Consider the following 57,419-nt stretch of genomic DNA (forward strand, 5'->3'; position numbering starts at 1 on the left):
GGGGGGGGCCCCCCTCCCGGGGTTTTGGGGGGGCCCCCCGGCCGTCCGTGCGCTCCGCGCTGGGCCGGTGCCCCGGCCGGCGGCCGGCGGCGGTCAGGACAGCGACCTGGCCCGGTGCAGCAGCCGGGTGTGCTCGGCGACCCGCTGCCCGAGGTGGGCGGCGGTGAGCAGATCGGACTTCTGCATCATCTCCGGGCCGCCGTCGCCGGGCGACTGCGCCATCGCGCCCAACCAGCCGCCGAGCCGGTTGAGTTCCCCCTCACCGCCGCCGGGCAGCAGGTCGAGGTTGACCCAGTGCATGCCGTGCTGGGCGGCCAGGACGGTGAAGTACTGAAGGGTATTGAGCTTGTCCCCGCTCATCGCGCCGGAGCTGGTGAAGCCCGCGGCCACCTTGTCCTTCCAGACCTGTGTGTACCACCGCCCGCTGGTGTCGTGGGCGAAGGTGTGGAACGCCGGGCTCGCCGAGCCCATGTAGGTGGGCGAGCCGAAGACGATCGCGTGCGCGGCGTCCAGGGTCGCCCAGTGCTCCTCGGTGAGTGCGTCGACCGGGAGCAGCTCGACGGTCGTTCCCGTCACCGACGCCGCACCGTCCCGGACGGCCTCGGCCATCCTGGTCGTGTGTCCGTACCCGCTGTGGTAGGCGATGACGACGGACACCGAGCTGTCGGACATGTGGTTTTCCCTCCGTGGTTCTGCGTCAACGGTGCCCGCCTCGCGGGCACACGTCCCTCCCCGACGCCGGCCCGAGAACGGAGCGGGCGCCCTGCGCTCAGCCTCGCAGTCGAGCGGCGCCGGGTGCACTCGCCGAGCGAGCTGTTTCACCTGCCCGAAAGAACTACCCACCACGGCGCGAAGTGAATAGGAAGGCCGAATTCCGTGTCGCCCGGTACTCAGAGCAGGTTCACCGCGAAGATGTGGCAGAAATCCGGGCGCTGTGACCGGGGTCACGTCGGTGGTGGTGGTTCTGCGACCCCGGCTCAGTTACCTTTCCCAGAGGTAATTCACCGTCATCCGGACGGAATCCGCGGATGACGGTGACGGGGGTTGTAAGGGTCGGCGCCGGTCCGGCGACGTGTTGATCCACTGCCGATGCCTGGCATACGGCACGGAATTCACGCCTCCGCCGGATTTCGCTGATCGCTAAGGGGGGAAATCCGTGAAGTTCCATCTGCTCGGCCAATTCGAGATTGTTTCGAGTAATGGCAGGTCGTGCTTACTCAGCAGGTCGAAGGTGAGTCAGGTCCTCGGGCTGCTGCTGATCCAGAACGGCGAGACGGTCGGCGTGGACACGCTGATCGAGGAACTGTGGGGGGAGAAGGTCCCGCGCAGCGCGCTGACCACGCTCCAGACGTACGTCTACCACGCGCGGAAGATCTTCGCGGGCCTGCCCGACGGGCATGCGGTGCTGGCCACCAGACCGGCCGGCTACGTCATCCAGGTGCCCGACGACGCCATCGACGTCGCCGTCTTCGAGGGGCTCGTCCAGCGGTCCCGGCGCCTGTTGGACGACGGGCGCGCGGAGGCGGCGCTGGACCGCCTCGACGAGGCGCTGCACCTCTGGCGCGGGCCGGTGCTCGTCGGCATGATGCTCGGCAGCGTCCTCGACGCCCACATCACCTACCTCAACGAACTCCGGTTCGCGGCCACCGAACTGCGCATCGAGGCCAACCAGCGCCTCGGACGGCATCAGGAGATCATCCCGCAACTGCGGCTGCTGGTCGCCGCGAACCCGCTCAACGAGCGGCTGCACGCCCAGCTCATCACCTCGCTGCACAAGTGCGGACGGCGGGCCGAGGCGCTCCAGGCGTACCAGAGCCTGTGGCGGACGCTCGACGTCGAACTGGGCGTCGAGCCGGCGCCCGAGGTGCAACTCCTCCAGCACGCCATGCTGAGCGAGGGGAGCGCGGTGCCGGGCCGGTGCTGAACGACGGCGGCGCCGGCCCGACCGGAGTGGTCGGACCGGCGCCCCGTAGTACCGGTTCGTGTCGTCGGCGCCTCAGTCGAGGAGGGCCACCACCCTCGTCCACCCGGCGCCCGCTCCGGCGACGGCGACCGGGAAGCACGCGACCGTGAAGCCCGTCGCCGCCGGCAGGTCGCCGAGGTGTGCGAGCTTTTCGAGCTGGAGGTACTCCCGGGTGCGGCCGTAGAGGTGGGCGGGCCACAGGTGGCCGCGGTCGCCGGTGCGCCGGTAGTCCTCGATCATCGACCGCATCGGCCGGTCCAGTCCCCAGGCGTCGATCCCGATGACCCGCACCCCGCGCTCGACCAGGTACCGCGTCGCCTCGCCGGTGAGGCCCGCGTAGTCGGTGAGGTAGCGCTCCGAGCCCCACAGCGCGTCGGCCCCGGTCCACAGCAGGACGAGGTCGCCGGGCCGGAGTGGGTGGCGGGCCGCGTCCAGCGCCCGCTCGATCTCGTCGGCGGTGATGCCCTCACCGGCGGGCACATGGCGCAGGTCGAGGCGGACGCCGGGCCCGAAGCACCACTCCAGCGGCACCCGGTCGATGCTCTTGGCCGGGCGGCCGCCGCTGAGCGGGCCGTAGTGCAGCGGGGCGTCCATGTGGGTGCCGGTGTGCGTGGTGAGCGTGACGGTCTCGTTCGAGATCGCCATGCCGTCCGGGAAGTCCTCGGGCGTCAGGCCCAGGACGGTCGCGGCCGCCTCGTGGCCGAGGACCTCCACCGTCACCGGTGTGGCCTCGCTGGCGGTGTCCCGGGTCGCCACGCTGAGGTCGAGGAAACGGCTCACACCGCTCCCCCCTCACGGGCCGGCCGCGGTGCGTGGGTCGTGCGCATGGGCGTTCTCCTGTCCTCGGGCGACTGAGGGCGGCAGTGTCCGCCGCCGGGATCGAATACGGCTCGAACAATGCCTGGACCGGCCGATGGAATTACTCACTCCACAAAGAAACACCGACCGGATTCGTCAGGCGAAGGTCCCCGGCCACCGAGATATGCAAAGATGCGCCCGACGCGCGGAGCACGGCGGGGAACCGCGCGCCCGGAATTCAAGATCCGGGACACAAGATTCAAAAGAGAAATGCGCACACCGGAGGGGGAATCGGCATGCACGCCGATCAGGAAGACGCGTTCACCACACCACGGGAATTCGGACCCGCGAGCGTCGGACCGGACGACCGACGCTATCTGGATCTTGTTTCCGGATTCAATCGACGCTGGCAGGCGGCACCCGAATACATCCGCCTGGTCGGTTCCACGGAGCAGGTCGTACGCACCGTCCAGGAGGCCGTCGACACCGGAAAGCGCCTCTCCATCCGCAGCGGCGGCCACTCCTACGGCGACTTCACCTACCACAAGGACGTCGACATCATCGTCGACCTCGCGATGATGGACGACATCTCCTACGACCCGCACCGCAAGGCGTTCGCCGTCCAGAGCGGCGCCCAGCTGGGGCAGATCTACGAACGGCTGTTCCGCGGCTGGGGCGTGACCCTGCCCGGAGGGGTCTGCCCCTCGGTCGGCATCGGCGGGCACGCGACCGGTGGCGGCCACGGCCTGCTCTCCCGTCAGTTCGGCTACGTCTGCGACCTCATCGAGGCCGTGGAGATGGTGGTCGTCGACCGTCACCGCAGGGCCCGCACGGTGATCGCGTCACGGAAGGACACCGGCGACCTGCGCGACCTGTGGTGGGCCTGCTCCGGCGGCGGTGGCGGCAGCTTCGGCGTCATCACCAAGTTCTGGTTCCGCTCCCGCGACGCGTCCGGACACCAGCCGGAGCGTCAACTCCCGCAGCCACCACGGGAGGTGCTGATCAGCACGGTCTTCGCCTCGTGGGACCAGCTCGACCGGACCGCCTTCACCCACCTGGTCCGCAACCAGTGCCAGTGGTACGCCGACCACAGCGCGCCCGGGTCGCCGGGCGAGGCGCTGTGCGGCCTGCTGTTCCTCCAGCACGTGTCCAGCGGCGGGGTCAGTCTGCTCACCCAGGTCGACGCCACCGCACCGAACGCGGAGAAGCTGCTGGAGAGCTACCTCGGCGCGGTGACCGCCAACACCGGCCTCACCGGACCGTTCCCGTCCCGTCGCCTGCCCTGGCTGGCCTCCACCGTCACCATCGACACCAGTAACCCCACGGTCGAGACCAACGCCACCCTGCGCGCCGCCCTCAAGCACGCCTTCCTGCGCCAACCGTTCACCGACGAGCAGTGCGCCACCATGTACCGGCAGTTGACGCGCCGGGACTACCTCAACACCCCGCCCGGCTCGGCGCTCATCCAGCTGGGCGCCATGGCCGGCGGCCGGATGAACGCACCGGCGCCCTCCGACACCGCTCTGTTCCAGCGCCGGTCGGCGTGTGTGGCGCTGTTCGAGACCTTCTGGACGGAGCCGGCCGAGGACGAGCGGCACCTGGCGTGGCTGCGCGAGCTCTACGGCCAGGTCTTCGCCTCGACCGGCGGCTACCCCGTCCCCGGCGACCGCTACCAGGGATGCAACATCAACGCGCCCGACCTCGACATCCTCGACCCCGCGCACAACACCTCGGGAGTGCCCTGGCACGCCTTCTACTTCGGCGAGAACTACCCCCGCCTCCAGCGCACCAAGGCCCGTTGGGACCCGACCGACACCTTCCGGCACTCGATGTCGGTCAAGGCCGCCTGACGCCCGCCCGCGAGCCGGGCCGGTCCGAGCCGGTGGGACGGCGCCTGCGGGCGTCGCCCCACCGGCTCACCACGTCCGCCCCCGGGGCCGGCCGGGCCCCCGTCCTCGGCGTCGCCCGCCCGGAGTCCGGCCCGACGCGACCTCAAGTGGTCCTCGAGCCCACCGGACCAGGTTGGCCGCATGGCAGCCCTACACGAACACCACACCGAGCACACCCAGGTCGTCGCCGCCCCGGCGGATGTGCTCCACGGCCTGGTGGCCGACGTCACCCTGTGGCCGGCCCTCTTCGGGCCGTGCGTCCACGTCCGGCACCTGGAGCGGTCCGAGCGCGCGGAGCGCTTCGAGATGTGGGCCACGGTCAACGGATCGGTCACCCGCTGGGTCTCCCGCCGCACCCTCGACCCGGACCGGCTCCGGGTGACCTTCGCCCAGGAGGTGAGCCGTCCGCCGTTCGCGTCCATGGGCGGGGAGTGGCTCTTCCGCGAACTGCCGGGCGGGGACACCGAGGTGGTGCTGCGGCACTCCTTCACGCCGGCGGAACCCGGCGGGGCGGCGGTGGACCGGGCGCTCGCCGCCCTGGACCGCAACAGCACCCAGGAACTGGCCGCCCTCGCCCGCCTCGCCGAGTTGGGCCACCCGGTCGCTGACCTCGTCTTCTCCTTCAGCGACAGCATCGAGCTGCCCGGCGCGCCCGCCGACGCCTATGCCTTCATCGAGCGGGCGGACCGGTGGGCCGAGCGGCTGCCGCAGGTCTCCCGGGTGCGGCTCACCGAGCCCGCCGAGGGCATCCAGGAACTGGAGATGGAGACGGTGACGGCGGACGGGGCCGCCCACTCCACGCGTTCGGTGCGGGTGTGCCGCGCTCCGGAATGGATCGCCTACAAGCAGCAGGTGACGCCCAAGCTGCTGCTCGGCCACAGCGGCCTGTGGACCTTCCCGGAGGGCTCCGGCGGCACGGAGCTCACCTCCCGGCACACGGTTCTGCTGAACCCCGGTGCGGTCGCCGAGGTGCTCGGCCCCGGCCACGGCCTGGCCGAGGCCCGGGACCGGGTGCGCGAGGCGCTCGGCCGCAACAGCGCCACCACCATGGCGTACGCCGCACAGCACACGGCCCGCGCCCACCGGTGAGCGCGGGGGACGCGGGCCGGGTGGCGCGGCGCGGCCGGTCAGCGCGCGAGCAGCAGCCGGTCCTGCCGGACCTGCCGGGACTTGTTCAGCAGGGCGCCGTCGACGCGGACCAGCACATCGGTCACCACACAGCTGGGCCCCACCTGGGCGTCGGCGCCGGGCCGGGTGTTGATCACCTGGGCGTAGTAGGTGGTGCGCACCGACCCGTCCGGCTGCGGCTCGGCGACGATCATGTTGAACCAGTGCCGGCGGACGACGGGGTCCTGCGCGAAGCGCCGGTGGAATTCCCGCAGCTCGGCGACGATCCCGGCCCGCGTCCGCGCCAGTTGCCCCGGTGTGTGGCTGAACTCGCCGTCCTCGGTGAAGGTGGCCGCGAAGGACTCGAAATCGCGCCCGTCCATCAGCTGCATCTGCCGGGCGTAGAAGTGCTGGATCTCGGCGTAGAGGGCGGTGAGGTCCTGGGTGGCTGTCATCGGGTTCTCCTCTGGACGAACGCGGCACGGGGACAGCCGTCAACCTGGCCGGGGCGGCTCGCAATTCGCTCGCGGATCGCCCGCAGCCCCCTGGAACCCGGGCGTCCGGGCCCGTCCCAGCGGTCTTCGAGTGGCCCCGGCCAGGGTGGCCCCCATCGCCCGGGACACCGCCCGGGCACCCGACCGGGAGGAACCGACCATGCCCCGTACCGACCAGCACGTCATCGTCACCGGTGCCACCAGCGGCATCGGTCTGACCCTCACCGAACGGCTGGCGCAGCTGGGCCACCCCGTCCACGTCTGCGCGCGGAGCGCGGACGCCCTCGCCGACCTCGTCGCCTCCCTGCGGGACAAGGGCCTCGAAGTGGACGGCAGCCCCTGTGACGTGACCTCGCCGGAGCAGATCCGCCGCTTCGTCCGGACAGCCGTCGACCGGTACGGCCCGGTGGACATCCTGGTCAACAACGCCGGGCGCAGCGGCGGCGGCGCCACCGCGGAGATCGCCGACGACCTGTGGTTCGACGTCATCAACACCAACCTCAACAGCGTGTTCCTCATGACGAAGGCCGCTCTGACCACCGGCGGGATGCGGGACCGGGACTGGGGCCGGATCATCAACATCGCCTCGACCGGCGGCAAGCAGGGCGTGGTCCACGCCGCCCCCTACTCGGCCTCGAAGCACGGCGTGGTGGGCCTCACCAAGGCACTCGGCCTGGAGCTGGCCCCGACCGGCATCACCGTCAACGCCGTCTGCCCCGGCTTCGTGGAGACCCCGATGGCCGAACGGGTGCGGGAGCACTACGCGGACATCTGGGGAGTGACGACCAGCGAGGCGTTCGACCGCATCACCACCCGAGTGCCGATGCGACGCTACGTGGCGACCGACGAGGTGGCGGCCATGGTGGAGTACCTGAGCAGCGACCGGGCCGGCGCGGTGACGGCCCAGGCCCTCAACGTCTGCGGCGGTCTGGGCAACTACTAGCCGCACCCGCCACCCTGGCCGAGGCACCGGAACGGACGCCCACCAGGGCCGGGCGCCGCACGGAACCAACCGGGACCACCACCCGGCACCACACACCAGGCACCACCACCCAGCCACCACCGAGGGCGAAAGGCGCAGCATGACCAACGGACGGCACCACGGCGAGACGGCGCTGGTGACGGGAGCCAACAAGGGGATCGGCCGGCAGATCGCCCGCCGCCTGGCCGCCGAGGGGATGACGGTCTATCTCGGCGCGCGGGACGAGAACCGCGGCCGGGAAGCGGAGAAGGCGCTGGCCGACGAGGGACTGGACGTGCGCTACGTCCCACTCGACGTGACCGTACAGGCGCAGATCGACGCCGCCGTCCAGCGGATCGAGGCGGCGCGCAGCCGGCTGGACGTGCTGGTCAACAACGCGGGCGTGGTCGTGGAGTGGGGAGTCGCGGTGCCGGAGGTCACCGCCGACCACATGCGGAAGGCATTCGACGTCAACGTCTTCGGCACGGTGGCGGTGACCCAGGCATGCCTCCCGCTGCTGCGCCGCTCCCCCGCCGGCCGGGTGGTCAACATGTCCAGCCCGCTGGGCTCGCTGACCCTCCTCAGCGACCCGGACCACCCCGTCTCCACCCGCGGACTGCTGCCGTACAGCGCCTCCAAGGCGGCGCTCAACGCCCTCACGGTGGTGTACGCCAACGCCCTGCGCGAGGCGGGCATCCGCGTGAACGCCGCCAACCCCGGCCTGGTCGCCACCGACCTGAACGACCGCTCCCCCTTCAGCCGCGGCACCCGCACCCCGGAGGAGGGCGCCGACGTCCCGGTGCAGCTCGCCCTCCTGCGCCCGGACGACCCGACGGGCACCTTCCGCGGCAGCATGGACGGCTCCGCGGACGAAACGGTCCCCTGGTAGCCCGCCGGTGGGCCTCCCGCCCGGTACGCGCGGCGCCGCGCTCCTTGGGCGACGGCGCCGTCACGGGTTGGGGCGTGCTGCGTCCCGGTGTCAGGGGGCCGGAGTCCGTCCCATGAGGGCAGCGGCACGAGCGGCGATGTCCGCCACGATGCGGCCCGCCGGGGCGATGTCATGGACGAGTCCGGCGCTCTGGCCCGCGTAAAGGGCAAGGGCCTCCAGATCGCCCGACATGTCGGGCACCGGGACCATGTCCTGGTATCGCGCCCAGGTCCGCCCGTCGGCGCCGCGGGCCACCACGGCGCCTTCCCCTGGCCGGTCCGGTGCGGTGGGGCGGTCCGCGCCCTCCCAGGCTCTGAGCGTGGAGTTGCGCAGCGCCCGGTGCGGGGCGTCGGGCCAGCCGCCGTCGAAGCACCGGGTGTGCACCGCGTCGTGCGGCGCCGCCCCGATCACGGCCTGGCGGTAGACCTCGTGCGTGGCCGCCTCACACGCCGTCAGGAACCGGGTGCCCAGCCATCCGGCCTGGGCCCCCAGAGCCAGTACGGCGGCCAGGCCGCGCCCGTCGGCGATACCGCCCGCCGCGATGACGGGCACCGGGTGCACCGCGTCCACCACCGCCGGCACCAGCGCCATCGTGCTGACCTCCCCGCGCACATGGCCGCCCGCTTCACACCCCTGGGCCACGATCACATCGACGCCCGCGGCCACGGCCCGTTCGGCCTCGGCGACGGAACCGACGGTGTGGAGGTGGACGGCGCCGGCCGGACGCACGCGTGCGGAGACAGCCGCGGGATCACCCCAGAACGTCGAGATGACGGGCACGCTCTCCGCCAGGCAGACCTCCACGAGCTCCTCGACGGGGAAGTCCAGCACCAAGTTCACGGCGAAGGGCTTGGAGGTCAGCCGCCGGACCTGCCGGATCCGGCGCACCGCCTCGGGTGCGCTCACCCACGTCAGAGCGAGAGTGCCGAGCCCGCCCGCCTCCGCCACCGCGGCCGCCAGCTCCGCGGTGGCCGCGGAGCCGATCGGCGCCTGCACCACGGGAACCTCGATGCCCAGTCGCCGGCACACAGCTGTCGTTAAAGCCGTCATGTTGCCCTTCCCCCCACGGAGCCGCTTCGATTTCCGAATTTTCAGGCGAGGCTAATGTTTCGGAAACCGAAACACCAGGGCTGAGGAGCCGTCGCGGCACAGGGGAACCACGACGGCATACGAGAACTCCCGGGAAACCGCAGCTCCAGGCGGGGACCCCATCGGGCGGCACGGTGGCCTGACCAGGGTGTTTTCCCTGATCAGCGACGGTGATGGCGGACGAGTCGGCCTGTACGCCGGGGACAGTCGGCGCTTTCGCGGGTAGACGTGTGACCTGCCATACACCGTGTCAGACCACAGCAATGCACATCACGTGCACGATCACGCGTGACTGCTGGACACAACGGCACGTGGGCGGATTCCAGCGACCACCCGGAGAACAAACACCACAGGCCCCCTGCGACGGGGACCACGCGGCGGTCGCCCGCCAGGCTTCGACAAGCACAGATACTTCTACTCGGTGGTGACTGGTCCGAGGCAGGGCGTGGGCGAGGAGTCCGCGGCAAGACTCTGAGACCGCGCATCAGTCGCGTTTGACGCCATTCGAGATCTTCGCTCGGGATGGCCAGACGCATCCCGGGGAAACCGGTGACGATCGCTCGGAGCGCTTCCTCTGCCTCGATTCGAGCCAATGGCGCTCCCAGGCACCGGTGGATTCCGTGCCCGAAGGCCAGGTGATTACTGGCTTTCCGGTCCAGGTCGAGCCGTTGCGGCTCAATAAATGAAACCGGATCGCGGTTCGCGGCCCCAGGGGCAATCAGTACCTGAACGCCCGCAGGGATCTCGACGCCACCGAGCTGGAGTTCCTCAGTGCTGAATCGGAAGGTAGCGAGTCCCACCGGGGAGTCGAATCGCAGCAGTTCGTCGAGCGAGCCGGCAATCAGGTCTGGGTCCTGCCGGAGCCTCGTGAGCGATGAGGGATTTTCAGCGACCCTCCGCAGCACCCACACGACGACCGCTCGCCGTGTACCGAGGCCCTGGTGCCCTTGAGCCGGTCTGTTGCCGCAGTGCCGGTGCCGGTGAAGCCGTAGTGCACCCACACGTCGTGTTCGTCTGAGGTCTCCCTCGGCTGATGGTGCGATGGAAAGCCGACGATGTCCGGCGCGGAAACGCGCCATCACACATCTGCCCGCACCGTCGCGATGTCGAGGTCGATGGCGATTCGGCCGGTCCGGCCGTCTTCATGCTGCCCGGCCGGCCTCACCATCGGGGCATCTTCGCCCGACTGCCCATCGGGCGTCGAATGCCGGTGCGAAGCGGACGGACCGCATGGTGTCCGGGCGGCGCGCAAGACCGACGGGAGGCATCACCCTGTCGGCCGGTGTGGCGGGTTACCACTCCGTGGCTGGATCGGGGAGCTGCGGCTCTGCCCTCGCATTCGTAACCTTCGGGCTCTGTCGCTGCGGGGCCCGGACACGAGCGGCCGCGCCGTCATCCCAACCACCGACCACGCCCGCACTTTCTCAAGGCCAGGAGCCCCGTTGACTGTTCTCCACTTCGACCTTCGTCCTGCCCTCGTCACTGAAGACCTACAGGTGGACGTGCACGGATCTGCGTACGCGCTCCGTCCACACACCGACGAGACCCTGGACGCAGCGAGGCGGGAGCACCCCGTGCTCGCGGCACTGCTCACGGCCCCACGGGGCTTGCAGGGGGCGTCGGCCGCGGAGTTCACGCACTTCGCCGAGGTGGACGACGCGGACCTCGACACCGGTGCGGTGCGGTGGTTGCGCGTGGTGCGGCCCGCGCCGAAGGGCGTGCATCTGCCCGAGGTGGTGATGATGGCCCTGTACCTCGCGCCACAGCGGCTGCGTGCCACCCTGCTCGCCCGCCGGGACCGCGAAGGCCGGGAGATCACGCGCAGCGGCAAGCTGGCCAGGCTCGGCGTCGGCCCGTGCACGGGGGAAGCGGCGCTCGAACTGCGCCTCCACGCCGAGACGTTGATCACGGACCATGACACAGCTGTCGGGCTCATCGCGCATCATCCCGATCTCGCGACCACCGAGCCGCACACGGCGCAGATCCTTCGGGACGACCACATCGCCCCGGACGAAGAGATGGACCCCGACCAGTACAACGCGGTGGCCGAACTCGCGGGCCTCATCAGTGAACTGGGGCAGGACTGGTCCCGCCGCATCCCCTGCCGGGATTCCGGCGGCACCCTGCTGACCGCCGGGTACGCGGTCGACGGCATCCGGGCCGGCGACCAGCTGTACACCTTCGACCTGCACGAGCGGGTCCTCGACAAGAGCCGTCCCGTGATCGCGGGGGCGCGGCGTACGTCCTCCGATGACGCATGGCTGCGGGGCAAGACCTGGCGCAGCCGCCCCGGCACGTCCGTGCTCGTCACCGACGGACCAGCGGCGCTCGGCGCGTCCGCACCCCGGGCTCCCTCCTACCGATGGACCGTGGACGAGCCCACCTCCCATCACGGCGTGAACGTGGGAGCCCCCGGCGTGGACGATGCCGGCACCTTCAGCATCGACGCCTCCAACTCCTATCTGCGCACCCTCTACCTGGGTTACGAACTCTTCGACGAGTCGGGGACGTCGCTCGGCTCTGTCACCAAGTGGGGCTCGGTCCCGGCGGTGGACACGATCCTCGGCATCCCCGTTCCCGCGGAGCCGAACGAGGTGTCCTTCGCGCTGGGGAAGGCCGCCTCGGTAAAGCTGTACTTCGGCAGCCTGGGCACCTCGGACTGGAACGCGGACGTCAGCACCGAGGGAGCGCTGCTCACCGCGCTGTGGGAGTACGGCGTACCCCTGGTCTGCCTGGCCGCAGGAAAGGCCCTCACCAGCACCAAGCTCTTCAACCGGATCATCAACGACCGCGACCTGGTCGCCGTGGTACTCGGCGTCGGCCTTCCGCTCGCCGGGGGGACGATCGCGGTGGGCACCGCGCTCACCCGGTCCTCCAAGTTCCTCACCGCGGCGGCGAACTTCGTCCTCGGCATCGTGGTGCAGAAGGGCCTGGAGAAGCTGGGGGAGTGGCTGGTCGAGCAGGTCGGCGAGGGAGCGCTGTCGAACGCCTTCGGGCCGGTGGGCTGGGCGCTGAAGCTGGTGGCCGCCGGCCTGGACTTCGAGCAGATCGCGATCACGACGGGCGAGGTGCTGTCCTCCCCCGCCTGCGTCACCGTCAAGGCCAGCCGGTCGCTGGATGTCGCCCTCACCCTGCACCCCGACCCGCGGCACGGCGAGGCCGGACACCCCGAGACGGCCGTGTGGCCGGCGGTGGCGACCCGGTACCTGGTGACGTTGCAGTACCGGGGCGGCGCAAGCCGGCAGCTCACCGGCGAGCTGCCGCATGTGACCAGCAAGGAGCCGTTGCGGCTCCGGTTCGCGGACGTGCCGGCGGGCGGCGACCTGCGGATCGTCGCGGGCGTCTACAGCGCCAACGGCTGGCTGGCCGGGTCCTGGCAGAGCGACTGGACGCCCTCGAAGCCCACCGGGGAAGCGGTGCTCGACCTGGGCGATCACCAGATCACGGAGAACCTGGTGCCGCTCGCGCCCGACACCCAGTACGTCTACAAGGAACAGCTCGCGCTGGCCGGCGGCAAGCCGGTCTGGCGCGCCGACGGCACACCTCCGAGCGCCACCAAGGCCGACCTCGACTGCCAGGGCACTTCCGGCCTGTGCGACATCGCCGCCGCCACCCTCAACAACAGTGCCTTCCAGGTCGGTTACGCCTGGCGCGCCTCGGGCCAGGAGCTCCACCCGGACCGTCCCGACGCCCCGGTCTCCGACGACCAGCTGTGGGCGGTGCAGAACGTCTCCGTGCTGGCGGACCCCGACTCCCGACGGAAGACCACCACGGTCGGCTTCACCGCCCGCCCCGCCATCGCCTACGCGCTGTCCCCCAACGCCGAGTCCATTGACGAGACGAACTTCGTCCTGGACCCGCGCGACGGCGTCATGCATCTGCGGCAGGTGCGGCTCGACGACGGTACGCGGGACTTCGGCTTCGACCAGAAGGACCTCCCGAGCTGGGGCCGGTTCCCGCTGGAGAACGTGGACGCGCTGGCCGTCCACCCCAGCAACGCCGTGATCGCCTGCTCCTGGCAGCACCACAAACTCATGCTGCTGCCCCTGCCGGCGGAACCGGTCACCGACGACAAGGCCCCGGAAGCACTGCTCGTCTCCGGTCAGGGCATCCGGGAAGGGCTGCTCAAGGGCCCGAAGGCACTCGCTGTCGCCCCGGACGGCCGCATCCTGGTCCTGGAGTCACTCAACAACCGGATCCAGGCATTCGACACCAAGGGCAATCCGGTGCCGTCCTTCACCACCGGCCCCGCCGTCTGCCAGGCCCCCACCGCACAGCTCGCCGCCGCCCTGGACGCCGGCACCATTCCCGAGGCGCTGCACGAAGCACTGCAAGAGGCGGACGCCACCCTGTTGTTCCCCCTTGATGCCCACTTCACCGCACAACTGGACTCGGCCCGCTTCCAGCCGGCGAACGACCCACTGATCGACGTGCTCGCCGCGAACGGCATCGCTCTGGCCTACGACCCGGACCACATGGACGACCCCGCGCAGAGCGCACAGATCACGGTGATCGAGAAGGGCCGCTCGTGGGTCATCTCCGACCCTCGCGGCATGGCGTGGCAGGTGCTGAACGGTCAGCAGGGGCTCGCCGTCCATCACCGCCTGACCAGCACCGTCATCCATACCCAACGGGCGGGCGCGCAGTGGCTCGTCCTGGACGACGACCGCCAGGGCGCCTGGAAGGTCGTCCCGGTCGCGGACGACGCGACCCGGTCGGAGGTCTACGCGTGCACCTCCTCCTTCCCACTGCGAGGCGACGGCGCGAACGCCGACAACTCCGTCACCTATCTCGACATGGCCGTCGAGTCACAGGGCTACACCTACGTGCTGTCCTACTCGGGTGCCGGATCCAAGGCAGCGGACTATCTGCTGGACATCTACGGCCCCGACGGACGATTCATCGTGCGCACGCCCGACACCACCGTCACCAAGACCCCGCAGAACATCGTCGCCGCGAAGATCGCGGTGGACGTCTGGCGCAACCTCTACGCCCTGGGCTACGCGCCGCTGACCGAGACCCGCGACGGCCCGGCCTTCGCCCACTGGACGCCCACACCACCACTGTTCACGCTCCCGCTCACCGCGCAGCCGAACTACGACGACCGGAACATCTCCCCTGTCAGGGCGGACTTCGCCGCCCACAACATCACGCTCACCAACGACGCGGCCGTCACCGTGACCGTCCCCGGCGGCGCATGGCAGGTCCAGGACGGCGGCACCATCTACCACCTCTACCGCAGCGGCGACGGCTTGCAGGTCTACGCCATTCCCGCCTGACGACCCAAGGAGTCCCACCTATGCAGACCCTCACCGTTGCCATCGGCCCGAAGGGCATCGACTTCTTCACCCAGCACTACGTCAAGGACGTGCTGGCGAACGACCTCAAGGGCATGAACTTCCCGGACCACGACGTCCCTGATATCGCGCGATTCGAGATCGAAAACTCCGGCTTCACAGTGGTCACCTGCGAGAAGCTGGACGTCAAGCTGTCCGATGGCAAGCTGCGGGGTTTCGAGCCCGCGTACCAGGGCGTCAAGCAGCAGGGGAACGGCACGTTCACGCTCACCTACGACGCCAAGGACTTCTCCGTGCCGTACCAGTGGACGGAGACATGGACCAAGGACACGTTCACCGTCAGGACCGGGCACGATTACGCGTCGCAGGGCCCGGACACCTTCGACTACCACCCCAGCATCGGCAAGCTCGACACCAGTGTGACGGTGAGCTTCACCTATAACTCTGGCCGCAACACCTACGACATCACCTACCAGAACTCGACCGCGACACCTTCCGACAGCAAGACCGACCCGCCGGGCGACAGCGTCATCCAGCACGAGAAGGAATTCTGGGGCGGCAAACACCTCAACACGGACGCGGTGGCCGCCATCGGCGGCGTCGAGTTCGCCAAGCCCGTCGAAAACGCGATCAACCCGATGCTCGCGTCCATCCCCGCCAGTGGCAAACTCACCGACGACATCACGTTCAACTTCGCCGTCGGTGACTCCAAACTCGCCTTCCCCGGCGACAACGGCCTCACCATCGGCGTCACCGGCGAAGTGACCTACAAGGGCACCCCCTACCCGGGCCCGCAGCCCGCGGCCCTGCCGGTGCCGACGCCGCCGACGGACGACCACCATCTGGAGGTCTACGTCTCCGAATACACGATGGGCGCCCTGCACTGGGCCTACTGGAAGGCGGGGAAGCTCGACTTCACCCTCACGCCGAAGGACATCCCGGACCCGGACAGTCTGAAGGTGGACACCTACCTCACCCTGGTGCCGGCGTTCAAGCCGTACAAGGGCTGCACCATGACCGCTCAGGTCACCCCCCTGTCGCTGCCTCACCAGGACATTCCCCAGACCTACGCGTTCGCCCAGGTCTACGAGTTCACCGCGGAGACCGAGAAGATCCTCCAGCAGCAGCTGCCGTCCGACGTGTACAACAAGGTGCTCAAGCACATGGACGGCAACGCCTACACCACGGTGAGCGACCTCACCACGGATCTGAGCGATCTCAAGATTTCCCAGGAGTACTACGCGGCCATCGAGAAGGCCACCGCGGTGATGGGCATGGTCGTCACCCAGAACCTCGAATTCACACTGACCGTCGAGGCCGACGACGAGAAGCCGAAGATCGTCTTCGATCTGCTCCGCACCGACATCCTCCGCGACCTCAAGCTCGGCGCCGCCGGCAACGTCCAGACGATGCAGTACAGCTTTCACAAGGTGATGTTCCAAGCCACGCTCAAGTCCTCCGACGTCCCGCACATCGACCAGACGACGTTCGGCAGCACCGTGTGGCCCATCGTCGGCGAACCGCACTACGACAAGGTCCTCGAAGACCTCGGCAGTAAGGGCGTCGCACTGCCGATCGTGCAGGACTTCACGTTCCTGTTCGACCAGGCCGTGCTGAGCATCCAGGAGCACTACGTGTCCGTCCTGGCCGACGTGCGCTACAAGACCGTGTAGGGAGCACACCATGCCAGGACCCGGACAGTTCGCGGGCAAGCTGCTTTTCGCCTCCACCGGAGGGTCTTCCACTGTCTATCTGACCACGTTCGAGGTCCACGGCAGCGGCGGGAAGAAGATCCCGGTGCCGGGGATGGCAGCGACGGACGTCACACCGGCCGAGCGGGTGACGCTTTATCAGGACGACGGCGGCGGAACGCTGATCCGGCTCGCCGGCCTGCTGTGGATCCGGCTGGACACGAACACTGGCTGGCTGACCCTCACGGACAACGCCACCCAAGCGGCCGTCTTCGAACTGTCCGGGTCGCCCTTGGGCACAACATGGAAGGTCCGGACGTCCCAAGGGGCCAAAGCAATCACCTACAGCGTGGACAAGCTGGCCCCGCTCCTCACCATGACGGACGACGCCTCGGGTGTCTTCGCCCCACAGACCGTCACCCCCGGTCTCGACGACATCCGGCGCACCAAGTCCGCCGCGGAGGCCGATCTGCGGCAGCTGATTCTGGCCGGTGCCGACCTCTCCGGCGTCGACCTCAGCAGGGCGGATGTCACCTCCAGCGACCTGACCGGAGCCAACCTTTCGTCCGCCGACCTGAGCCACGCCACGCTCGCCGGCACCACCTTGACCGGTACCCACTGCGACGGCACCGTACTGAACGACACCGACCTGACCGGTGCCCGGCTCGAAGCGGTCTCCTGGGGCAAGCTGCGGAGCGCGGCCCATGTCGTGCTCGCGCAGAGCCACGCCCGCGGCGCGGTCCTCGGCACCACCGCCGGCTCGGGCCCCGGTTCCGCTCCGGGCGATCGGCACCTCCTCGACTGCACCGGCGCCAACCTGTCCGGCGCCGACCTCCGCGCGGCGACCCTTTCCGCCTGCAACCTGACCGGCGCCCACCTCGCGGGAACGCTCCTCTCGGACGCCAAGCTCGTCGGCTCGGCCCTCGACAAGGCCGACCTGAGTGCGGTCGTCGCGGTCGGCACCGACCTGAGCAAGGCGACACTGCGCAACGTCAACGGCCCGGGAGCGAACCTCGCCCACGCCGACCTGTCGGGTGCGGACCTGTCCAATGCCCGGCTCGGCGCCAAGGCGTTCCTGTTCACCCTCGACTCGGTCACACCACAAGAGCTCGATGTCGCCAAGTACGCCCCGGATGACGTGGTCGCGGCCTTCGCCAAGCACGGCGTCACCCTCTCGCCGCACGACGAGGTCGTCTCCGTGCTCAAGGGCACCCGCTGGCGCATCGCGCGCTACACCCTGCAACTCCACGACGGCGGCCCCGGCATCGACGCCCTCACCGACCAGGTACGGCCCGCCGTTCTGCGCGGCGCGGTGTGCGAGGGCACCCGGGCAACCGCCGCCAACTTGGCGGGAGCCGACCTGCACGGCATCCAGTGGTTCGGGACCGGTGCCACGGTCGACCACGTGGACTTCGACGGCGCCGTGCTCGCGGGCGGCTACCTCCAGGGGATCCGGCTGACCCAGTCGTACCTCTCCGGTACGGACCTCAGCGACTGCGTCCTGATCCAGGCCAAGCTGCCCGGCTGTCACGCCGCGCCGGGAGACGGCCAGCGGCCCTTCTCCCTCGCCGGAGCCCTGCTGCACGGGGCCGACTTCAGTGACACCACGCTCCGCTCGGCCCTGCTCGTCGACGCCGCCGTCGCGACAAGCCGTGGCGTCCCGCTCTTCGCACTTCCCCCGGCCGCCCAGGCTTCCCTGGACTCCGGAGACCTGCACGCGCTGGCTGACGCCTTCACCACGGCAGGCCAGCCGCTCGGCGACGGCGCCAAGGTCCAGAAAGTCCAAGCCCGTTTCCTGGACAACTCCAAGGACCCGAACACCGCCGCGCCCCGCGTCTACCGCGTCACGGTCCGCCCCAGCGAACTGCGCGTCTTTGACGACAGCACCGCGCGCTTCCTCTTCAAACTGCCCGCCGCCGACGCCCAGTATCTCAACGCCCCCACGGCCGGTTCCGAACTCATCGCGGCCTTCAAGCAGCAGAACTACACCCTCGCCACCGACGCTCCCATCAGCGCCGAGAACTACTGGGAGATCACCGCGGGCACCGTGACCGTCCAGCCCCGCCCGGCCGCCTACCCCACCATGCGCGTCTACACGGGGCCCACGGACCTGCCCGTCTACGGCTGCGTCCTGGTCCGGCTGCGCGACCGGCCCCAGCAACCGGAGGTGGCCTTCGCAGCGACGACGGCCCTGGAGACGGCGCTCGACGCCGACTCCGTCGGACCCAGCGGCTATCCCCGCTCGCAGGTGGACGCCGAACTCCTGACCTGGGAAGAGTTCCTCACCCCGCCGGTCTGACCACCGTCGGCTGCATGCGGGGGTGGTCACGTCGAGCCACGGCCCGGGCGTCGCCCGGGAGATGCGCGATGCGGTGTCGACCCGCGCCTGGACCCCGTCGGTGGCTGGGGCATTCCCACCACCGACGGGGTCCACGCTGCGCGTCGTCGCTAGGGACTTTCGTTTGGATCATCGGGCTGACCAGAGGAAGATGCCTACGATGTGGAGTCCGGCCAGGTAGATGGTTGCGGTCTTCTCGTAGCGAGTGGCGATGCCTCGCCACTGCTTCAGGCGGTTGATGCACCGCTCGACGGTGTTGCGCTGCTTGTAGGTCTCACGGTCGAAGGCCGGCGGCCTGCCGCCCCGGCTGCCCCGTCGCAGCCGGTGCCCGCGCTGATCCGCCGGAACCGGGATCACCGTCAGGATGCCGCGTTTGCGCAGGGGGTCGCGTATGGCGCGTGAGCAGCGGGCATCTGCGGCGAGATGAATCTTCGTGCTCAGCCCGCCGCGGGACCGGCCGATGGCATGGTCGGCCGGTTCTCCGGCCGGGGCCCCTTTTTGCGGGCCCCGGCCGCGTGCTGGTGAGCCCGCACGATCGTGGAGTCCACCGACACGGCCCAGGTCAGGTACTCGTCCGCGTCAGCCTGGGCCATCAGCGCGGTGAACACTCGCTCCCAGGTGCCGTCCAGGGCCCACATCCGCAGCCGGTTGTAGACACCTCTCCAGTTTCCGTATTTCTCCGGCAGGTGGACCCACTGCGTTCCGGTCTGGAACTTGAAGGCGATCGCGTCGATCACCTCCCGGTGATCACGCCAGCGTCCACCCCGCTTCGGCGTCCGGTCCGGAAGCAACGGCTCAATTCGCGCCCACTGCACATCTGTTAACGGCACACCCGGACCAACGACCGACTGATCCAAACGAAACTGCCTAGAACTTGCCTGTATGGAGGTCGTGAACCGCTCACACAGAGTCGCTGTCCTCTCTGAACATGCCGCCGGTGTGCCAGCCTGTGGGCACCGGCTCCCGCGACACCGCCGGTCTTCGACGCGACCTCGTCGGAGCGAACCCCATCGCCGAAACAACGGCTCAGGATGCCGAAGCCGCCCACCCATGGTCAAGAGCGGCTGTAGGAGGGGCAGCCGTGCCCTGGCTGGTGGAGTAGGCCACCGCCCAGGCGCCCTCGCGAGAGGCCGACTGATCTGGGCAAGTTGCCCGGGGCGGATGCGGGAGCGCACCATCCGATCATGTCAGCCACGGAACCCCAGAAGTCCGGCGAGCAGGCTCCGAGCGCCGCTCCCAGCAGCAAGGACGCATGCAGGCAATCGTCACCATGTCGGGGCTGCTCGGCCTACTGCTCACCGCGATCCAGTACTGGGCGGTGGACCGCTACTTTGCCCAGTTCGACGTCTCGCCGGAAGAAGTCGGGCTGGACACCACCGTCCTGCTCACACGGGTCGCCACGATGCTGGTCTTCTTCGGCGTTCTCGTGCTCCCCCTCCTGATGTTCTGGCCGGGCGTGCTGGCACGCGGCGTCGAACGGGACTCCGACCGGAGCCGCCTCGCCAGGTTCCTGGCGCGCGCCTTTCGATGGAGCGCCGTGGCGCCCGAGCGATCGAGTCCGCGCAGAGGGATTACCTGGCGTACGTGATCGGGGTCCGGCCGCTGTACGTACGCGCCGAATTCGCCAAGACAGAGGGCACCCCTACGCATGCGGCTGGCCCGATGCTCTAGGGAGGGAAGGCCACCGGGACGCACAATGGCTCCACCCATGACATTTACCCAGGTCAGAGCCGTAATGGCGGACGAGTCGGCCTGTACGCCGGGTTCTGTCGCCCCCGGTCCTTGCGGGCCGGGGGGAGACGGCCATCCATCTAGGGCTGTCGTTGCCGGCAGCCTCGTGCGGTCTACCCGCGGACTCGGGCGGGCAGCCCTCGGTCGTCCGCGCAGGGGCATCAGCCGATGCCCCCTCTTGACCTTGCTCCGGGTGGGGTTTACCTAGCCCTCCGAGTCACCTCGGAGGCTGGTGGTCTCTTACACCACCGTTTCACCCTTACCGGAGGCCGAAGCCTCCGGCGGTTTGCTTTCTGTGGCACTGTCCCGCGGGTCACCCCGGGTGGGCGTTACCCACCACCCTGCCCTGTGGAGCCCGGACGTTCCTCGGGAGGATCGTGAGATCCCCACGCGGCCGTCCGGCCGGCTCGTCCGCCGTGCCGACCATGCTACCCGTAGGGGGCACCCGTCCCTGCCAGGCCCGTTACCGGGGCCGTGAGCGGGGCAGTTCGTGCTTGACCTTGTCGCAGCGGCAACGTTTCTACTGAGCGCATGAGAATCGGTGAGCTTGCAGGTCTGATCGGGATCAGCACCCGTGCCGTGCGCCACTACCACCATCTCGGGCTGCTGCCCGAACCGGAGCGCCGGGCCAACGGATACCGGGACTACGGACTGCGGGACGCGGTCGCGCTCGCGCGGGTGCGCCGGCTGACGGAGCTGGGGCTCGGGCTGGACGAGGTGCGGGACGTCCTCGCCGACGACGCCGGGCGCGAGCTGTACGAGGTGCTGGACGAGCTGGACGCGGACCTGGCCCGGCAGGAGGAGGAGCTGCGGGTGCGGCGGGCCCGGCTGGCCGCCGTGCGCCGGCAGGCCGCGGAGCACGGCGGGCTGCCCGCCGAGGGGCCCGTGTCGGACGAACTGGCGGCGCTCTTCGCCGAGATGGCACGTACCTCGGCGGCGCGGCCGGGCCCGGAGCCCGCCATGGCGTCGAAGGAGCGGGAGGTGCTGGCGCTGCTCGAATCGATGGCGGGCGAGGAGGGGAACAAGCGGATGGTGGAGCTGCTCGGGGAGGCGACCGCGGCGCCGGGGGCGATGGAGCGGGCGTACGAGGTGTACGGGCTGCTCGATGCGCTGGTGGACGCCGGGACGGACGACCCGCGGGTGGCGGAGGCCGCGCAGGCGCTCGCCGACTGCATTCCGGACTCGATGATCGCGGAGGTCAGCGGGGAGGACTGGGCACGGGCGGCCGGGCCGGGCGCGGAGACGGACGGCGGCTTCCTGGCGGCGTACTACGCGCACTTCGCACCGGCGCAGGCCCGTGCCGTACGCCGGGCGCTCCAGCTGGTGGCGGAGCGTGCGCGATGAGCCGGGGCACCGCGCTGCGCCGGCTGGCCGCCCATGAGGGGCGGTGGCTGAGGAGCCTGGCGTGGTGGGTGGCCCGGCGGCGGATCGGGGTGGCGCCGGGTGAGCGGGCCCTGGGGTATGCCGGGGCGCAGGCGGCGATCGTCTACGGGCTGACGTTCGTCTGTGTGGTGGAGACGGCCGGGTTCGGGGTGCTGCTCGCCGGCAAGGCGGTGGTGCACGAGGTGATGCTGTTCGTCGATGTGTACACGGTGCTGACGGTGCTGGGGTTTCAGGCGGCGGCGGTCACCCGGCCGCATGTGCTGGGGGCGGCGGAGCTGCGGCTGCGGGACGGCGCGCGCCGGGAGATCCGGATACCGCTGGAGCGGATCGCCTCGGTGCGCTACGACCTCCGGTTCGTGCGGGAGCAGCAGAAGGACGGCGGCGGCGAGGTGGCCGAGCTGGCGGTGGCGGGGCAGACCTCGGTCACCGTCGAACTGTCCGAACCGGTGGTGGCCGTCCGGCTGTTGGGGCGGCGGGAGACGGTCCGTACGGTGCGGTTCCACGCCGATGAGGCACGGGCGGCGGTGACGGCGGTACGGGAAGGGATGGCGGCGCGGGCCGGGGCGCTGGGGGCGGGCGGGGCACCGGAGGCGGGTGGGGCGTCGAAGGCAAGCGGGACGACTGAAGCCGCCGGGGCGCCCGAAGCAGGCGCGGCCCCCGTCAGGCAGGAGTGAAGCGGACCGGGTAATGACCCGGTTCGGCCTCGGTGAGGCGGACCGGGATGCGGTGGCCGAGGGGGAGGGCGGGGCCTTCAGGGGCGGTTTCGACGGTGCCGATGACGGCCGGGTCGTAGAGGTGGACGGTGCCGTGGGTGGGGTCCTTCTCCTGGATCTCGACGACCAGGGCCTCGAAGATCTCGCCGACCCGGTCGCGCAGCAGGGCCGCCTCGACGAGGTCGACACAGGCCCGCTCCACCTGGTTGGCGCGCTGGGTGCCCAGCTCCATCTCCCGGGGCAGTGCGGGCAGCGCCGTGCGGACCCAGTCGGGCGGTGCGGCGCCGGCCGAGGCCGCCAGGCACAGCTCGGAGGTGTAGCGGTCGACCAGGCGCCGCAGCGGCGCGGTGGCGTGCGCGTACGGGGCGGCGACGGCGGCGTGCAGGGCGTCGGAGGCAGCGGGCGCGGTGCCGTCGAAGACGGTGTAGCCGGCGCCGCGCAGCAGGGCGGTGCACTCCTGGAGGAAGGCGGCGTGGGTGGCGCGGCGCGGGTCGAGGGTGCGGATCAGCGCCGCGTACGAGGTGTGATGGGGCCAGTCGACGCCGAGCGCACGGGCGGTCAGCCGGAGCCGGGCGACCGAGCCGTCAGGGGCGGTGGGCAGCGTACGGAGGATGCCGGTGCCGGAGGCCAGCATCAGCTCGGCCGCGGCCATGCCGGTGAGCAGGGAGATCTGCGCGTTCCAGGCGTAGGCCGGGAGCGGGGCGCGGTATTCGAGGGTGTAGCGGCCGTCGTGCTCGACGATCTCCTGCTCGGGGACGTTCAGGGATATCGCGCCCCGGGCGACCTCCCGCTCCTCCCGCAGCCGTCCGATCTCGCGCAGCAGGGCGAGGGGTTCCTCGGCCGTCCGGTCGTCGAGGATCCGCTGGACGCCCGCGTAGTCCAGTCTGGCCCGCGAGCGGACCAGCGCGCGGCGGACGGAGGTGCTGGTCAGGGCGCCGTCCGCGTCGAGATCGAGCTGCCAGAGGACGGCCGGGCGGTCCCGGTCGGGCAGCAGGCTGGCGGCGCCCTCGCTCAGCACGTACGGGTGCAGCGGGACCCGCTCGTCGGGGAAGTAGAGGGTGGTCACCCGGTGGTGTGCCTCGGCGTCCAGGGCCCCGCCCGGCGTGACGAAGGAGGCGGCATCGGCGATGGCGTAGTGGACGCGGTAGCCGCCCCCGGCCTTCGATCCGGGCGGCGGCGGGCGGCGGGACAGGAACACCGCCTGGTCGAGGTCGAGGGTGCCGGGCGGGTCGAGGGTGAAGAGGGGGAGGTCGGTGGCGTCCTCCAGGGTGTGCTCGGTCGCCACGGCGCCGTCGGCGGCCGGGATCCGCGGGGCGCGGGCCGCGCTCTCCGCCTCGGCCTGTGCCGTGGGCGGGAAGTGGTCCGGGATCTCCAGCTTGCCGCGCAGCTCATGCAGCGCGACACGCAGCGGGGCCTCGGCTGCGTCGGTCACATGCATATGGAGACGGGGCATGACACCGAGCGTATGGCGGGTGGCCGCTCCCGGCGCGCCGTGCGGGGGGGGCCGCCCCGGGTGCGAGCCCCCGGCCCCGGGCTCCCGGCGCGGTCTTCGCCCGCCCGCCGCAGGCCCTACGCTTTCCCGGGGCCGCACCCCCGCCCGTACCGCCGCGAAGGAGAACCACCGTGCTCGTGCTGTTGCCGCCGTCCGAAGGGAAAGCCTCCGCGGAGGCCGGGGCGCCGCTGGACACCGGGGCGCTGTCGCTGCCGGGGCTGACCGCGGCGCGCGAGACGGTGCTGGCGGAGCTCGTCGAGCTGTGCGCGGCGGACGAGACCAAGGCCCAGGAGGTGCTCGGGCTCAGCGACGGCCTCAAGGGCGAGATCGCCAAGAACGCGGGGCTGCGGACGGCGGGGACCCGGCCGGCCGGGGAGATCTACACCGGGGTGCTCTACGACGCGCTCGGTCTGGCGTCGCTGGACGCGGCGGCGCGGAAGCGGGCCGAGCGGTCGCTGCTGGTGTTCTCGGGGCTGTGGGGGGCGGTACGGATCGGCGACCGGATTCCGTCGTACCGCTGCTCGATGGGCGTGAAGCTGCCGGGCCTCGGTGCGCTGGGCGCGTACTGGCGGGCGCCGATGGCCGAGGTGCTGCCGGCCGCCGCCGGGGAGGGACTGGTGCTCGACCTGCGGTCCGCGGCGTATGCGACGGCGTGGAAGCCCAAGGGCGAGCCGGCCGGGCGGACCGCGACGGTGCGGGTGCTCCAGTCGAAGACCGTGGCCGGTGTGGAGAAGCGGACGGTGGTCAGCCACTTCAACAAGGCGACGAAGGGGCGGCTCGTACGGGATCTGCTGTCCGCGGGGCTCGATCCGGCGGATCCGGCGGAGCTGGTGGCGGCGCTGCGCGAGCTGGGTTACGCGGTGGAGGCGCAGGCTCCCGCGAAGGGCGGCAAGGCGTGGGCCGTGGATGTGATCGTCACGGAGCTGTAGACGGGGGCGGGGGCCCGCGCGCCCGCGCCCGTTGCATTATGCGCAACGCTCGTTGCGGAGAGTGGACACCCGGGCGCACCATGAGCGACGTGACCAGCGCCGCCTCCTCCCCCGGGCCCGCCGCCCCGTCCGTCCTCGGGCTCGCCCCCGTCATCCCGGTCGTCGTGCTGCACGACGCCGCCGACGCCGTACCGCTCGCGCGTGCCCTCGTCGACGGCGGGCTGCCCGCGATCGAGGTGACGCTGCGGACGCCCGCGGCGCTCGACGGGATCCGGGCCGTCGCCGAGAAGGTCCCCGAAGCGGTGATCGGCGCGGGCACCCTGCTCACCCCGGGGCAGGTGGCGGCCGCCCTGGTGGCCGGCGCCCGCTTCCTGGTGAGCCCCGGCTGGTCGCCGCGGCTGCTGGGCGCGATGAAGGACTCCGGGGTGCCGTTCCTGCCGGGTGTCTCGACGGCCTCGGAGGTGGTGACGCTGCTGGACGAGGGCGTCACCGAGATGAAGTTCTTCCCGGCGGAGGCGGCGGGCGGCACGCCGTATCTGCACGCGCTGGCCTCGCCCCTCCCCCAGGCCCGCTTCTGCCCGACCGGCGGGATCGGCCTGGATTCGGCGCCGTCCTATCTGGCGCTGTCCAATGTCGGCTGCGTCGGCGGCACCTGGATGCTGCCGGCCGACGCGCTGGCCGCGAAGGACTGGGACCGGGTGCGCCAACTCGCCCGGGAGGCGGCGGCGTTGGCGGCCTGACGGCGGTGCGTACGCGCACGGGCCCGGCGCCCCGGTCGTCCGGGGTGCCGGGCCCGTGTGCATACAGCGGGTACCTGGCGGCCTACGGGAACGCCCCGCTACCGCAGATGGGAGGTGTCGTTCAGCAGCCGCACCGAGGCGTTGCCGTCGGAGAAGTACGCGACGGCGGAGAGCGATGCCGCGGAGAGCTCCATCCGGAACAGCGACTCCGGCGGGGCGCCCAGCGCCAGCCGGACCAGCATCTTGACCGGTGTCACATGCGTGACCAGCAGCACCGTCTTGCCCGCGTACCGGGCCAGGAGCTTGTCCCGGGCGACGGCGACCCGGCGGGCGACCGACGCGAAGGACTCACCGCCTCCGGTGGGCGCCACCCTCGCGGAGCCGAGCCAGGCGTCGAGGTCCTCGGGGAAGCGCTCGCGCACCTCGGCGAAGGTCAGCCCCTCCCAGGCCCCGAAGTCGGTCTCGCGCAGCCCCTCCTCGATACGGACCTCCAGACCGAGCCGGGCCGCGACCGTCTGGGCGGTCTCCCGGCAGCGCCGCAGCGGTGAGCTGACGACGGCCTGGATCGAGCCCCGGGCGGCGAGCGCGGCGGCGGTCGCCTCGGCCTGCCGGCGTCCGGCGGCGGAGAGCTCGGGGTCGGTGCCGCCGCTGCCGGAGAACCGCTTCTCGGGGGTCAGCGCGGTCTCGCCGTGCCGCAGCAGGACGAAGGTCGCGGGCGGACCGAGGTCGGGGGCGCCCCAGCCGGCCGCCGGGGCGCTCGGTGCCGCGTCCGCCGCCTCCGCCGATTCGACGGCCTCGTCGGCGGCGCGGGCGGCGGCACTGCGGGCGGGCGCGGCGGCGGTGGCGAGCGCCGCCCTGGAATTGCCCGGTTCCCACTGCTTGCCGATCTTTCCGGCGTCCATCGCCTCGTTGGCGAGCCGGTCGGCGTGCTTGTTCTGCGCGCGCGGGATCCACTCGTACGTCACCCGGTCGGCCGGGAAGACCGACCTGGCCTCGGCGGCCAGCGGCTTCATGTCCGGGTGCTTGATCTGCCAGCGCCCGGACATCTGCTCGACGACGAGCTTGGAGTCCATCCGCACTTGGACGCACGCCTGCGGATCGAGGGCGTGCGCCGCCCGCAGGCCGGCCACCAGCCCCTTGTACTCGGCGACGTTGTTGGTCGCGGTGCCGATGAACTCGGCGGCCTCGGCCAGCACCTCGCCGGTCTCCGGGTCGAGGACGACCGCGCCGTAACCGGCCGGCCCCGGATTGCCCCGGGAGCCGCCGTCCGCCTCGACGATCAGCGTGCGTGCCACGGCCTAGAGACCCGAGTCGGGCGTACGGACCAGGATGCGGGTGCAGTTCTCGCAGCGCAGGACCGCATCGGCGGCGGCCGCGCGCACGTCGTTGACCTCGGTGATGTTCAGCTCCAGCCGGCAGCCCTCGCAGCGGCGCTGGTAGAGGCGGGCCGCGCCGACGCCGCCCTCCTTCGCGCGGATCTTGTCGTAGAGCTTGAGCAGATCGGCCGGGATGTCGGCGACGGTCAGCTCGCGCTCCTTGGAGACCGTCGCGCGCTCGGCGTCGATCTCGGAGTACGCCGCGTCCCGGCGCGTGGTGGCGTCGTCGACCTTGGCCTGGATGGCCTCGACCCGGGAGGTGAGCTCGGTGACCCGCTCCTGGGCGGCCTCCCGGCGCTCCATGACCTCCAGGACGACGTCCTCCAGGTCGGCCTGGCGCTTGGCCAGCGAGGCCAGTTCGCGCTGGAGGTTCTCCAGGTCCTTGGGGGAGGTGACGGCACCGGAGTCCAGGCGCTTCTGGTCGCGGGCGGCGCGCTGGCGCACCTGGTCCACGTCCTGCTCGGCCTTGGTCTGCTCGCGGCTGGTGTCGCTCTCCTCGGTCTGCGCGGCGACGAGCAGGTCGCGCTGCTGGATGAGGTCGGCCTCCAGGGTCTGAAGCTCGGCCAGCTCGGGGAGGTTGTTGCGCCGGTGGGTGAGCTGGGTGAGCCTCACGTCCAGGGCCTGGACGTCGAGGAGGCGGATCTGGTCGGCGGGCGCGGCGTTCAGCGTGGGGCTCCTGTGGTGTGCGTCGGGGTGACGAGTCGGGTGGACGCCGCGTGGGCGGTCCAGGGATCGGTGACCGTACGGGAGACATGCGTGCGCAGGCCCCAGTCGTGCCGGTCGGAGACCGCGTCGAGCTGGGCCGCGGCCTGCTCGCACCACGGCCATTCGGTGGCCCAGTGGGCGGCGTCGAGCAGCGCCAGCGGGCTCTTCTGGGTGGCCTCGGAGGCCGGGTGGTGACGCAGGTCGGCGGTGAGGAACGCATCCACACCGGCCGCCCGTACGTCATCGAAGAGACTGTCGCCGGAGCCGCCGGAGACGGCGAGGGTCCGGATCTCACGGTCCGGGTCGCCGGCCGCCCGGATGCCCTGCGCGGTGGCGGGCAGCCGCTCGGCGGCGTGGGCGGCGAGCTCGGCCAGCGTCATCGGATGCGGCAGCTCGCAGATCCGGCCCAGGCCCCGGCGGCCCGCCGGATCGCTCGGGTCCGGGACGAGGGGGCCGACGATGCGCAGGTCCAGGGCACCGGCCAGGGCGTCGGAGACACCGGGGTCGGCGGTGTCGGCGTTGGTGTGCGCGACATACAGGGCGATGTCCTGCTTGATGAGGGTGTGCACGACCTTGCCCTTGAAGGTGTCGGCCGCGACCGTCGTCGTACCGCGCAGATAGAGCGGGTGGTGGGTGACGAGGAGGTCGGCGCCGAGCGTCACCGCCTCGTCGACGATCTCCTGGACCGGGTCGACGGCGAACAGCACACGGCGGACCTCCGCGCCGGGGTCTCCGCAGACCGTGCCGACGGCGTCCCACCCTTCGGCCCGCTCGGGGGGCCAGAGGGCGTCGAGCGCGGTGAGGACTTCAGACAGTACGGGCACGGATGGAAGGTTACCTCCCGGCCGTGACTTGGCGTCGGGTCCTCCGCCCCTGCCCCTCCACCACCTTCCCCCTAGGGGAACGCGGGAACGCACGGCCTCGCGCCCGCCCGCACGGCCCCGTGCCCGCCCGCACCGGCCCCGGGGCGGGAACCCGGAGCACAACCACGGCGCCCGGTACCGGCGAACCGGACAACTGCCACCCTTACGCGTGAAGTACCACAACTTGCGGCGTTCGGCCGGGAGTACGAAAACTAGCTTCGGTTGCCGACTGGAGGTGACCACTCGATGACGATCTGTGCCACTGAGGACACCATGGCGCCGGCCGGCCCGCTCGCCGGGCGCCTGACGATCGCCGCCGACGGCTCGTACGCCGCCCGGCTCGCCCGGCACGACGACGCCGCCGGAAGCTGGTTTCCGGAGCGCTGGACGCTGAGCGGCCCCGAGCCGTACGCCGTGCCACTACAGGGCACCCAGCCCGAGGAGCCGGACAGCGCCCTGCTGCCGCTCACGGACGGGCGGGTGCTGATCCTGCGCCGGGTCGCCGACCGCTTCGCCGTCTCGCTGCTCTACCCGACGGGCCCCGGAACGGGCGAACTCCTGCTGGGCGCCGTGGCAGCCCCCCGGCTGGCCCTGCTGCCGCCCGCCCCGGACGGGACCCGCGCGCACGCCCTCGCGCCCGGGGCGGAGTACACCACGCTGTGGCTGGTGCACGGCGGGGCGAACGGGCCCGAGCCGGTCACCCGGATCCCGGGGCGCTGCACGGGTGGTGTGTGGCTGGACCGCGGCGGCCGACTGCTGGCGCTGGACCGGGAGTTGGACGGCCGGACCAAGACCGTGGTGGTCGACCTGGAACGGGGCGGCGAAACCGGTCTGCTGCTACAGATCACCGAGGAGAGCAACGACCGGCTGCTGCTGGCCGATCCGGACAGCGGGCTGCTGCTCGTGCACTCGGACGCCCCGGGGCACGACCGGCTGGGCTGGGGCGTACTGGGCAGCAGCCGGCCGGTGCGCTTCCCGGAGTGCCTGCGGCCCACCAACGGGACGGCCACACCGTTCGCGGTCCAACCGGGGCAGATGCTGGCGCCGGAGAGCTGTGCGGTGGCCTTCCGGATGGCCGGGCCGAGCGGCACCTGGCTGGGCGTCTGGCGGCCCTCGGGGCGGCAGTTGCGGCAGTACCCGGCACCGGAGGGCTGGCTGGCGGGGACCGGCCTGTGGACGGCGGACGGCGAACTGCTGCTCCCGTACGCGACGGAGGCGGAGCCGTGCGGGGTGGCGCGGAGGGCTTTGGGGGTGGAGCCGGTGGCACCGGTGGAACGGGTGGCCGTGGGGTCGGTGGAGCCGGTGCGGCCTGGGGAGACGGGGCGGCTTGGGGAGGCGGGGCGGCCCATGGGGCCTATGGGGCCGGTGCGGCAGGTGGCGCCGACATGGATGGCGGGGCCGACGGGGACGGCGGGCTCGACGGGGACGGCACGGCCGGTGGCGCCTGTGGCGCCCGTGAGACCCGTGGCACCGCCGGTGGAACCGTCACGTCCGGTGGAGCCCGTGGAACCGGTGGAGCCCGTAGAACCGGAGGAGGCAGCACAGCCGGAGGGTGCCATGAAGCCGGATGAGGCGTCGCCCTCCGGGAGCGGCGCCGGGGGCGGCACCCGGAACGGCGCGGAGATTGTCCCGGATGCAGCGGATGCCGACAACCGCTCCACAGCATCTGCACAACCCCAGGGCGCCGACGCGGAACCGGCGCGCCTCCCCGGACATCCCCAAACATGCAGGCCAGTTCCCTTGCAAGAGGCACCTCTGGCGGCCCGCCAGACCCGGTGGAGCGCGATTTCCGGCCCCGTTAGAATTTCGGGCGGGGGCTGCGCAGCCGGTTGACCGGCCACCGGCAGTGCCGCTCGGGAGCAGCCGTGGCGGGCGTCGGGCGAGGTCCCGACGCGTATAGCTGTAAGCGAACTGACGGAGTGACTCTTTTCATGTCCGAAGCCCGAACCGACACGACCCAGGCGCGCCCACAGGAGGCATCCGCCCAGGCCGCCGAGGCCGCAAGCTCCGGCAGGCACCGTGGCCCGGCCGCCGCGGAGGAGTCCGGCTCCACCCCTCATGGCCGGCACCGCCGGGACAAGCAGACGCAGGACGCGTAGCGCCGGTCCGGCGCGCCCGGACCGGCGGACCGCACCACGGCCGTGACCGCCGCACCGCTCGACAGCGGGCGGTGGCCACGGCCGTGGTGCGTACTCCGTCTTGTGCGGCCTTGTTCAGCCGCGCTTGAGGGCCAGCACTTCGGCCGCCGCGAAGGTCTCGTCCGGCGGGCGCCGTGCGTAATACGGCGTCAGCAGGTCATCGAGCTCCGCGTAGCTGAAGACGTCCTTCGCGGTGTCGAACTTGGCGGCGATCCGCGGGCGTTCGGCGATGGCGACCATGCCGCCGTGGACGACCAGCAGCTGACCGTTGACCCGGGCCGCGGCCGGTGAGGCGAGATAGCCGACGAGCGGTGCGACATGTTCGGGCGCGAGCGGGTCCAGGGCGCCGTCCTCGGGCTCCTGGAAGCCGGCGAACACGTCCTCGGTCATACGGGTGCGGGCGCGCGGGCAGATCGCGTTGGCGGTCACACCGTATTTGCCGAGTGCCAGCGCCGTGGAGGTCGTCAGGCCGACGATGCCGCCCTTGGCCGCGGCGTAGTTGGGCTGCCCCGCCGAGCCCGCGAGGAACGCCTCGGAGGAGGTGTTGACGATCCGGCCGTGGACCGGGCCGCCGGCCGCCTTGGCGCGCTCGCGCCAGTGGGCGGCGGCGAAGTGGGTGGTGTTGAAGTGGCCCTTGAGGTGCACGCGGATGACCGCGTCCCACTCGTCCTCGGTCATCGAGAACACCATCCGGTCGCGCAGAATGCCCGCGTTGTTGACCAGGATGTCGAGCTGCCCGTAGGTCTCGACCGCCAGCCGCACCAGGGCGCGGGCCTGGGCGTGGTCGGCGACATCACCGAGGTGGGCGACGGCGGTGCCGCCCGCCGCACGGATCTCGGCGACGACGTCCTCGGCGGGCGCCGAGGAGGCTTCGCCGGAACCGTCGCGGCCCGGCTGCCCGTAGTCGTTGACCACGACCCGGGCGCCGAGACGGGCGAGTTCGAGGGCCTCGGCGCGGCCCAGACCGCGCCCGGCGCCGGTGACGATCGCGGTCAGGCCCTCCAGTGGCTGTGCCATTCCTGTCCTCTCCAGTGGTCGCGGCACGCGGTGCGGTGCGGTGCGCTGCGAGGGGTGAACGGTGGGCGTCAGAGCGCTATACAGGTGCGCAGCGCGGTGCCGGAGCGCATCTGGTCGAGTGCGTCGTTGATCTCGGCGAGCTGGACGCGATGGGTGATCAGTCCTTCCAGGTCGATCCGGCTGGCCCGCCACAGGGCGATGGCGCGCTCGTAGGAGCGCAGCACATCCGCGCCGCCGTACAGGGACGGCAGGATCCGCTTCTCGTCGAAGAACAGCTCGAACATATTGACCTGGAAGGTGTCGTCCATGGCGCCCGCGCCGACCACGCACAGGGTGCCGCCGCGCCGGGTCATCTCGTAGGCGGTGCGGGCGGTGGCGGACTTGCCGACCACCTCGAAGACGTAGTCGAAGCCCTCCCCCGCGGTGATCCGGGCCTTGGCGTCGGCGAACTCCTCCGGGGCGACGGCCTCGGTCGCGCCGAAGCGGAGCGCGGCCTCCCGGCGGGCGGGCACCGGGTCGACGGCGATGATCTCGGCCGCGCCGCTGGCCCTCGCCCCCTGGATGACGGAGATGCCGACGCCGCCGCAGCCGATCACCGCGACCGAGGAAGCGGCCTCCACCTTGGCCGTGTTGAGGGCGGCTCCGAGCCCGGTGGTGACACCGCAGCCGATCAGCGCGGCGATCTCGTACGGGACGTCGTCCGGGATCGGGACCGCGCAGTTGGCGGCGACCACGACCTCCTCGGCAAAGGTGCCGGTGCCGGCGAAGCCGAAGACGTCCCCGCCGGGGCGCCGGAAGTTGGGGGTGCCGGCGTTCATGAAGCCGGCCAGGCACAGATGGGTCTGGCCGCGCCGGCAGGACGGACAGCTGCCGCAGGCGGGCAGCCAGCACATCAGGACGCGGTCCCCCCGGTCGAGGCCGGTGACGCCGTCGCCCACGTCGAGGATCTCGCCGGCGCCCTCGTGACCGGGGACGAAGGGCGCGGGCTGCGGCAGTACCCCGTTCATCGCCGAGAGGTCGGAGTGGCACAGTCCGGTCGCCCGGATGCGGATCTTGACCTTGCCGGGGCCAAACCCCACCGCCTCGATGTCGTCGAGGACTTCGAGCTTGTCCTGCCCTGTCTCGTGCTGTACGGCTGCGCGCATGTCACGGCTCCTCTCGTACGGACGGCCGGTCCGGGCCCGGTCCGGACCGGCGGGGGCGTGCCTGACGGATCAGCTGTGCTCCACCACGGTGTCGGCCAGCACCGGCGCGTCGTCCCGGTCGGCCGCGGTGACCGACACCAGGACCCGGCCGGGCTCCCGCCACTGGTGGATGCGCAGCGTCTCCCCGGGGAAGACCACACCGGCGAAGCGGGTCGTGTAGGACCGCACCCGTGCGACCTCGCCGCCGAGCACCGTGTCGACGACGGCCTTGAGCGTGACCCCATAGGTGCACAGCCCGTGCAGGATCGGCCGGTCGAAGCCGGCGAGCTTGGCGAACTCGGGGTCGGCGTGCAGCGGATTCCAGTCGCCGGAGAGGCGGTAGAGCAGCGCCTGGTCCGGGCGGACCTCACGTTCGGTGCTCAGATCGGGGGCGCGGTCGGGGAGTTCGAGGCGGGCGGAGGGGCCGCGCTCGCCGCCGAAGCCGCCCTCGCCGCGGACGAAGATCTGGGTGTCGCAGGTCCACAGGGGGCCCTCGTCGTCGGCCACTTCGGAGCGCAGCACGATGACGGCGGCCTTGCCCTTGTCGTACACGGCGGGGACGGACGAGGTCTGCGTGGCCCGGCCGCTCACCGGGAGGGGGCGGTGCACGGTGACGGTCTGGCCGCCGTGCAGGACCGCGGCGAGGTCGACCTCGATGCCGGGCGCGGAGAGCCCGCCGGCGAGCGCCATCCCGCCGCCCGCGACGGTGGCGAAGCTGGGCAGGACGTGCAGGGCGCTCTCCAGGGTGTAGCGCAGTTCGTCCGGGTCGGTGGCGGGGTGCGGCTTCTCCGGAGTGGGCGCACCGGCGCCGATGCCGAGGTGGTAGAGCTGGACGTCCTTGTGGTCCCAGGCGAGTTCGGTGGTCCGCGGCTCGGCGGAGGTGGCCTTGGCGGCGTCGATGGGCATGGGGCTGCTTGCTCCTTCACCACGAGGGGAAGACCCCGGCCCGGCCGTCCGCACCGTCGACCGCGCCGGGGTCGTATCTGGTCGGCACGGCCGCGCTCCGACAGGGCACAGGGCACACTTCTAGAACGCGTTCTAGCCGATGGCTCTCATGTATAGCCGATCCGTCCGACACCCGGAAGACCTCTGACGGCTTGTCAGAATCAGGTCCCGCGGACGGCGGAGAGCCTCCCGGGCTCGGGCTCCTCCGCCGCGCCGATCCCCACCTTCGATGCGCGGAACCGTGACATTTGTCAGAGGAGTTCATCCACATTCGCCTCTAACGCAGGCCGATCACGCTCCGTAACGTCGAAGGCAAGCAGACGAGAGGCGGGGTGAGCATGGCAGGGACGACAAGGCCCGGCAGCACGGCGGAAGGGGCGCGCGGCGCCACGGCGGTGGGATTCTCCGGGGTGACCCGGAGTTATGGCGCGGTGCGGGCCGTGGACGGACTGGACCTGGAGATCGCGGCGGGCGGGACGGTGGCGCTGCTCGGGCGCAACGGCGCGGGGAAGTCCACCACCCTCAACATGCTGCTGGGGCTGCTGCCGCCCAGCACGGGGACGGTCCGGCTGTTCGGCGGCACACCGGAGTCGGCGGTGCGCGCCGGCCGGGTGGGCGCCATGCTTCAGGACGGCAAGGCCATCCCGCGGGTCACCGTCCGCGAACTGATCACCTTCGTCGCCGCCACCTACCCGCACCCCATGGACGTCACCGAGGCCCTGGAGCTGGCGGGCCTCGACGGGTTCGGCGGGCGGCGGGTGGACCGGCTGTCCGGCGGGCAGGCCCAGCGGGTCCGCTTCGCGGTGGCGCTGGCCGGCAACCCCGAGCTGCTGGTGCTCGACGAGCCGACCGCGGCGCTGGACGTGGAGGCGCGCCGCGCCTTCTGGCGCTCGATGCGGGCCTATGCCCGCCGGGGCCACACCGTCCTGTTCTCCACCCACTATCTGGAGGAGGCCGACGCGCACGCCGACCGGATCGTGGTGATCGACCGCGGCCGGGTGGTCGCCGACGGCAGCGGCGACGCGATAAAGCGGCGGGCCGGCGGCTCGCAGGTCTCCTTCGACCTCGCGGGTGCCGCCACCGGGCCGCTGTCCGGGCTGCCCGGCGTGAGCGCCGTGGAGGTGCGCGGCGACCGGGCGCGGCTGCGGACGGCGGACTCCGACGCCACGGTCCTGGCGCTGGCCGGGCTCGGGCTCGTCCGCGGACTACAGGTCACCCCCGCCAGCCTGGAGGACGCGTTCCTCGCGCTCACCTCCGCCGAAGCCATCCCCGACGCCCCGGCACACACCGCCGGCGCCCGGCCCGTGAAGGAGAGCGCGTGATGCTCGACTACCTCCGTCTCGAAGTCCGCCGCACCCTCCGTGACCGGGGCTTCGTCATCTTCGGTATCGGGATGCCGGTGCTGATGTATGTGCTGATGACCAACATCGGCGTGGGTCCGGGCGGCGCCGACCCGGAGTGGAAGATCGCTTCGATGGTCGGCATGGCCGCGTACGGCGCGCTGGGTTCGGCGGTCGGCACGGGCACCGGTGTCGCCGAGGACAAGCAGCTGGGCTGGCTGCGCCAGTTGCGCATCACCCCGCTGAGCCCGCTCCGGGTGGTGGTGGGCCGCGGGCTGACCGGCTCGGTGACGGTGCTGCCGTCCCTCGCCGCCGTACTGCTGGTGGGCGCCCTGGTCAACGGCGTCCGGATGCCGGCCTGGCAGTGGGCCGCGCTGGCCGGGCTGCTCTGGATCGGCACCACGCCCTTCACGCTGCTCGGTCTCGGCAACGGCTACCGCCTGTCCGCGCAGTCCACCGGCGTGGTCAACACGGGCTGTGTGCTGCTGCTGTCGATCATCGGCGGTCTGTGGTTCCCGCCCGTGCTGTTCCCCGACTGGCTCCGCTCGCTGTCCGGGTGGACGCCCGGCAACCGCTTCGCGGAGCTCGGCCGGAGCGTCACCCACGGCAGCGCACCGGACCTGGCCTCAGTAGCGGTGCTGGCCTTGTGGCTGGCACTCTTCGGCGGATACGCGGTGTACGCGTACCGTCGGGCCGCACGCACGGTGTGACCGGCGATGGCGCGGACCTGGGAAGCGACAGTGCAGCACACGGAACGACGGACCGCGGGCGAGAAGAGCCCCGGCGGCGCGGACGGCACCGAGTCGTGCCGTCCCGGGCGGCTGGGCAGGAAGCCGGGCCAGGGGCCGGGCAAGTACGCCTTCCTGCCCTGGCTGCTGATGGGCCTGGGCGCCTTCTCCAACATCATCCAGGGGAAGTCGGGCAACCCCTGGCTGGCCGGTCTCGGGCTGCTCGTCTTCAACTCCCTCTACATCAGCGTGATCTGGACCTCCTTCAACCCGCGGCTGCGGGACTCCCGCCGCCCCCTGTACGCCCTGGGGACACTGACCGCCGTCACCTTCGCCGTCGCGGTCGGGTTCGGCGGCAACTGGTTCCTGTTCTTCCCGCTGCTGTCGCTGGCCTCCGGCACGGTCCGGGCGCTGCGCGGCAAGAAGCTCGCGCTCTGGCTGATCACGCTCAGCGGGGCGGCCGGCTATCTGACCGGCTGGCACGACGACGACCCGTGGGGCGCGTTCGGCATCGGCTACGGCACCTTCCTGTCCGGCATGGTGACGGCCACGGTCCTCAGCCTGTTCGACACCATCCAGGAGCTGAACACCACCCGTCAGGAACTGGCCCGCAGCGCCGTCGAGAAGGAGCGGCTGCGCTTCTCCCGCGATCTGCACGACCTGCTGGGGCACACCCTGTCCGTAGTGGTCGTCAAGGCCGAGGCGGTCCGCCGGCTCGCACCCCGCGATCTGGACGCGGCACTCGCCCAGGCCACCGATATCGAGGCGGTCGGCCGGCAGGCGCTGACCGAGATCCGCGAGGCCGTCAGCGGCTACCGCGAGGGCAGTCTGACCACCGAGCTGGACCGGGCCCGCTCCGCGCTGGAGGCGGCCGGCATCGAGCCCGTCGTACGGCAGGCCGGGCCGCCGCTGCCCCCGCAGGCAGGCGCCCTGCTGGGCTGGGTGGTCCGCGAGGGGGTCACCAACACCGTCCGGCACAGCGGCGCCACCCGCTGCGAGATCGCGGTCCACGCCGACGCGGAACGGGTACGGCTGACGATCACGGACGACGGCCGCGGTCCCCTGAGCCCCGGCGCTGCTGCGTCCCCTGGCCTGGCCTGGCTCCGCGACCGTGGCCCCGGCCGCGGCGGCGACGGGGAGAAGGGCGGCGGGGAGGCGTATGGCGGCCGGGGTGCGTATGGGGGCCGGGGTGCGTATGGGGGCGCGGAGACGTACGGCGGCCAGGAGACGGACGACGGCCGTGCGACGGGCAACGGCCGGGAGGCGTACGGGATATCCGGTACGGACGGCAGCGGCAGCGGCGGCGCGGCCCCGGCGGGCGGCATCGGTGACGACGGCCGTCAGGGGCTACCCGGCCGATCGGGGCCGGTGGGGGGCACCGGGCTGAAGGGGCTGGCCGAGCGCCTGGCCGCGGCGGGCGGGACACTGCACAGTGGCGCGGACGGCCGGCACGGCTTCCGGGTCACGGCCGAGCTCCCGGTCGGCACGGGCGACGGGACGGATACGGAGGAGTGGACCAGGTGATCAAGGTCCTGTTGGCGGAGGACCAGGGAATGATGCGGGGCGCGCTGGCGCTGCTGCTCGACCTGGAAGCGGACATGCAGGTCGTGGCGCAGGTCGCGGCGGGCGACCGGATCGTCGCCGCCGCCCTCGAAGCCCGCCCCGATATCGCCCTCCTGGACATCGAACTGCCCGGCCAGAGCGGTCTGGACGCCGCGGCCGAGCTGCGCGAACAGCTGCCGGCCTGCAAGGTGCTGATCGTGACGACCTTCGGCCGCCCCGGCTATCTGCGCCGCGCCATGGAGGCCGGAGCCTCCGGTTTCCTGGTGAAGGACGGCCCGGTGGAGGAACTCGCGGCGGCGATCCGCCGGGTGCTGGCCGGCGAGCGGGTCATCGACCCCGGCCTCGCCGCGGCGGCACTGAGCGCCGGCCCCAATCCGCTGACCCAGCGGGAGCGCGATGTCCTCACCGCCGCCGTGGACGGCGCCACGGTCGCCGACATCGCCGACCGGCTCCACCTCTCCCAGGCCACCGTCCGCAACTACCTCTCCGCGGCCATCGGCAAGACCGGCACCCGCAACCGCATGGAAGCGGTACGGGCGGCACGGCAGAACGGCTGGTTGTAGGACGCGCCCAGCCCGGCCCCTCCGCGCGACGGCCGTTCCCGCCAGCTCGCGACGCCCGGCGCGTACACGCGCGCCCGGCGGGAAGCACCCGGCGGGAAGCACCCGGCCGGGGGCACCCAGCGGGGAAGCGCCCGGCTGGGGGAAGTGCCTGGCGGGGGAAGCACCCGACGAGGGAAGCGCGGCGGAGGAAGCACCCGCCGGCCCCGCGCCCGGGCGCCCACCGGGCGCGGCCCGCCCAGCCAGGCGACGGGACCGCCGACAAGCGTCAGCCGTGGGCGGCGTCCGCCCGGCGCTGCGGCAGCGCGACGAGCATCAGCAGGATGCTGCCGAGCAGGACCACCGAGCCGACCTGGAAGGCCAGCCCGTAGCCGTCCGCCAGGGCCTTGGGGCCCTCGCCCGCCTCGATCCGGGCCGCGGCGAGCGTGGACAGCACCGACAGGCCCAGCGCGCCGCCCATTTGCCGGGAGGTGTTGATCAGGCCGGAGACCAGGCCCTGGTCGGCGGGGTCGGCCCCGGAGGTCGCGATGGAGGCGATCGGCGTCGCGGTCAGGCCCGCGCCCAGCGCCATCAGGATGCCGGGCCCGAGGATCGTGCCGAGGTAGGTGCCGTCGACGTCCATCGTGCCCTGCCAGACCATGCCGGACGCGGAGATCACCGCACCGGCGATGGCCAGCGGCTTGGCGCCCAGCCGGTTCATCAGCCGTGGCGCGATCTTGGAGCCCAGGACGATGGACAGCGAGTGCGGGATGAAGGAGAGCCCGGCCTCCAACGGCCGGTAGCCCAGCACGTTCTGCACATAGAGGGACAGGAAGTACCACATGGAGAACATCGCGGCGCCGGACAGCACCATCGCCCCGTTCGCCGACGAGACCGAGCGCAGCCGGAAGAGCCCCAGCGGCATCAACGGAGCCTTGGCGCGCGCCTCGACGACGAGGAACACCGCGACCACGACCAGCCCGGCGCCCAGCGGCAGCAGCGCGGACAGCGACCCCCAGCCGTCCGTCTCGGTCTGCACGATCCCGTAGGCCACCAGCCCGAGCCCGGCCGTCACCAGCAGCGCGCCGGGCACATCCAGCCGCCGGCCCACACCCTGCCGGCTCTCGGTGAGCCACAGCACCGCGCCGCCCAGCACCAGCGCCCCGATCGGCACATTGATCAGCAACACCCAGCGCCACGACAGGAATTCGGTGAGCGTCCCGCCCACCAGGCCGCCCACCGCGCCACCGCCCGCGCCCACCGCCGTCCAGGTGGCGATGGCGCGGGTACGGGCCGGTCCGGCCGGGAACGACGTGGTCAGAATGGTGAGGGTGGCGGGCGAGAGCACGGCCGCGCCGATGCCCTGGACCGTACGGGCCGCGATCAACTGCCAGGGCTCCTGCGCCAGCCCGCCCCCGAGGCTCGCGACCGTGAACAGCGCCAGCCCCAGGACGAAGATCCGCTTACGGCCGAAGAGATCGGCGGCCCGGCCACCGAGCAGCATGAAGCCCGCGAAGGTGATGACGTAGGCGTTGACGATCCACTGGAGGCCGAGCTCGCTCAGGCCCAGACCGGTTCGCATGGCGGGCAGCGCCACATTCACGACGGAGACGTCCAGGATGACCAGGAACTGCCCGGAGCAGACCAGCAGCATCACCAGCCAGGCCGGCGGGGCCGTCCTCCGGCGTGCGGTCTTGGGCAGGGTGGCGGAGGTGGCTATCGGCGGCATGCCGACCATGCTTGCATTCGTCGTATGAATCCCGCATCGGGATATCGGTGCATGGGCCACCTGCCAGAAGACCTAGGCCGGAAGTCGCAGGGGGGTGGGGGCTGGGACGAGGCTTTCGGGGTGGGGCCTTACGGGGTGGGGGTGGCGGGCCCCTAGGGGGTGCGAGGGCCCCCACTGGGCCAACTACCCACCAACCGAAGAGAGTTAACACGGTGAGCGGCGCACCGCCTGACTCCCGACTCCCGGCTCCCAGCCACTGCCCCCAGCGACGCACCACCCAGCCCCGCGCCGAGCAACGCACCACCCAGCCCCAGCCCACGTCCCCACACCGACCCGCCTACCCCCGCCTATCTCCCCGCCCCCTCACCTCCGTAGGAGTGTCACCACCGCGGCGCCGCCCAGGCCGATGTTGTGGGTCAGGCCCACCCGGGCGCCGGGGACCTGGCGTTCGCCTGCGGTGCCGCGGAGTTGCCAGACCAGTTCGGCGGCCTGGGCCAGGCCCGTCGCACCCAGTGGGTGCCCCTTGGAGATGAGGCCGCCGGACGGATTGACCACCCAGCGGCCGCCGTAGGTCGTGGCGCCGTCGGCGACCAGCTTCCCCGACTCCCCGTCCGCGCACATGCCCAGCGCCTCATAGGTCAGCAGCTCATTGACCGAGAAGCAGTCGTGCAGCTCGATGACGTCCACGTCCTCGATGCCGAGGCCGCCGGCCGCGTACACCTGCCGGGCCGCGGCCCGGGACATCGGCTTGCCGACGACATCGATGCAGGAGCCGGACGCGAAGCTCTCCTCGGTGTCCGTCGTCATGGCCTGCGCGACGATCTCCACCGCCCGGTCGGCCAGCCCGTGTTCCCGCACGAACCGCTCGGAGGCGATCACCGCCGCGGCCGCGCCGTCGGACGTCGGCGAGCACTGCAACTTGGTCAGCGGCCGGTGGATGGTCTTCGCGGCGAGGACCTCCTCCACCGTGTAGACGTCCTGGAACTGGGCGTTCGGGTTGTGGGCCGAGTGGCGGTGGTTCTTGGCGCCGACGGCGGCGAGCTGCTCGGCGGTGGTGCCGTAGCGCTCCATGTGCTCACGGGCCGCGTTGCCGAAGATCTGGGCGGTGGGCGGGGTCATCTCGAAGCCGTGGGCGGCGGCCATCACTCCGTAGTGGCGGGCCACCGGCGAGGTGCTGAAGTCGCCGCCGTCCGCGCCGCCGCCCAGCGCGCCCCGCTTCATCTTCTCGAAGCCCAGGGCCAGGACGCAGTCGTTGAGGCCGGACTCGACGAACTGGCGGGCCATCATCAGCGCGGTCGAGCCGGTCGCACAGTTGTTGTTGACGTTGTAGACGGGGATGCCGGTCAGGCCCAGTTCGTAGGCGGCGCGCTGGCCGGCCGTCGATGCCTGGTAGCAGTAGCCCACCGGCAGCTGCTCGACCGCCTCGTAGCCGATCCCGGCGTCCGCGAGCGCCGTGCCGCCCGCCTCCTTCGCCATGTCCCAGTACTGCCACTCGCGGGTCTCGGGCTTCTCGAAGCGGGTCATCCCGACGCCGACGATGTACGCCTTGCCAGCCATACGTGTCCTCCTGGAGGTGGCCGAGTCCGGGGAGTCAGTGGGGAGTCAGATCAGGGGGCGGGGCTCCGGGTCGCGGGGCAGGCCCAGCAGCCGTTCGGCGACGACATTGAGCTGCACCTGGGTGGTGCCGCCGGCGATGGTCAGACAGCGCGACATCAGGAAGCCGTGCAGCGCCCGTTCACCGGCCCCTTCGCGCACCGCGCCGGCCGGGCCGAGCAGCTCCAGCGCCAGCTCGGCGACCTTCTGCTGGTGCGGGGTCTGCACCAGCTTGCGGATGCTGGCACCGGCGCCCGGCTCCAGCCCCGACACCTGCTGGAGCGTGGTGCGCAGCCCGATGCAGCCCAGCGCGTGCGCCTCGGCGGCCAGCGCACCCACCCGCGCCCGCACCGATCCGTCCAGTCCGGCGGCGCGGTCCAGGAGCGCCTCCAGACCGGTGTCGAACGTCAACTGGTCGGCCATGTGCACGCGTTCGTTGTCCAGGGTGGTGCGGGCCACCTTCCAGCCGTTGTCGACCTCGCCGACCACCGCGTCGGCCGGCAGCAGCACCTCGTCGAAGTAGACCTCGTTGAAGAGCGCATCGCCGGTGATCTCCTTCAGCGGGCGGATGTCGATGCCCGGGGACTTCATGTCGACGAGGAAGAAGGTCAGCCCCTTGTGCTTGGGGGCGTCCGGGTCGGTGCGGGCCAGCAGGATGCCGTGGCTCGCCCACTGCGCGGCCGAGGTCCACACCTTCTGGCCGCTGATCCGCCAGCCGCCGTCCGCGGTCCGCTCGGCACGGGTCCGCAGGGCGGCCAGGTCCGAGCCCGCCTCGGGTTCGGAGAACAGCTGGCACCACAGCAGCTCGCCGCGCAGCGACGGCAGCAGATAGCGCTCCTGCTGCTCCGGGGTGCCGTGGGCGATCAGCGAGGGCACGACCCAGGTGGCGATGCCCAGATCACTGATCCGCACCCCGGCGGCCGCCAGCTCCTGCTGGATCGCGAGCTGTTGTACGGGGCCGGCGCCCAGTCCGTAGGGCGCGGGGAGGTGCGGGGCGGCATAGCCGGTGGGGGCCAGGGCGCGGCGTACGGCCGCGGGGTCGAGGCCGCGGACGCCGTCGACGACCGTCCGGGCCTCGGTCCGGAACTCCGTGGCCCCGGCGGGCAGTTCCAGGTGCAGCGGGCGCCGGGCGCCGTCGGCGGCGAGCCGGGCGGCCCGCAGCCGGTGGGTGTCGCCGCTGCCGAGCAGCTGGCGGGCGACGGTGGCCCGCCGCAGATGGAGGTGGGCGTCGTGTTCCCAGGTGAAGCCGGTGCCGCCGAGGATCTGGATGCAGTCCTTGGCGCAGCCGACGGCGGCGTCCAGGGCGGTCGCGGTGGCCAGCGCCGCGACCAGTCCGCGGACCGCGGGCGGCTCGTGCAGGGCGCGGGCCGCGTCCCAGACCAGGGCGGCGGCCTGCTCGCAGCGTATGAGCATGTCGGCGCAGAGGTGTTTGACCGCCTGGAACTGGCCGATGGGGCGGCCGAACTGCTCACGGACCGCGGCGTGTTCGGCGGCGGTACGCAGCGCCCAGGAGGCCGTGCCGCAGCTCTCGGCGGCCCACAGCACCCCGGCCAGGTCGCGGACCAGGTCGCCGTCGACGGTGAGCCGCCGCTCGGCGGGCACCGGCACCCCGCGCGCGCTCACCTCGGCCGTCGGCCGGGTCGGGTCGGCGCTCTCCTGGACGCGTACGGTCAGCGCCCCGGCGTCGACCGCGAGCCAGACCGTCTCCCCGGCGCGTCGAACGCCGCCGCGCTCCGTCCCGTCAGCGTTGTCCGCCCCGCCCGCCCCGTCCGCCCCGGCCGAGGCGTCCGCCGCCTCCCCGCCGCCTTTCGCTACCGCTTCCGCTTCCGCGGCGACCTCCGCGGCCAGCACGATGAGATCCGCGTCGGCGCCGGACAGGACGGGGGGCGTGGTGCCCTCCAGGACATAGCCGTCGGGGCTTTTGACGGCGGTGAGCGAGCCCGGGTCGAGCGCGACGGCGCCGATGCGTGCGCCGGTGGCCAGGTCCCGTACGAGAGCGGGGGCGCCGCCGCCGCGGTGCAGGAGGGCGGCGGCGAGGGTGGTGGGCAGATAGGGGCCGGGGAAAGCGGCGCGGCCCAGTTCCTCCAGCACGACGGCGAGGTCGAGCAGTTCACCGCCCCCGCCGCCGTCGGCCTCGGGGAGATGCAGCCCGAGCAGGCCCTGAGCCGCGAGCTGGTCCCAGTACGCGGGCCGCCCGGGGCGCGCGGGCGCGGTGTCGAGCAGCTTGCGCACCGCTTCGGGCGGCACGGCCCGCGCGGCCCAGCCGCCCGCCGCCTCGGCCAGGTCACGGTGTTCCGGTGTGATTCCGATGCCCATGCGGAGCAGACTAGAACACGTTTCATTCTGACGGAAGGTCAGTCGGGAGGTCGGGCAGAGGGTCGGCCAGAAGGCCGGTTGAGGGGTCGCCGAGCTACCGGCCGATACGGACAGCCGGGCCCCGGCGGGGATTCCCCCTGGGGGACGGTTCAGATGCCCACCAGAAACGACCCGGTGAATTCCGTCGCGGGAAGCCATTTCCCGCTCCTTCCTTCCCCCTTCCTTCCCCCCTTCCTCCCCCCTTCCTCCCGCCGCTTCCCCCACCTCTTCCGCCCGCCCCTTCCTCCTTCCCGCCCGCTTCCCCCCGACCGACTCCCCCGCCCCCGAATTTGCCGCTTTCGGGCATCCCGGAAATGACCGACGGGAAATCGACGGGAACAGTCGGAGAACGGACCGGAACCCGGCAGGAACCGGCAGGAACAGCCGGGGCGCCCCGACACGGGAATCGAGTCGCCCGAAGCGGGAAAAGCGCACCGCGTTCCGATATCCGAATGTTCCGCACCGGGACACCCGCACTCCACCCGCGCCGGCCCGTACGGCACGATGAGCCCCTGACCGCACCACAGGAGGAAGCCCATGCCCGCTCCCACGGCTCCGACCGCTCCGCAGCCGGAGATACTCGCCGCTTTCGAGGCGGCGAAGGGCTTCATGCCCGTGGACGAGGGCCTCGCCCTGTATGCGGCGGCGGCCGAGGCGGCGGCCCTGGGGCTGCCGCTGGTGGAGGTGGGCACCTACTGCGGACGGTCCACGATCCTGCTCGCCGATGCCGCGCGCGGCGCCGGGGTCCTCGCCGTCACCGTCGACCACCACCGGGGCAGCGAGGAGCAGCAGCCCGGGTGGGAGTACCACGACGCGACCGTCGTCGACCCCGAGGTCGGCCGGATGGACACCCTGCCCACCTTCCGCCGCACCCTGCACTCCGCGGGCCTGGAGGAGCATGTGCTCGCCCTGGTGGGCCGGTCGCCGCAGGCCGCGGCCGTCTGGCAGGCGCCGGTGGGGCTGGTCTTCATCGACGGCGGGCACACCGACGAGCACGCCACCGCCGACTACGAGGGCTGGGCGCCGCATCTCGCGGCCGACGGGCTGCTGGTCATCCACGATGTCTTCGCGGACCCGGCGGACGGCGGCCAGGCCCCGTACCGCATCTACCGCAGGGCCCTGGAGTCCGGCGCGTTCACCGAGATCTCGGCCCATGGGTCGCTGCATGTACTGCGGCGCACCGGGGCGGGCATCTGAGCGGGCTACGATCGCGGACGTGTCGAACGGCAGTTCTCTCCCCTCGCACCGCCGCCTGCGCGGCACCCTTCTCGTCGTGCTGGCCGCCGTAGTGGTCGCCGGCCTGGGAGGCTGGCTGGCCTGGCGCTCGTCGGGCCACGACGGGGCCGGAGCCGGGCGGCCCGCACCGGGCGGCCCGGCGGAGAGCGCCTCCGGGAGCGCGACCGGCTCCGGAGGCAGCGCCACCCCCGGCAAGGGCTCCCAGGGCGACGGCCCGCGCGACCGCCTCAAGGGCAAGGTCGTGGTGCTCGATCCCGGCCACAATCCGCACAACGGCGAGCACGGCCGGGAGATCGCCCGGCAGGTGGACATCGGCAACGACCGCAAGGAGTGCGACACCACCGGCACCGCCACCAACGACGGTTACGCCGAGGCGTCCTTCACCCTGGACCTCGCCCGCCGGGCCCGCACGCTCCTCCAGGAGCAGGGCGCCAAGGTCGTCCTCACCCAGGACGGCGACCGCCCCTACGGGCCGTGCGTGGACGAGCGCGCGGAGATCGGCAACAAGGCGCATGCCGATGCCGCGCTGTCCCTCCACGCCGATGGTTCGGGCGCCGGCAACCGCGGCTTCCACGTCATCCTGCCCGCCCGGGTCACGGCCGGCCCGGCCGACACCGCCAGGATCACCGGGCCGTCGCGGCAGTTGGGCGAGCGGCTGGCCGGCCGGTTCCGCGCGGTCACCGGAAGCGCGCCGTCCAATTACATCGGCGACGGCAGCGGGCTCGACAAGCGCTCCGATCTCGGCGGCCTCAACCTCTCCACGGTGCCGAAGGTGTTCATCGAGTGCGGCAATATGCGCGACCCGAAGGACGCCGCGCAATTGACCGATGCGCACTGGCGGCAAAAGGCGGCCCGCGGGATCACCGAGGGCATTACGGACTTCTTGACGCACTGACCGGACCATCGAACCCGGCTCCGGAACCCACCCGATACCGGATCCGGGACGGCGTACCGATAGCGCGCGGAAACGAACACGACGGGCCGCCGGATTCGGCGACGGGTTCCCCTTTACGATGGGTGGCCACCGCCGTGCCTCGCACTGCGCGCACCGCGACAGCGACGACCGGACCCACGAAACCGACAAAGGACCCTTACGTGAACATCCGCTCCCTCACTCGAGGCGACGGCGTGGTGATCGGAGCAGCGGTGTTGCTGTTCATCGCCTCGTTCCTCTCTTCCACCGGCGGCCCGGAGTGCTCCGGACCGCTCGCCAAGTACTGCGAGGCCCAGGACTACAGCAGCATCAACGCCTGGAGCTCGGTGTCGCTCCTGATGAGCGTGTACCTGGCCGGGGTGATCGGCGCGGCGATCATCGTCGTCAGCCGTGCGCTGCCGCAGCAGCAGGTGCGCAAGGTCGCCGGTCTCGACCTCGGCCAGTTCGGTGTCGCCCTCACCGTGTTCGCGGCATGGACGGCGTTCTGGTCCCTCATCGACGCCCCCAGCGCCGGCGCGGGCCTGATCATCGGTCTGATCGCCACCCTGATCCTGGCCGGTGGCGCCATCGCCACGCCGCTCCTCCCGCCGCTCAAGGCCGCCCTGATCGGCGCCCCGAAGCCGCAGCCCGCCACCCCCTACGGGGCCGGCCCCAACCCGGGCTACGGCTACCCCGGCGCCCAGCAGCAGGCGAGCCAGGGCTACGGCTACCCGGGCGCCCAGCAGCAGCCGCAGGGCGGCCAGCCACACGGTCAGCAGGCTCCGGTGGACGCCACGGCGGGCGGCCCGGCGGGCGCCACCGCGGCGGCCGGCGCCCCGGCGGACTTCGCGCCGTTCTGGTTCGCGGTGCCCGTCGCGCGCCCGCTGTACGGCGAGGACGGCGCCCCGGCGCCGATCGCCGAACTGGCGCCCGGCACCTGGTACCTGGCGGTGGAGCAGCGCGGCCAGGCCCTGATCGCGCAGACCCAGGACGGCCGGCGCGGCGTCCTCCAGGACACCACCGGTATCCAGCGCGGCTGACACCGGACGCACAGCGGTCCTTTCGCGGCCCCTCGCCCCTGCGGGCGGGGGGCCGTTGCGCTGCCGGCGGCCCAGCCGTACAGTTCCCCGACAGCGATCTGATGACGCGTCAGGTTTCCAGGGTCACCGTCCGCCGGAAAGGGGCGATCGGTATGCGACTCGGACTGGCACTGGGCTACTGGGGCCGCGGGCCGGACCCCCGGCACCTCGAACTCGCCCGCGCGGCCGAGCGGCTGGGCTATGACTCGGTGTGGACCGCGGAGGCATGGGGGTCGGACGCCTTCACCGCGCTCACCTGGATCGCCGCCCACACCACCCGGATCAAACTGGGCACCGGGATCGCACAGATGGCGGCCCGCACCCCCACCGCCACCGCGATGCACGCCCTCACCCTCGACCATCTCTCCGGCGGCCGGGTGCTGCTGGGCCTGGGGCTTTCCGGACCGCAGGTGGTCGAGGGGTGGTACGGCCGGCCGTTCCCCAGGAGCCCGCTGACCGCCACCCGCGAATACGTGGACGTGATCCGCCAAGTGCTGCGCCGGGAAGGGCCGGTGGAGTCGGACGGGACCTTCCACCCGCATCCCTACCGCGGCGCGGACGGCACCGGCCTCGGCAAACCGCTCAAGCCCATCACCCACCCGCTGCGCGCCGGCCTCCCCCTCCTGCTCGGCGCGGAGGGCCCCAAGAACATCGCCCAGACGACCCGGATCGCCGACGGCTGGCTGCCGCTGTACTGGTCGCCGGGCCGCACCGACGTCTACCGGGCGTCCCTGTCCGAGGCCCCGGACGGCTTCCTCATCGCCCCCATGGCCCGCGCCGTGGTGTGCGACGACATCGCCGAGGGGCTGCTCCCGGTCAAGGCGATGCTCGGCTTCTACATCGGCGGGATGGGGCACGCGGCCAGGAACTTCCATGCCGATCTGATGGCCCGGATGGGCTTCGAGGAGGCGGCCCGCCGGGTGCAGCGGCTCTTCCTCGAAGGCCGCAGACAGGAGGCGGTGCAGGCTGTTCCGGACGCCTTCGCCGATGAGATCTCGCTGGTCGGCCCGCGCGAACGGATCGCGGAGCGGCTGGAGTTGTGGCGCTCAGGACCGGTCACCGACCTGCTGGTCACCGCCCCCGACCCGGACACGCTACGGGTCCTGGCCGAGCTCAACTCCTGACGGCCGCGGGAGGCTCACTGGAACGAGGCCCACTCCAGCCACCGGTCGAGCAGGGCGCGCTCGCCCAGCACCTCGACCCGGTCGCTGTCGGCGGGCAGCCGGCGGTAGAGCACCCGGAGGAGGTCGGTGAGCGGGCCGCGCACCGCGACCGCGGCCTTTTCGTGCGCGCGGCGGTGGACGAGCCGCTCGCCGGTGAGGTCGAGCAGCCACTCGGCGTTCAGCTCGGGCGGGGTGTCGGTGGCGTGGAGGTGGAGGGTGCGGCCGGGGCCGAAGAGCTGCGCGCCGCGCTCCGCAGGGTCCGCCGTGACTTCCGGCAGGGCGCACAACTGAAGCCATTCCTCCAGGCAGTCGGCGGCGACCTCGGGCGGGACGTCGAAGGCGGCCCCCGCGGTGAGTGCGGCGTCGGCGCGGTGGATCACGGTCTCGTGGGTCATCCGGCGGGCCCAGAAGCCCGCCCGCTGTACTGGCGACCAGGTCCAGACCTCGGTATCGGGGCCGGCCTCGCGCAGCGCCGCCACGGCCTGTTCCACCCCGGCCGCGAGCCAGGCGTCCAGCGCCGCCGCGTCGTCCCCCTCGGGCCCGTCCCCCTCGGGAATGTCGGCCTCGTCGATGTCCGTGGCGGACCGGGTGGCGACGAGGGTGCCGGCCCAGCGGTGGGCGCCGCCGACGTGCCGCGCGAGGTCGGCCAGCGTCCAGTCCGGGCAGGTGGGCACGGTCGCGGACAGATCGGCGTCGCGCAGTATCTCCCGGAACTTCGTGGTCTCGTCCAGGAGATGGGCGCAGTAGGCGTCATGGCTGAGTGAGCCGTGCAGAGTCATGCGGCGCACAGTAGCGGGCGGTCCCCCGGCTCGGCCTGCGCATTTCCGTGCGGATACGGAGGCCCGGCCGGCTGCTTGGCCCGTACGGGTCGTTCCGTACGGGCCCGGGCCCCACCGGCGCAGCCCTTACGGGCCGGCGGACACGCTCTCTATCGGCAGCAGTCCGGATCGAGCCCGGTCGGCAGCTGCTCGCCCCCGAAGACCGTGGTGGTGGCCTCGTCGCCGCCCAGGGCGGCCACCGCGAGCAGCAGCGAGCCGGCGGTCCAGGAGGTGCGTTCCTGTGGCCAGATCGCGTCGTCGTCGAAGACATAGCCGGTCCAGTACATCCCGTCCTCGGCGCGGAGGTGCTGCATCCACTTGAGGATCTGTACGGCCCGCTCGGACTCCCCCATCGCCCACAGGGCGAGCGCCAGTTCCGCGCTCTCCCCGCCGGTGACCCAGGGGTTGGGCAGCACACAGCGCACGCCCAGACCGGGCACCACGAACTGCTCCCACTCCGCGTCGATGCGCTCCCGGGCCTGCGCGCCGCGGACCGCACCGCCGAGGATCGGGTAGTACCAGTCCATGGAGTAGCGGGACTTGTCCAGGAACCGCTCGGGGTGGCTGCGTATCGCATGGCCGAGGCGGCCGACGGCCAGCTCCCAGTCGGGCTGCGGCTCCTCGCGCTGTTCGGCGAGCGCCAGCGCACAGCGCAGCGCCTGGTAGATGGAGGACGAGCCGGTCAGCAGCGCGTCGTTGACGGGCGTACCGTCGTCCTCGCGCTTCCAGCCGATCTCGCCGCCGGGCTGCTGGAGCTCCAGGACGTACTCGGTCGCGGCGTGCACCGCGGGCCACATGCGGTCGAGGAAGCCCTCGTCGCCGGTGGACAGGAAGTGGTGCCAGACGCCGACCGCGAGATAGGCGCAGAAGTTGGTCTCCCGGCCGCGGTCGGTGGGTTCCTCGGCGTCGCCGTCGGCGTAGGCGGCGTACCAGGACCCGTCCGGGTTCTGGTGCCGCGCCAGCCAGTCGTACGCGGCCTCGGCACGCTCGTGTTCGCCGGCCGCGTCCAGGGCCATGGCGGCCTCGGTGTGGTCCCACGGATCGAGGTGGTGGCCCCGGAACCAGGGGATCGCGCCGTCCGGCCGCTGGGTCGCCAGGATGCCGGCCACCGTGCGGGCGGCCTGCTCGGCGGTGAGCACCCCCGGCAGGACGAGCCGTTCGGTACGCCCGGGACTTGTCACTTGGCGGCCCCGGCGGAGCGCTTGGCGGAGGGCTTGGCGGCCGGCTTGGCACCGGACTTGGCAGGGGCCTTGGCACCGGACTTGGTGCCCGCCGCGGACTTGCGGGCCTTCGCGGCGGTCCCGGCCGCCGGCCCGGCGGCCGGGGCGGCGGGCGCGGCGGACTCGCTCGCCTCCGCGGCGGCCGGCTCGGCGGTGGCCGCCTGGGGCAGATGCGGCTTGGTGGCGTAGACGACGAAGCTCTTGCCGATGACGGGGTTCAGCGCCCGCTCGGCGAGCCGGGTGGCCAGCGGCTTCTTCATGATGTCCCAGACCAGCAGCTTGTGGTACGCCTGCACCGGCAGCGCCTTGTCGTTGTCCACCCCGAAGGCGCACTTCAGCCACCAGTAGGGGCTGTGCAGCCCGTGCGCGTGGTGCGTGCCGTACGGCTCCAGACCGGCCTCCCGCATCTTGCCCAGCAGCTCGTCGCCGCGGTAGATGCGGATATGGCCGCCCTCGACCTCGTGGTAGGCGTCGCTGAGCGCCCAGCAGACCTTCTCGGGCCCGTAACGGGGAACGGTGACCGCGATCCGGCCGCCGGGGCGCAGCACCCGGACCATCTCGGCGAGCACGCCCTTGTCGTCCGGGATGTGCTCCATCACCTCGGAGATGATCACGACATCGAAACTGTCGTCGGGGAACGGCAGGTTCAGCGCATCGCCCTCCATGGCGGTGGCGGAGGCGCCCGCCGGGGCCTCGCCCGCCTCCTCCATCGCGGCGAACCACTTGGCGACCTCGCGGATCTCCTCGCCGTTCTGGTCGAGGGCGACGACCTGCGCGCCGCGCCGGTAACACTCGAAGGCATGCCGGCCGGCGCCGCACCCCAGGTCGAGCACACGGTCGCCCGGAGCGAGCGGGAAGCGGGAAAAGTCGACGGTCAGCACGGCGTTCTGCTTTCGTCCGGCGGTTGGTGGCGGTGGTGGCTGCGGAAGGAACTACGGGCCGGTCGGGCCACTAGGCGTGCCCGGCGGCACTCGGCGCGGTCGCGGTGCCGGCGGGCCCGCCGGACGCCGCCCCGGGGAGGGTGCGGGCGCCGGCCCGGCCTCTCTGGAGGGCGATGGCCTCGCGGTAGCGCTCGGCGGTGCCGAGGGCGGCCTGCCGCCAGGTGAAGCGGGCCAGCACCCGCTCCCGGCCGGCCGCGCCGAGCCGGCGGCGCAGCGTCTCGTCGCCCAGCAGGCGGAGCAGTCCGCCCGCCAGCGCACCGGCGTCCCCCGGGGGCACCGCGAGACAGGTCTCGCCGTCCGGGCCGGCGACCTCGGGGATGGCGCCGCCGGTGGTGGCCAGCAACGGCGTGCCGGTGGCCATCGCTTCGGCAGCGGGCAGCGAGAAGCCCTCGTAGAGGGAGGGGACACAGGCGATCTGGGCGCTGCGCACCAGGTCGACGAGTTCGGGGTCACTGATGCCCTTGACGAACTCGATGGCGCCGGACAGACCGAGCCGCTCGATGGCGGCGGCGACCGGCCCGTCGTCGGCGCGCTTGCCGACGACCACCAGATGCGCGTCGGGCTGTTCGGTGCGCACCTTGGCGAGCGCCTCGACGAGGTGGATCAGCCCCTTGAGGGGGACATCCGCGCTGGAGGTGGTGACGATCCGGCCGGGCACCTCGGGCACCGAGGCATCCGGCGAGAACAGGTCGGTGTCGGCGCCGATATGCACCACATGGATCCGGTCGGCGGCCACCCCGAGGTCATCGACGATCTCCTGGCGGGAGGAGCCGGAGACGGTCAGCACGGACGGCAGCCGCCGGGCCACGCGCTTCTGCATACGGGTGAAGCCGTACCAGCGGCGGACGGAGGCCCGGCGCTTCCAGCCGCCGGCGGCCGCCAGGTCGAGCCGGCGGTCGACGGTGATGGGGTGGTGGATGGTGGTGACCAGCGGGGCGCCGAGGGCGCCGGGGCCGCCGAGCAGGCCGTATCCGAGGGTCTGGTTGTCATGGACCACATCGAACTGGCCGCGGCGGGCGGCGAGATGGCGCCGGGCCCGCAGCGAGAAGGTCAGCGGCTCGGGGAAGCCGCCGGTCCACATCGTGCCGACTTCAAGGGCGTCGATCCAGTCGCGGTACTCGCCGCGCTTCGGCGTACGGAACGGGTCCGGCTGGCGGTAGAGGTCCAGGCTGGGCAGCTCGGTCAGGGTCACCCCGTCGTCGACGACGGGGTAGGGCTGGGCGCCGATGACCTCGACGGAGTGGCCGAGACGGGCCAGTTCGCGCGAGAGGTGCCGTACGTAGACGCCCTGGCCGCCGCAGAACGGGTTCCCCTTATACGTGAGCATCGCGATCCGCAGGGGACGCTCGCCGTTCGTCGGGGCGGAGGCCGGGGTGGCCTCTGCGGGGCGAGGCGCGGCTGCCTGGACGGCCTCTGCGGTCACGCTCGGCCCCCTTCTCACTGGACTTTCGCCGGAGCGTAACCGCTGGCGGTAATCTAGAACAAGTTTCAGAACTTATTGGCTACTGATCAGTTCACCGAGCTTCGAATCTACCGGCCGAGAACGAAGCGAAAAGAGCCGCACCAGGTGATTCGCGCCACCACCCGCCCCCCTGCCATGCTGTGCCGAGCACACCACCGGCACTCGCCGCATCGCGGACGGAATGCCACGGAATGGGAAATATGACTACGGAATCCAAGGCGGCCAGACCGACCCTTCCCGCGAGTCCTCCCCTGACCGAGCGTCAGGAGGCCCGGCGCCGCCGCATCCTGCACACCAGCGCCAAGCTGGCGTCCCGTGGTGGCTTCGACGCCGTGCAGATGCGCGAGGTCGCCGAGTCCTCGGGCGTCGCGCTCGGCACCCTCTACCGCTACTTCCCCTCCAAGGTGCATCTGCTGGTCGCCACCATGCAGGACCAGCTCCAGCACATGCACGAGACGCTGCGCAAGCGCCCGCCGTCGGAGCAGGACCCGGGCGCGCGGGTGGCCCAGACCCTGATGCGCGCGTTCCGCGCCCTCCAGCGCGAGCCGCATCTCGCGGACGCGATGGTGCGCGCCCTGACCTTCGCGGACCGCTCCGTCAGCCCCGAGGTGGACACCGTCTCCCGGCTGACCACCGCGATCATCCTCGACGCGATGGGCCTGGACGGCCCCGCCACCCCCGAGCAGCTCTCCGCGGTCCGCGTCATCGAGCACACCTGGCACTCGGCCCTGATCACGTGGCTGTCGGGGCGGGCATCGATCGCCCAGGTGAAGATAGACATCGAGACGGTGTGCCGGCTGATCGAGGTCACGTCGGGGGATCGGTCGGGAGACCGGTCGCGGAACCGGTCGGGGGGCCGGGAGCGCTGAGGGCAGTGGGGTGGGGCCCGTAGCGCCGGGGGCGTGGGGCCGTGCCGCCAGGGCCTGGGCCCGTACCGCCAGGGCGCGGGGCCCGCACTACCAGGGTCGTGGTGCCCGTACCGCCAGGGCCGTGGGGCCCGTACCACCCGGGGCGCGGGGCCGTGTCACCTCGTCGGCCCACGCGCGTTAACCCCGCCTCCGCCGTGGGTAGTTGGCCCGCAAGGGGCCCACCGGCCCCCTACGGGACTCCGCCCCACGCCCCCTACGGGCCCCGGCCACGGGGCTCCCGCCCCGCGCCCCGGGCCGTCGTTCACCGGCCGTGCCACCGTCGCTCATTCCTCCGGCGGGAAGACCGCCTCGCCGCTGTCGGCCACGGTGAGGGTGATCGCTTCCACGGGGCATCCCTCGGCCGCGGCCAGCACGCTCTCGGCGGCGTCCGTCTCCGGCGCCACCGGATGCGACTGCCGCGCCGAGTCGAGGCGGAAACCGTCCGGCGCCGCCGCGGCACACATCCCCGACCCGATGCAGACGTTCCGGTCCACCACCACCCGCCAGCGGTCCCCCATCAGGCACCCGCCGGCAGATGGATCATCTTGTGCTCCAGGTATTCGCCGAAGCCCTCGGGCCCGAACTCCCGCCCGATGCCGGAGTTCTTGTAGCCGCCGAACGGGCCGAGCATGTCGATACTGAAGGTGTTCACCGAGTACGTGCCGGTGCGCACCTGCCGGGCGATCTCGATGCCGCGGTCGACGTCGGCCGTCCACACCGAGCCGGAGAGCCCGTAGTCGGAGTCGTTGGCGATCCGTACCGCCTCCGCCTCGTCGTCGTACGGCAGCAGACAGATGACCGGGCCGAAGATCTCCTCACGGGCGATCCGCATGGAGTTGGCGACCTCGCCGAAGAGGGTCGGCTCGACATACCAGCCCGTGGTCTGCCCCTCGGGGCGGCCGCCGCCGGTCAGCACCTTGGCGCCCTCCTGCTGCCCGAGCGCGATGTAGTCGAGCGAGCGCTGTTGCTGACGGCGGGCGACCAGCGGGCCGACTTCAGTGGCCGGATCCAGCGGGTCGCCGACGGTGAGCGCCGAGGCCGCCGCGGTGAACCGCTCGGCGATCTCGTCATAGTGGCTGCGCGGGGCGAGGATCCGCGTCTGGGCCACACACGCCTGGCCGTTGATCATCCAGGCGAACGGCACGATGCCGGCCACCGCCGCGTCCAGATCCGCGTCCGGCAGGATCACCGCCGCGGACTTGCCGCCGAGCTCCAGCGTGACCCGGCTGAGGTTGCGGGCCGCGACCTCCATGACCCTCTTGCCGGCCGCCACCGAGCCGGTGAACGACACCTTGTCCACGCCGGGGTGCCCGACCAGGTACTCGCTCACCTCCCGGTCCGCCGGCAGGATCGACAGCACCCCCGCCGGCAGCCCGGCCTCCGTCGCGATCTCCGCGAGCAGATACGCGTCCAGCGGGGTCTCGGGTGACACCTTCAGCACCACCGAGCAGCCGGCCAGCAGCGCCGGCGCGAGCTTGGCGGCGGCGGTGAACTGCGGGACGTTCCACGGCACCACGGCCGCGACCACCCCGGCCGGTTCCCGCCGCACCAGCAGCGGCCCCAGCACCCCGCCCCGCCGCTCCTCGAACGGGAAGTCGCGGGCCACCGTGAGCGCCGCGTCCCACACCAGCATCGCGGCCAGCGACTGCACCATGACGCCGGAGGTGAACGGGGTGCCGTTCTCCGCGCTGATGACCTTGGCGATCTCCTCGCTGCGGGCCGCGAAGGCGTCCTTGATACGGGTCACCACCGCGATCCGGTCCGCCAACGGGGCGTTCGCCCACACCCCGGACGCGAAGGACGTACGGGCCGCGGCCACCGCACGGTCGACATCGGCCCGCGAGGCGTGCGGCACCCGGCCGATGACCTGTTCGGTGTGCGGCGAGACGACCTCGATCGTGTCCCGGCCGGCCGGATCGACCCACTCACCGCCTATGTAGAGCTTTCCGTGCTCGACGAGGTCGCTCATCGCTGCCGCCTCCTGCGGGTCGGCCGCCTGTTCCGGCGGTCCCTGCCGGTTCGCTGTCGTTGCCTGGGTGCCTCGAAGGTGCCTTGGACGTGCCTCGGAGGTGCCTCGGGCGTGGTTGCTGACGAGGCATCAGCCCATGCACCTCAGGAACTGATACCAGTTCTAGTTGGAGGAGTCCACGGCGTCGGCCGAATCCCAACTCGCCCTACCCGAAGGGGCACTTCAAGCCGCTTTGAAACCAGTTCTAGTTATAGTGAGGCCGGGTACCGGGTGTATGCCACACCGAGAGGGGGCCGGGATGACCGCGCAGGTGACCGACCACAAGGGCGGGGTGTGGAGCATCCCCGTCCCCATCCCGGACAACCCGCTCGGCCACACCCTCGTCCACCTCCTGGAGACCGACCGCGGGCCGGTGCTGATCGACACCGGCTGGGACGACCCGGACTCCTGGGACACCCTCGTCGCCGGCGTCACCGCCTGCGGATTCGCCCTCACCGACCTCCACGGCGTCCTGATCACCCACCACCACCCCGACCACCACGGCCTGTCCGCCAAGGTCCGGGAGGCGTCCGGCGCCTGGATCGCGATGCACGCCGCCGACACCGCGGTGGTCCGCCGCACCCGCGCGGCCGAACCGGGCCAGTGGCTCGACCATCTGCTCGCCGAACTCACGGCGGCGGGCGCGCCGGACGACCATCTGGCGCCCCTGCGGAAGGCCCGCGCCACCGGGAACGGCCGGAAGCTGCCCGGCCGGCGGGCTGCGCTGCCGGACCGCGGCATCGACCCCGGCGAACTGCTCGACCTGCCGGGCCGCCGGGTACGGGCCATCTGGACGCCCGGCCACACCCCCGGGCATGTGTGCCTCCACCTGGAGGAGGAGCACCCCTCGGCGCGGACGCCCGGCTTCGGCCGGCTGTTCTCCGGCGACCACCTCCTGCCCGGCATCACCCCGCACATCGGCCTGTACGAGGCCCCGGACGAGGAGGGGGGTCCGACCGGAGCGCACGTCATGGAGGGCTCCGGGGAGGACGCCGACCCCTTGGGCGACTACCTCGACTCCCTCGAACGCGTCGGGCGGCTCGGCCCCGCCGAGGTGCTGCCCGCCCATCAGCACGCGTTCACCGACGCCGGCGGCCGGGTGCGCACGCTCATCGCCCACCACGAAGAGCGGCTGGCCCAGCTCGGATCCCTGCTCCAGGAACCGCGCACCGTCTGGCAGCTCGCCATGGCCATGGAGTGGAACCGTCCGTGGGAGCAGATCCCTTACGGCTCCCGCAATATCGCCGTCTCGGAGGCCGAGGCCCATCTGCGCCGGCTGGTGAAGCAGGGGCGGGCGGAGTGGGTGCCGGGGTCGGATCCGGTGCGGTATCGGGCGGTGTGAGGGGGGCCGGCCTCTCGCACCCGGCGTCGGTGCGCCCGGCCCGTGTAGCGCCCGCGCCCGGCTCGCGCGCCGCTCCGCCCGGCTCGTGCCGGATTCCGTCGGCTCGTACGTGCGAGCGAGCGCCCGCCGGGTGGCGGTTAAGGTGTGCGGGACAACTTCATCCGTACCCGATCGGGGGAAGCCGGTGGAAATCCGGCGCTGACCCGCAACCGTGAGGACGGCCCGTCCGTACCGCGCCGGCTGGCCCGGCAGGACGGCCGTACGAGCCGGAGCACCCGAGGGGGCACGACCAAGGCTCCCGCCACCGGAACCGTCCGCCACAGGGACGGCCGGTGCGCGGCACCGTCGAGGTATACGGAGCTGAGCCCGGTGCCACCGCGTCCGCGATCCAAGAGGTCGCCGCGCGGGCGGCAGGCCGAGCGCGGCTGCGTGTACCGCCGCGACCCGACCCGAGAGGCACCGACCCGATGGCCCCCATGGCTTCCATGGCTCACCAGGCCCCCCTGACGCACCCCGTCGCCTTCCTGGCGCGCCGCGCCGCCACGGCGCTGGCGGCCGCGGCGGTGCTGGGCACGGCCGCTGCCCCCGCCGCGTACGCCGACGACGCCGCCCCGTCCGCGTCGCCCAAGAAGCTGCCGGACGGCCTGTACGGCACCAAGGACCCGCAGTACGACGGGGTGTGGCGGCAGTCGCTCGCACTGCTGGCGCAGG

General features: G+C 72.1%; 45 protein-coding genes, 1 other RNA gene, 3 pseudogenes and 1 riboswitch (1 of these 50 only partly in view). Of the genes and pseudogenes, 26 read left to right on the top strand and 23 right to left on the bottom strand.

Going from position 1 to position 57,419, the window contains the following annotated elements; translation table 11 throughout:
• Positions 1-93 precede the first annotated feature (93 nt).
• Positions 94-672 (bottom strand): flavodoxin family protein, encoded by a 579-nt coding sequence (locus tag ACFWJW_RS12380; protein WP_327226845.1) that lies wholly within the window; start codon positions 670-672, stop codon positions 94-96.
• 559 nt (positions 673-1,231) lie between these two features.
• Here ACFWJW_RS12380 and ACFWJW_RS12385 point away from each other — a divergent pair.
• Positions 1,232-1,924 carry a BTAD domain-containing putative transcriptional regulator gene (locus ACFWJW_RS12385; RefSeq protein ID WP_387238667.1) on the top strand — a complete coding sequence of 231 codons (693 nt, stop codon included), beginning with the start codon at positions 1,232-1,234 and terminating at the stop codon, positions 1,922-1,924.
• A gap of 72 nt (positions 1,925-1,996) precedes the next feature.
• Here ACFWJW_RS12385 and ACFWJW_RS12390 read toward each other — a convergent pair whose 3' ends face one another.
• Positions 1,997-2,743, bottom strand: coding sequence for a cyclase family protein (locus tag ACFWJW_RS12390; protein ID WP_387238670.1), 747 nt, complete (start codon positions 2,741-2,743; stop codon positions 1,997-1,999).
• 314 nt (positions 2,744-3,057) lie between these two features.
• Here ACFWJW_RS12390 and ACFWJW_RS12395 point away from each other — a divergent pair, with 314 nt between their 5' ends.
• Both ACFWJW_RS12395 and ACFWJW_RS12400 read left to right on the top strand, forming a co-directional pair.
• Positions 3,058-4,611, top strand: coding sequence for an FAD-dependent oxidoreductase (locus ACFWJW_RS12395; RefSeq protein WP_387238673.1), 1,554 nt, complete (start codon positions 3,058-3,060; stop codon positions 4,609-4,611).
• Between the two features lie 180 nt (positions 4,612-4,791).
• A complete protein-coding gene (locus ACFWJW_RS12400; RefSeq protein WP_387238676.1) occupies positions 4,792-5,739 on the top strand; it encodes an aromatase/cyclase in 948 nt (315 codons plus the stop codon).
• A gap of 38 nt (positions 5,740-5,777) precedes the next feature.
• Here the strand turns inward: ACFWJW_RS12400 and ACFWJW_RS12405 are convergent, their stop codons facing one another.
• Positions 5,778-6,212, bottom strand: coding sequence for a nuclear transport factor 2 family protein (locus tag ACFWJW_RS12405; RefSeq protein ID WP_387238679.1), 435 nt, complete (start codon positions 6,210-6,212; stop codon positions 5,778-5,780).
• A 199-nt stretch (positions 6,213-6,411) separates the two neighbouring features.
• Between ACFWJW_RS12405 and ACFWJW_RS12410 the strand changes: the two genes are divergently transcribed.
• On the top strand, positions 6,412-7,194 hold the full coding sequence (locus ACFWJW_RS12410) for an SDR family NAD(P)-dependent oxidoreductase (RefSeq protein ID WP_387238682.1): 783 nt from the start codon (positions 6,412-6,414) through the stop codon (positions 7,192-7,194).
• A gap of 139 nt (positions 7,195-7,333) precedes the next feature.
• Positions 7,334-8,101 carry an SDR family oxidoreductase gene (locus tag ACFWJW_RS12415; protein ID WP_387238685.1) on the top strand — a complete coding sequence of 256 codons (768 nt, stop codon included), beginning with the start codon at positions 7,334-7,336 and terminating at the stop codon, positions 8,099-8,101.
• Between the two features lie 90 nt (positions 8,102-8,191).
• Here ACFWJW_RS12415 and ACFWJW_RS12420 read toward each other — a convergent pair whose 3' ends face one another.
• Positions 8,192-9,190, bottom strand: a complete 999-nt coding sequence (locus ACFWJW_RS12420; RefSeq protein ID WP_387238688.1) for an NAD(P)H-dependent flavin oxidoreductase — start codon at positions 9,188-9,190, stop codon at positions 8,192-8,194.
• A 500-nt stretch (positions 9,191-9,690) separates the two neighbouring features.
• Positions 9,691-10,104, bottom strand: a pseudogene (locus ACFWJW_RS12425) (cytochrome P450); the annotation flags it as partial.
• A gap of 567 nt (positions 10,105-10,671) precedes the next feature.
• Between ACFWJW_RS12425 and ACFWJW_RS12430 the strand changes: the two are divergent.
• From ACFWJW_RS12430 to ACFWJW_RS12440, 3 genes are read left to right on the top strand one after another with little or no spacing between them, the layout of a single operon-like run.
• The gene (locus ACFWJW_RS12430) at positions 10,672-14,508 is read left to right on the top strand and encodes a hypothetical protein (protein WP_387238691.1); all 3,837 of its coding nucleotides are present in this window, start codon (positions 10,672-10,674) and stop codon (positions 14,506-14,508) included.
• A 20-nt stretch (positions 14,509-14,528) separates the two neighbouring features.
• Positions 14,529-16,199, top strand: a complete 1,671-nt coding sequence (locus ACFWJW_RS12435) for a hypothetical protein (RefSeq protein WP_387238694.1) — start codon at positions 14,529-14,531, stop codon at positions 16,197-16,199.
• A gap of 10 nt (positions 16,200-16,209) precedes the next feature.
• Entirely contained in the window at positions 16,210-18,516 is a 2,307-nt protein-coding gene (locus tag ACFWJW_RS12440) for a pentapeptide repeat-containing protein (RefSeq protein WP_387238697.1), read from the top strand.
• A 168-nt stretch (positions 18,517-18,684) separates the two neighbouring features.
• Here the strand turns inward: ACFWJW_RS12440 and ACFWJW_RS12445 are convergent.
• Positions 18,685-19,412: pseudogene (locus ACFWJW_RS12445) on the bottom strand (IS5 family transposase).
• Between the two features lie 395 nt (positions 19,413-19,807).
• Here ACFWJW_RS12445 and ACFWJW_RS12450 point away from each other — a divergent pair.
• Positions 19,808-20,143: a hypothetical protein gene (locus tag ACFWJW_RS12450; RefSeq protein ID WP_387238699.1), complete on the top strand. Its 336-nt coding sequence runs from the start codon at positions 19,808-19,810 to the stop codon at positions 20,141-20,143.
• 151 nt (positions 20,144-20,294) lie between these two features.
• On the opposite strand, the gene rnpB is transcribed toward ACFWJW_RS12450, so the two are convergent.
• Positions 20,295-20,696, bottom strand: an RNA gene (gene rnpB / locus ACFWJW_RS12455) — RNase P RNA component class A.
• A gap of 121 nt (positions 20,697-20,817) precedes the next feature.
• Between rnpB and ACFWJW_RS12460 the strand changes: the two genes are divergently transcribed.
• On the top strand, positions 20,818-21,630 hold the full coding sequence (locus ACFWJW_RS12460) for a MerR family transcriptional regulator (RefSeq protein WP_387238702.1): 813 nt from the start codon (positions 20,818-20,820) through the stop codon (positions 21,628-21,630).
• On the top strand, positions 21,627-22,343 hold the full coding sequence (locus tag ACFWJW_RS12465) for a hypothetical protein (RefSeq protein WP_387238705.1): 717 nt from the start codon (positions 21,627-21,629) through the stop codon (positions 22,341-22,343). The genes ACFWJW_RS12460 and ACFWJW_RS12465 overlap by 4 nt, the downstream gene beginning before the upstream one ends.
• On the opposite strand, the gene ACFWJW_RS12470 is transcribed toward ACFWJW_RS12465, so the two are convergent.
• A complete protein-coding gene (locus tag ACFWJW_RS12470; RefSeq protein ID WP_387238708.1) occupies positions 22,330-23,835 on the bottom strand; it encodes an RNB domain-containing ribonuclease in 1,506 nt (501 codons plus the stop codon). The genes ACFWJW_RS12465 and ACFWJW_RS12470 overlap by 14 nt on opposite strands.
• A 170-nt stretch (positions 23,836-24,005) precedes the next feature.
• On the opposite strand from ACFWJW_RS12470, the gene yaaA reads away from it, so the two are divergent.
• Positions 24,006-24,803, top strand: a complete 798-nt coding sequence (gene yaaA, locus ACFWJW_RS12475; protein WP_387238710.1) for a peroxide stress protein YaaA — start codon at positions 24,006-24,008, stop codon at positions 24,801-24,803.
• Between the two features lie 80 nt (positions 24,804-24,883).
• The gene (gene eda, locus ACFWJW_RS12480) at positions 24,884-25,543 is read left to right on the top strand and encodes a bifunctional 4-hydroxy-2-oxoglutarate aldolase/2-dehydro-3-deoxy-phosphogluconate aldolase (RefSeq protein WP_387238713.1); all 660 of its coding nucleotides are present in this window, start codon (positions 24,884-24,886) and stop codon (positions 25,541-25,543) included.
• Between the two features lie 98 nt (positions 25,544-25,641).
• Here eda and ACFWJW_RS12485 read toward each other — a convergent pair whose 3' ends face one another.
• The 3 genes from ACFWJW_RS12485 to ACFWJW_RS12495 are packed head-to-tail and all read right to left on the bottom strand — an operon-like array spanning position 25,642 to position 28,448.
• Positions 25,642-26,838, bottom strand: coding sequence for a bifunctional RNase H/acid phosphatase (locus ACFWJW_RS12485; protein ID WP_387238716.1), 1,197 nt, complete (start codon positions 26,836-26,838; stop codon positions 25,642-25,644).
• A 3-nt stretch (positions 26,839-26,841) separates the two neighbouring features.
• On the bottom strand, positions 26,842-27,585 hold the full coding sequence (locus tag ACFWJW_RS12490; RefSeq protein ID WP_387238985.1) for a zinc ribbon domain-containing protein: 744 nt from the start codon (positions 27,583-27,585) through the stop codon (positions 26,842-26,844).
• The gene (locus ACFWJW_RS12495) at positions 27,582-28,448 is read right to left on the bottom strand and encodes a Nif3-like dinuclear metal center hexameric protein (protein WP_387238720.1); all 867 of its coding nucleotides are present in this window, start codon (positions 28,446-28,448) and stop codon (positions 27,582-27,584) included. The genes ACFWJW_RS12490 and ACFWJW_RS12495 overlap by 4 nt, the downstream gene beginning before the upstream one ends.
• 285 nt (positions 28,449-28,733) lie before the next feature.
• Here ACFWJW_RS12495 and ACFWJW_RS12500 point away from each other — a divergent pair, with 285 nt between their 5' ends.
• Both ACFWJW_RS12500 and ACFWJW_RS12505 read left to right on the top strand, forming a co-directional pair.
• Positions 28,734-30,320 carry a hypothetical protein gene (locus ACFWJW_RS12500; protein ID WP_387238723.1) on the top strand — a complete coding sequence of 529 codons (1,587 nt, stop codon included), beginning with the start codon at positions 28,734-28,736 and terminating at the stop codon, positions 30,318-30,320.
• Positions 30,321-30,418: 98 nt separating this feature from the next.
• Positions 30,419-30,586: a hypothetical protein gene (locus tag ACFWJW_RS12505; protein ID WP_167539201.1), complete on the top strand. Its 168-nt coding sequence runs from the start codon at positions 30,419-30,421 to the stop codon at positions 30,584-30,586.
• A 114-nt stretch (positions 30,587-30,700) separates the two neighbouring features.
• On the opposite strand, the gene ACFWJW_RS12510 is transcribed toward ACFWJW_RS12505, so the two are convergent.
• From ACFWJW_RS12510 to ACFWJW_RS12520, 3 genes are all read right to left on the bottom strand, one after another.
• Complete coding sequence (locus ACFWJW_RS12510) at positions 30,701-31,642, bottom strand: 3-oxoacyl-ACP reductase (RefSeq protein WP_387238726.1); 942 nt, start codon at positions 31,640-31,642, stop codon at positions 30,701-30,703.
• A 68-nt stretch (positions 31,643-31,710) separates the two neighbouring features.
• Positions 31,711-32,787 carry a Zn-dependent alcohol dehydrogenase gene (locus tag ACFWJW_RS12515; RefSeq protein WP_387238729.1) on the bottom strand — a complete coding sequence of 359 codons (1,077 nt, stop codon included), beginning with the start codon at positions 32,785-32,787 and terminating at the stop codon, positions 31,711-31,713.
• 69 nt (positions 32,788-32,856) lie between these two features.
• Positions 32,857-33,732 carry a MaoC/PaaZ C-terminal domain-containing protein gene (locus tag ACFWJW_RS12520; protein WP_387238731.1) on the bottom strand — a complete coding sequence of 292 codons (876 nt, stop codon included), beginning with the start codon at positions 33,730-33,732 and terminating at the stop codon, positions 32,857-32,859.
• A 377-nt stretch (positions 33,733-34,109) separates the two neighbouring features.
• Here ACFWJW_RS12520 and ACFWJW_RS12525 point away from each other — a divergent pair, with 377 nt between their 5' ends.
• Genes ACFWJW_RS12525 through ACFWJW_RS12540 form a run of 4 tightly spaced genes read left to right on the top strand, consistent with a single transcriptional unit; the run spans position 34,110 to position 37,965 of the window.
• A complete protein-coding gene (locus ACFWJW_RS12525) occupies positions 34,110-35,093 on the top strand; it encodes an ABC transporter ATP-binding protein (protein WP_387238734.1) in 984 nt (327 codons plus the stop codon).
• Positions 35,093-35,821, top strand: a complete 729-nt coding sequence (locus ACFWJW_RS12530) for an ABC transporter permease (protein WP_387238737.1) — start codon at positions 35,093-35,095, stop codon at positions 35,819-35,821. Before ACFWJW_RS12525 ends, ACFWJW_RS12530 begins: the two co-directional genes overlap by 1 nt.
• A 6-nt stretch (positions 35,822-35,827) precedes the next feature.
• Positions 35,828-37,363, top strand: coding sequence for a sensor histidine kinase (locus ACFWJW_RS12535; RefSeq protein ID WP_387238740.1), 1,536 nt, complete (start codon positions 35,828-35,830; stop codon positions 37,361-37,363).
• The gene (locus tag ACFWJW_RS12540; protein WP_387238743.1) at positions 37,360-37,965 is read left to right on the top strand and encodes a response regulator; all 606 of its coding nucleotides are present in this window, start codon (positions 37,360-37,362) and stop codon (positions 37,963-37,965) included. The genes ACFWJW_RS12535 and ACFWJW_RS12540 overlap by 4 nt, the downstream gene beginning before the upstream one ends.
• A 265-nt stretch (positions 37,966-38,230) precedes the next feature.
• Here the strand turns inward: ACFWJW_RS12540 and ACFWJW_RS12545 are convergent, their stop codons facing one another.
• The 3 genes from ACFWJW_RS12545 to ACFWJW_RS12555 all read right to left on the bottom strand — a co-directional run bounded on the left by ACFWJW_RS12545 (position 38,231) and on the right by ACFWJW_RS12555 (position 43,579).
• Entirely contained in the window at positions 38,231-39,679 is a 1,449-nt protein-coding gene (locus ACFWJW_RS12545) for an MFS transporter (RefSeq protein ID WP_387238746.1), read from the bottom strand.
• Positions 39,680-40,033: 354 nt separating this feature from the next.
• Positions 40,034-41,227, bottom strand: a complete 1,194-nt coding sequence (locus ACFWJW_RS12550; protein ID WP_387238748.1) for a lipid-transfer protein — start codon at positions 41,225-41,227, stop codon at positions 40,034-40,036.
• Between the two features lie 45 nt (positions 41,228-41,272).
• Positions 41,273-43,579, bottom strand: coding sequence for an acyl-CoA dehydrogenase (locus ACFWJW_RS12555; protein WP_387238750.1), 2,307 nt, complete (start codon positions 43,577-43,579; stop codon positions 41,273-41,275).
• A 576-nt stretch (positions 43,580-44,155) separates the two neighbouring features.
• Here ACFWJW_RS12555 and ACFWJW_RS12560 point away from each other — a divergent pair.
• From ACFWJW_RS12560 to ACFWJW_RS12575, 4 genes are all read left to right on the top strand, one after another.
• A complete protein-coding gene (locus tag ACFWJW_RS12560; protein WP_387238752.1) occupies positions 44,156-44,815 on the top strand; it encodes a class I SAM-dependent methyltransferase in 660 nt (219 codons plus the stop codon).
• A gap of 19 nt (positions 44,816-44,834) precedes the next feature.
• Positions 44,835-45,749: an N-acetylmuramoyl-L-alanine amidase gene (locus ACFWJW_RS12565; protein ID WP_387238754.1), complete on the top strand. Its 915-nt coding sequence runs from the start codon at positions 44,835-44,837 to the stop codon at positions 45,747-45,749.
• A 200-nt stretch (positions 45,750-45,949) separates the two neighbouring features.
• Positions 45,950-46,807 carry a DUF5336 domain-containing protein gene (locus ACFWJW_RS12570; protein ID WP_387238758.1) on the top strand — a complete coding sequence of 286 codons (858 nt, stop codon included), beginning with the start codon at positions 45,950-45,952 and terminating at the stop codon, positions 46,805-46,807.
• 152 nt (positions 46,808-46,959) lie between these two features.
• A complete protein-coding gene (locus ACFWJW_RS12575; RefSeq protein ID WP_387238761.1) occupies positions 46,960-47,970 on the top strand; it encodes an LLM class F420-dependent oxidoreductase in 1,011 nt (336 codons plus the stop codon).
• Between the two features lie 14 nt (positions 47,971-47,984).
• Here the strand turns inward: ACFWJW_RS12575 and ACFWJW_RS12580 are convergent, their stop codons facing one another.
• From ACFWJW_RS12580 to ACFWJW_RS12595, 4 genes and pseudogenes are all read right to left on the bottom strand, one after another.
• A complete protein-coding gene (locus ACFWJW_RS12580) occupies positions 47,985-48,788 on the bottom strand; it encodes a maleylpyruvate isomerase family mycothiol-dependent enzyme (protein ID WP_387238764.1) in 804 nt (267 codons plus the stop codon).
• Between the two features lie 149 nt (positions 48,789-48,937).
• The gene (locus ACFWJW_RS12585; protein ID WP_387238767.1) at positions 48,938-50,008 is read right to left on the bottom strand and encodes a prenyltransferase/squalene oxidase repeat-containing protein; all 1,071 of its coding nucleotides are present in this window, start codon (positions 50,006-50,008) and stop codon (positions 48,938-48,940) included.
• Between the two features lie 170 nt (positions 50,009-50,178).
• Positions 50,179-50,928: pseudogene (locus ACFWJW_RS12590) on the bottom strand (methyltransferase domain-containing protein); the annotation flags it as partial.
• Between the two features lie 70 nt (positions 50,929-50,998).
• Positions 50,999-52,411 (bottom strand): glycosyltransferase family 4 protein, encoded by a 1,413-nt coding sequence (locus ACFWJW_RS12595; RefSeq protein ID WP_387238771.1) that lies wholly within the window; start codon positions 52,409-52,411, stop codon positions 50,999-51,001.
• Between the two features lie 239 nt (positions 52,412-52,650).
• On the opposite strand from ACFWJW_RS12595, the gene ACFWJW_RS12600 reads away from it, so the two are divergent.
• A complete protein-coding gene (locus ACFWJW_RS12600; protein WP_387238774.1) occupies positions 52,651-53,319 on the top strand; it encodes a TetR family transcriptional regulator in 669 nt (222 codons plus the stop codon).
• Between the two features lie 323 nt (positions 53,320-53,642).
• On the opposite strand, the gene ACFWJW_RS12605 is transcribed toward ACFWJW_RS12600, so the two are convergent.
• Positions 53,643-53,876 carry a ferredoxin gene (locus ACFWJW_RS12605; protein WP_387238776.1) on the bottom strand — a complete coding sequence of 78 codons (234 nt, stop codon included), beginning with the start codon at positions 53,874-53,876 and terminating at the stop codon, positions 53,643-53,645.
• The gene (locus ACFWJW_RS12610; protein WP_387238779.1) at positions 53,876-55,327 is read right to left on the bottom strand and encodes an aldehyde dehydrogenase; all 1,452 of its coding nucleotides are present in this window, start codon (positions 55,325-55,327) and stop codon (positions 53,876-53,878) included. The genes ACFWJW_RS12605 and ACFWJW_RS12610 overlap by 1 nt, the downstream gene beginning before the upstream one ends.
• 298 nt (positions 55,328-55,625) lie before the next feature.
• Between ACFWJW_RS12610 and ACFWJW_RS12615 the strand changes: the two genes are divergently transcribed.
• Together ACFWJW_RS12615 and ACFWJW_RS12620 are read left to right on the top strand one after the other, a co-directional pair.
• A complete protein-coding gene (locus ACFWJW_RS12615; protein ID WP_387238782.1) occupies positions 55,626-56,708 on the top strand; it encodes an MBL fold metallo-hydrolase in 1,083 nt (360 codons plus the stop codon).
• 137 nt (positions 56,709-56,845) lie between these two features.
• Positions 56,846-57,006, top strand: a riboswitch (cobalamin riboswitch).
• A 169-nt stretch (positions 57,007-57,175) separates the two neighbouring features.
• A protein-coding gene (locus tag ACFWJW_RS12620; RefSeq protein WP_387238786.1) for a prenyltransferase/squalene oxidase repeat-containing protein crosses the window boundary here: on the top strand, positions 57,176-57,419 show its 5' end (the start). Its footprint extends 1,064 nt past the window's final position; only the first 244 of its 1,308 coding nucleotides appear in the window; the start codon lies at positions 57,176-57,178; the stop codon falls past the right edge of the window.

Origin of the sequence: Streptomyces sp. NPDC127097 (genome assembly GCF_042724075.1) — a bacterium.
Classification (GTDB): Bacteria; Actinomycetota; Actinomycetes; order Streptomycetales; family Streptomycetaceae; genus Streptomyces.

Coding starts and splice junctions, on each gene's coding strand:
- ACFWJW_RS12545 (WP_387238746.1), bottom strand. CDS start 39,679: ATGGTCGGCATGCCGCCGATAGCCACCTCCGCCACCCTGCCCAAGACC.
- ACFWJW_RS12440 (WP_387238697.1), top strand. CDS start 16,210: ATGCCAGGACCCGGACAGTTCGCGGGCAAGCTGCTTTTCGCCTCCACC.
- ACFWJW_RS12415 (WP_387238685.1), top strand. CDS start 7,334: ATGACCAACGGACGGCACCACGGCGAGACGGCGCTGGTGACGGGAGCC.
- ACFWJW_RS12380 (WP_327226845.1), bottom strand. CDS start 672: ATGTCCGACAGCTCGGTGTCCGTCGTCATCGCCTACCACAGCGGGTAC.
- ACFWJW_RS12470 (WP_387238708.1), bottom strand. CDS start 23,835: ATGCCCCGTCTCCATATGCATGTGACCGACGCAGCCGAGGCCCCGCTG.
- ACFWJW_RS12600 (WP_387238774.1), top strand. CDS start 52,651: ATGACTACGGAATCCAAGGCGGCCAGACCGACCCTTCCCGCGAGTCCT.
- ACFWJW_RS12515 (WP_387238729.1), bottom strand. CDS start 32,787: ATGCGCGCAGCCGTACAGCACGAGACAGGGCAGGACAAGCTCGAAGTC.
- ACFWJW_RS12450 (WP_387238699.1), top strand. CDS start 19,808: ATGCAGGCAATCGTCACCATGTCGGGGCTGCTCGGCCTACTGCTCACC.
- ACFWJW_RS12530 (WP_387238737.1), top strand. CDS start 35,093: ATGCTCGACTACCTCCGTCTCGAAGTCCGCCGCACCCTCCGTGACCGG.
- ACFWJW_RS12420 (WP_387238688.1), bottom strand. CDS start 9,190: ATGACGGCTTTAACGACAGCTGTGTGCCGGCGACTGGGCATCGAGGTT.
- ACFWJW_RS12535 (WP_387238740.1), top strand. CDS start 35,828: ATGGCGCGGACCTGGGAAGCGACAGTGCAGCACACGGAACGACGGACC.
- ACFWJW_RS12520 (WP_387238731.1), bottom strand. CDS start 33,732: ATGCCCATCGACGCCGCCAAGGCCACCTCCGCCGAGCCGCGGACCACC.
- ACFWJW_RS12580 (WP_387238764.1), bottom strand. CDS start 48,788: ATGACTCTGCACGGCTCACTCAGCCATGACGCCTACTGCGCCCATCTC.
- ACFWJW_RS12400 (WP_387238676.1), top strand. CDS start 4,792: ATGGCAGCCCTACACGAACACCACACCGAGCACACCCAGGTCGTCGCC.
- ACFWJW_RS12555 (WP_387238750.1), bottom strand. CDS start 43,579: ATGGGCATCGGAATCACACCGGAACACCGTGACCTGGCCGAGGCGGCG.
- ACFWJW_RS12410 (WP_387238682.1), top strand. CDS start 6,412: ATGCCCCGTACCGACCAGCACGTCATCGTCACCGGTGCCACCAGCGGC.
- ACFWJW_RS12510 (WP_387238726.1), bottom strand. CDS start 31,642: ATGGCACAGCCACTGGAGGGCCTGACCGCGATCGTCACCGGCGCCGGG.
- ACFWJW_RS12395 (WP_387238673.1), top strand. CDS start 3,058: ATGCACGCCGATCAGGAAGACGCGTTCACCACACCACGGGAATTCGGA.
- ACFWJW_RS12605 (WP_387238776.1), bottom strand. CDS start 53,876: ATGGGGGACCGCTGGCGGGTGGTGGTGGACCGGAACGTCTGCATCGGG.
- ACFWJW_RS12550 (WP_387238748.1), bottom strand. CDS start 41,227: ATGGCTGGCAAGGCGTACATCGTCGGCGTCGGGATGACCCGCTTCGAG.
- ACFWJW_RS12460 (WP_387238702.1), top strand. CDS start 20,818: ATGAGAATCGGTGAGCTTGCAGGTCTGATCGGGATCAGCACCCGTGCC.
- ACFWJW_RS12435 (WP_387238694.1), top strand. CDS start 14,529: ATGCAGACCCTCACCGTTGCCATCGGCCCGAAGGGCATCGACTTCTTC.
- ACFWJW_RS12405 (WP_387238679.1), bottom strand. CDS start 6,212: ATGACAGCCACCCAGGACCTCACCGCCCTCTACGCCGAGATCCAGCAC.
- ACFWJW_RS12525 (WP_387238734.1), top strand. CDS start 34,110: ATGGCAGGGACGACAAGGCCCGGCAGCACGGCGGAAGGGGCGCGCGGC.
- ACFWJW_RS12560 (WP_387238752.1), top strand. CDS start 44,156: ATGCCCGCTCCCACGGCTCCGACCGCTCCGCAGCCGGAGATACTCGCC.
- eda (WP_387238713.1), top strand. CDS start 24,884: ATGAGCGACGTGACCAGCGCCGCCTCCTCCCCCGGGCCCGCCGCCCCG.
- ACFWJW_RS12505 (WP_167539201.1), top strand. CDS start 30,419: ATGTCCGAAGCCCGAACCGACACGACCCAGGCGCGCCCACAGGAGGCA.
- ACFWJW_RS12610 (WP_387238779.1), bottom strand. CDS start 55,327: ATGAGCGACCTCGTCGAGCACGGAAAGCTCTACATAGGCGGTGAGTGG.
- ACFWJW_RS12575 (WP_387238761.1), top strand. CDS start 46,960: ATGCGACTCGGACTGGCACTGGGCTACTGGGGCCGCGGGCCGGACCCC.
- ACFWJW_RS12500 (WP_387238723.1), top strand. CDS start 28,734: ATGACGATCTGTGCCACTGAGGACACCATGGCGCCGGCCGGCCCGCTC.
- ACFWJW_RS12615 (WP_387238782.1), top strand. CDS start 55,626: ATGACCGCGCAGGTGACCGACCACAAGGGCGGGGTGTGGAGCATCCCC.
- ACFWJW_RS12465 (WP_387238705.1), top strand. CDS start 21,627: ATGAGCCGGGGCACCGCGCTGCGCCGGCTGGCCGCCCATGAGGGGCGG.